At 63.6% G+C, this 56,415-nt stretch carries 53 protein-coding genes (2 of these 53 cut by a window edge); 32 read left to right on the top strand and 21 right to left on the bottom strand.

Annotated elements, in window-relative coordinates:
• The 6 genes from MKD49_RS06020 to araD1 form a co-directional block, all read right to left on the bottom strand.
• Window positions 1-288 carry the beginning of a UxaA family hydrolase gene (locus MKD49_RS06020; RefSeq protein ID WP_039786861.1) on the bottom strand. 1,248 nt of this gene lie to the left of the window's left edge, so the window shows 288 of its 1,536 coding nt (coding positions 1-288); its start codon is at window positions 286-288; the stop codon falls past the left edge of the window.
• Between the two features lie 93 nt (window positions 289-381).
• Window positions 382-1,188 carry a transporter substrate-binding domain-containing protein gene (locus MKD49_RS06015; protein WP_039786863.1) on the bottom strand — a complete coding sequence of 269 codons (807 nt, stop codon included), beginning with the start codon at window positions 1,186-1,188 and terminating at the stop codon, window positions 382-384.
• A 69-nt stretch (window positions 1,189-1,257) separates the two neighbouring features.
• A complete protein-coding gene (locus tag MKD49_RS06010) occupies window positions 1,258-1,992 on the bottom strand; it encodes an amino acid ABC transporter ATP-binding protein (protein WP_034333235.1) in 735 nt (244 codons plus the stop codon).
• Entirely contained in the window at window positions 1,976-2,626 is a 651-nt protein-coding gene (locus MKD49_RS06005) for an amino acid ABC transporter permease (protein WP_121043912.1), read from the bottom strand. Before MKD49_RS06005 ends, MKD49_RS06010 begins: the two co-directional genes overlap by 17 nt.
• A 9-nt stretch (window positions 2,627-2,635) precedes the next feature.
• The gene (locus MKD49_RS06000; RefSeq protein ID WP_121043909.1) at window positions 2,636-3,319 is read right to left on the bottom strand and encodes an amino acid ABC transporter permease; all 684 of its coding nucleotides are present in this window, start codon (window positions 3,317-3,319) and stop codon (window positions 2,636-2,638) included.
• 171 nt (window positions 3,320-3,490) lie between these two features.
• On the bottom strand, window positions 3,491-4,486 hold the full coding sequence (araD1, locus tag MKD49_RS05995; protein WP_039787376.1) for an AraD1 family protein: 996 nt from the start codon (window positions 4,484-4,486) through the stop codon (window positions 3,491-3,493).
• 242 nt (window positions 4,487-4,728) lie between these two features.
• Here araD1 and MKD49_RS05990 point away from each other — a divergent pair, with 242 nt between their 5' ends.
• The gene (locus MKD49_RS05990; RefSeq protein ID WP_034333243.1) at window positions 4,729-5,712 is read left to right on the top strand and encodes a LysR family transcriptional regulator; all 984 of its coding nucleotides are present in this window, start codon (window positions 4,729-4,731) and stop codon (window positions 5,710-5,712) included.
• 148 nt (window positions 5,713-5,860) lie between these two features.
• Complete coding sequence (locus MKD49_RS05985; RefSeq protein ID WP_256497536.1) at window positions 5,861-6,727, top strand: DUF3047 domain-containing protein; 867 nt, start codon at window positions 5,861-5,863, stop codon at window positions 6,725-6,727.
• A gap of 19 nt (window positions 6,728-6,746) precedes the next feature.
• On the opposite strand, the gene MKD49_RS05980 is transcribed toward MKD49_RS05985, so the two are convergent.
• From MKD49_RS05980 to MKD49_RS05965, 4 genes are all read right to left on the bottom strand, one after another.
• Window positions 6,747-7,466: a DUF4088 domain-containing protein gene (locus MKD49_RS05980; RefSeq protein ID WP_121043903.1), complete on the bottom strand. Its 720-nt coding sequence runs from the start codon at window positions 7,464-7,466 to the stop codon at window positions 6,747-6,749.
• A gap of 162 nt (window positions 7,467-7,628) precedes the next feature.
• A complete protein-coding gene (locus MKD49_RS05975) occupies window positions 7,629-8,147 on the bottom strand; it encodes a DUF695 domain-containing protein (protein ID WP_121043900.1) in 519 nt (172 codons plus the stop codon).
• Between the two features lie 15 nt (window positions 8,148-8,162).
• Window positions 8,163-8,513 (bottom strand): DUF1304 domain-containing protein, encoded by a 351-nt coding sequence (locus MKD49_RS05970; protein WP_034333253.1) that lies wholly within the window; start codon window positions 8,511-8,513, stop codon window positions 8,163-8,165.
• Window positions 8,514-8,646: 133 nt separating this feature from the next.
• Entirely contained in the window at window positions 8,647-9,840 is a 1,194-nt protein-coding gene (locus MKD49_RS05965; protein WP_252695746.1) for a M20 aminoacylase family protein, read from the bottom strand.
• A 157-nt stretch (window positions 9,841-9,997) separates the two neighbouring features.
• Here MKD49_RS05965 and MKD49_RS05960 point away from each other — a divergent pair, with 157 nt between their 5' ends.
• Window positions 9,998-10,621: a LysE family translocator gene (locus MKD49_RS05960; RefSeq protein WP_371925443.1), complete on the top strand. Its 624-nt coding sequence runs from the start codon at window positions 9,998-10,000 to the stop codon at window positions 10,619-10,621.
• Here the strand turns inward: MKD49_RS05960 and MKD49_RS05955 are convergent.
• Entirely contained in the window at window positions 10,618-11,427 is an 810-nt protein-coding gene (locus MKD49_RS05955) for an AraC family transcriptional regulator (protein ID WP_252695744.1), read from the bottom strand. The genes MKD49_RS05960 and MKD49_RS05955 overlap by 4 nt on opposite strands.
• A gap of 107 nt (window positions 11,428-11,534) precedes the next feature.
• Here MKD49_RS05955 and MKD49_RS05950 point away from each other — a divergent pair, with 107 nt between their 5' ends.
• The 3 genes from MKD49_RS05950 to MKD49_RS05940 all read left to right on the top strand — a co-directional run bounded on the left by MKD49_RS05950 (window position 11,535) and on the right by MKD49_RS05940 (window position 16,758).
• The gene (locus MKD49_RS05950) at window positions 11,535-13,637 is read left to right on the top strand and encodes a molybdopterin-dependent oxidoreductase (RefSeq protein ID WP_252695743.1); all 2,103 of its coding nucleotides are present in this window, start codon (window positions 11,535-11,537) and stop codon (window positions 13,635-13,637) included.
• 8 nt (window positions 13,638-13,645) lie between these two features.
• Window positions 13,646-14,803, top strand: a complete 1,158-nt coding sequence (locus MKD49_RS05945) for an aminopeptidase (protein ID WP_252695742.1) — start codon at window positions 13,646-13,648, stop codon at window positions 14,801-14,803.
• 254 nt (window positions 14,804-15,057) lie between these two features.
• Window positions 15,058-16,758, top strand: coding sequence for a long-chain fatty acid--CoA ligase (locus MKD49_RS05940; RefSeq protein ID WP_252695741.1), 1,701 nt, complete (start codon window positions 15,058-15,060; stop codon window positions 16,756-16,758).
• Window positions 16,759-16,965: 207 nt separating this feature from the next.
• Here the strand turns inward: MKD49_RS05940 and MKD49_RS05935 are convergent, their stop codons facing one another.
• Window positions 16,966-17,916, bottom strand: a complete 951-nt coding sequence (locus MKD49_RS05935) for a 2-hydroxyacid dehydrogenase (RefSeq protein WP_145604489.1) — start codon at window positions 17,914-17,916, stop codon at window positions 16,966-16,968.
• Window positions 17,917-18,029: 113 nt separating this feature from the next.
• Window positions 18,030-18,464, bottom strand: a complete 435-nt coding sequence (locus tag MKD49_RS05930; protein ID WP_008331921.1) for an acyl-CoA thioesterase — start codon at window positions 18,462-18,464, stop codon at window positions 18,030-18,032.
• A gap of 159 nt (window positions 18,465-18,623) precedes the next feature.
• Between MKD49_RS05930 and MKD49_RS05925 the strand changes: the two genes are divergently transcribed.
• The 9 genes from MKD49_RS05925 (at window position 18,624) to coq7 (ending at window position 29,567) form a co-directional block, all read left to right on the top strand.
• Window positions 18,624-20,528 carry an ABC transporter ATP-binding protein/permease gene (locus tag MKD49_RS05925; RefSeq protein WP_252695740.1) on the top strand — a complete coding sequence of 635 codons (1,905 nt, stop codon included), beginning with the start codon at window positions 18,624-18,626 and terminating at the stop codon, window positions 20,526-20,528.
• Window positions 20,529-20,615: 87 nt separating this feature from the next.
• Window positions 20,616-21,632, top strand: a complete 1,017-nt coding sequence (locus MKD49_RS05920; RefSeq protein ID WP_204725993.1) for a LysR family transcriptional regulator — start codon at window positions 20,616-20,618, stop codon at window positions 21,630-21,632.
• Between the two features lie 329 nt (window positions 21,633-21,961).
• Window positions 21,962-23,254 carry a Glu/Leu/Phe/Val dehydrogenase gene (locus tag MKD49_RS05915; RefSeq protein ID WP_252695739.1) on the top strand — a complete coding sequence of 431 codons (1,293 nt, stop codon included), beginning with the start codon at window positions 21,962-21,964 and terminating at the stop codon, window positions 23,252-23,254.
• A gap of 928 nt (window positions 23,255-24,182) precedes the next feature.
• Window positions 24,183-25,130 (top strand): amino acid ABC transporter substrate-binding protein, encoded by a 948-nt coding sequence (locus MKD49_RS05910; protein ID WP_039786891.1) that lies wholly within the window; start codon window positions 24,183-24,185, stop codon window positions 25,128-25,130.
• 187 nt (window positions 25,131-25,317) lie between these two features.
• Entirely contained in the window at window positions 25,318-26,067 is a 750-nt protein-coding gene (locus MKD49_RS05905; protein ID WP_252695738.1) for an amino acid ABC transporter permease, read from the top strand.
• Between the two features lie 3 nt (window positions 26,068-26,070).
• Window positions 26,071-26,766, top strand: a complete 696-nt coding sequence (locus tag MKD49_RS05900; RefSeq protein WP_039786895.1) for an amino acid ABC transporter permease — start codon at window positions 26,071-26,073, stop codon at window positions 26,764-26,766.
• Window positions 26,767-26,850: 84 nt separating this feature from the next.
• Window positions 26,851-27,579, top strand: coding sequence for an amino acid ABC transporter ATP-binding protein (locus MKD49_RS05895; protein ID WP_008331909.1), 729 nt, complete (start codon window positions 26,851-26,853; stop codon window positions 27,577-27,579).
• 230 nt (window positions 27,580-27,809) lie between these two features.
• Window positions 27,810-28,844, top strand: a complete 1,035-nt coding sequence (gene pyrC, locus MKD49_RS05890; protein ID WP_121043855.1) for a dihydroorotase — start codon at window positions 27,810-27,812, stop codon at window positions 28,842-28,844.
• A gap of 96 nt (window positions 28,845-28,940) precedes the next feature.
• Complete coding sequence (coq7, locus tag MKD49_RS05885) at window positions 28,941-29,567, top strand: 2-polyprenyl-3-methyl-6-methoxy-1,4-benzoquinone monooxygenase (RefSeq protein WP_034329872.1); 627 nt, start codon at window positions 28,941-28,943, stop codon at window positions 29,565-29,567.
• 80 nt (window positions 29,568-29,647) lie between these two features.
• On the opposite strand, the gene MKD49_RS05880 is transcribed toward coq7, so the two are convergent.
• Window positions 29,648-30,106 carry an OsmC family protein gene (locus tag MKD49_RS05880; RefSeq protein ID WP_252695737.1) on the bottom strand — a complete coding sequence of 153 codons (459 nt, stop codon included), beginning with the start codon at window positions 30,104-30,106 and terminating at the stop codon, window positions 29,648-29,650.
• Between the two features lie 255 nt (window positions 30,107-30,361).
• Entirely contained in the window at window positions 30,362-30,751 is a 390-nt protein-coding gene (locus MKD49_RS05875) for a hypothetical protein (protein WP_134136562.1), read from the bottom strand.
• Here MKD49_RS05875 and rplM point away from each other — a divergent pair.
• From rplM to erpA, 6 genes are all read left to right on the top strand, one after another.
• Entirely contained in the window at window positions 30,750-31,178 is a 429-nt protein-coding gene (gene rplM / locus MKD49_RS05870) for a 50S ribosomal protein L13 (protein ID WP_013235788.1), read from the top strand. The two genes, MKD49_RS05875 and rplM, sit on opposite strands and share 2 nt — an antisense overlap.
• 9 nt (window positions 31,179-31,187) lie before the next feature.
• Window positions 31,188-31,580 carry a 30S ribosomal protein S9 gene (gene rpsI, locus MKD49_RS05865; protein ID WP_006461968.1) on the top strand — a complete coding sequence of 131 codons (393 nt, stop codon included), beginning with the start codon at window positions 31,188-31,190 and terminating at the stop codon, window positions 31,578-31,580.
• 265 nt (window positions 31,581-31,845) lie between these two features.
• The gene (argC, locus tag MKD49_RS05860) at window positions 31,846-32,883 is read left to right on the top strand and encodes an N-acetyl-gamma-glutamyl-phosphate reductase (RefSeq protein WP_252695736.1); all 1,038 of its coding nucleotides are present in this window, start codon (window positions 31,846-31,848) and stop codon (window positions 32,881-32,883) included.
• 23 nt (window positions 32,884-32,906) lie between these two features.
• Window positions 32,907-33,611, top strand: coding sequence for a DUF6776 family protein (locus tag MKD49_RS05855; protein ID WP_121044014.1), 705 nt, complete (start codon window positions 32,907-32,909; stop codon window positions 33,609-33,611).
• 9 nt (window positions 33,612-33,620) lie between these two features.
• Window positions 33,621-34,016, top strand: coding sequence for a polymer-forming cytoskeletal protein (locus MKD49_RS05850; protein WP_039786903.1), 396 nt, complete (start codon window positions 33,621-33,623; stop codon window positions 34,014-34,016).
• 73 nt (window positions 34,017-34,089) lie between these two features.
• Window positions 34,090-34,455 carry an iron-sulfur cluster insertion protein ErpA gene (erpA, locus tag MKD49_RS05845; protein WP_008331898.1) on the top strand — a complete coding sequence of 122 codons (366 nt, stop codon included), beginning with the start codon at window positions 34,090-34,092 and terminating at the stop codon, window positions 34,453-34,455.
• A 164-nt stretch (window positions 34,456-34,619) separates the two neighbouring features.
• Here the strand turns inward: erpA and hemL are convergent, their stop codons facing one another.
• Both hemL and MKD49_RS05835 read right to left on the bottom strand, forming a co-directional pair.
• Window positions 34,620-35,903 (bottom strand): glutamate-1-semialdehyde 2,1-aminomutase, encoded by a 1,284-nt coding sequence (hemL, locus tag MKD49_RS05840; protein WP_252695735.1) that lies wholly within the window; start codon window positions 35,901-35,903, stop codon window positions 34,620-34,622.
• Window positions 35,904-35,937: 34 nt separating this feature from the next.
• The gene (locus MKD49_RS05835) at window positions 35,938-36,786 is read right to left on the bottom strand and encodes a bifunctional hydroxymethylpyrimidine kinase/phosphomethylpyrimidine kinase (protein ID WP_039786906.1); all 849 of its coding nucleotides are present in this window, start codon (window positions 36,784-36,786) and stop codon (window positions 35,938-35,940) included.
• 98 nt (window positions 36,787-36,884) lie between these two features.
• Between MKD49_RS05835 and MKD49_RS05830 the strand changes: the two genes are divergently transcribed.
• From MKD49_RS05830 to MKD49_RS05805, 6 genes are all read left to right on the top strand, one after another.
• Complete coding sequence (locus MKD49_RS05830; protein WP_006461975.1) at window positions 36,885-37,037, top strand: rubredoxin; 153 nt, start codon at window positions 36,885-36,887, stop codon at window positions 37,035-37,037.
• A gap of 448 nt (window positions 37,038-37,485) precedes the next feature.
• On the top strand, window positions 37,486-38,070 hold the full coding sequence (locus MKD49_RS05825) for a chemotaxis protein CheW (protein WP_209582367.1): 585 nt from the start codon (window positions 37,486-37,488) through the stop codon (window positions 38,068-38,070).
• A 128-nt stretch (window positions 38,071-38,198) separates the two neighbouring features.
• A complete protein-coding gene (locus tag MKD49_RS05820) occupies window positions 38,199-40,415 on the top strand; it encodes a methyl-accepting chemotaxis protein (protein WP_252695734.1) in 2,217 nt (738 codons plus the stop codon).
• Between the two features lie 15 nt (window positions 40,416-40,430).
• Window positions 40,431-42,620 carry a chemotaxis protein CheA gene (locus MKD49_RS05815; protein ID WP_252695733.1) on the top strand — a complete coding sequence of 730 codons (2,190 nt, stop codon included), beginning with the start codon at window positions 40,431-40,433 and terminating at the stop codon, window positions 42,618-42,620.
• Between the two features lie 116 nt (window positions 42,621-42,736).
• Window positions 42,737-43,471, top strand: coding sequence for a ZIP family metal transporter (locus tag MKD49_RS05810; RefSeq protein WP_252695732.1), 735 nt, complete (start codon window positions 42,737-42,739; stop codon window positions 43,469-43,471).
• Window positions 43,472-43,725: 254 nt separating this feature from the next.
• Entirely contained in the window at window positions 43,726-44,667 is a 942-nt protein-coding gene (locus MKD49_RS05805; RefSeq protein ID WP_252695731.1) for a LysR family transcriptional regulator, read from the top strand.
• 25 nt (window positions 44,668-44,692) lie between these two features.
• Here MKD49_RS05805 and MKD49_RS05800 read toward each other — a convergent pair whose 3' ends face one another.
• The 3 genes from MKD49_RS05800 to MKD49_RS05790 form a co-directional block, all read right to left on the bottom strand.
• On the bottom strand, window positions 44,693-45,550 hold the full coding sequence (locus tag MKD49_RS05800; RefSeq protein ID WP_252695730.1) for a sulfurtransferase: 858 nt from the start codon (window positions 45,548-45,550) through the stop codon (window positions 44,693-44,695).
• Between the two features lie 66 nt (window positions 45,551-45,616).
• Window positions 45,617-46,534 (bottom strand): DMT family transporter, encoded by a 918-nt coding sequence (locus MKD49_RS05795; protein WP_034330513.1) that lies wholly within the window; start codon window positions 46,532-46,534, stop codon window positions 45,617-45,619.
• Window positions 46,535-46,756: 222 nt separating this feature from the next.
• On the bottom strand, window positions 46,757-47,878 hold the full coding sequence (locus MKD49_RS05790) for an aromatic ring-hydroxylating dioxygenase subunit alpha (RefSeq protein WP_209582374.1): 1,122 nt from the start codon (window positions 47,876-47,878) through the stop codon (window positions 46,757-46,759).
• A 267-nt stretch (window positions 47,879-48,145) separates the two neighbouring features.
• On the opposite strand from MKD49_RS05790, the gene MKD49_RS05785 reads away from it, so the two are divergent.
• From MKD49_RS05785 to MKD49_RS05765, 5 genes are all read left to right on the top strand, one after another.
• The gene (locus tag MKD49_RS05785; RefSeq protein ID WP_051156416.1) at window positions 48,146-48,430 is read left to right on the top strand and encodes an exodeoxyribonuclease VII small subunit; all 285 of its coding nucleotides are present in this window, start codon (window positions 48,146-48,148) and stop codon (window positions 48,428-48,430) included.
• Complete coding sequence (locus MKD49_RS05780) at window positions 48,430-49,377, top strand: polyprenyl synthetase family protein (protein ID WP_252695729.1); 948 nt, start codon at window positions 48,430-48,432, stop codon at window positions 49,375-49,377. The genes MKD49_RS05785 and MKD49_RS05780 overlap by 1 nt, the downstream gene beginning before the upstream one ends.
• A 78-nt stretch (window positions 49,378-49,455) precedes the next feature.
• Window positions 49,456-51,321: a 1-deoxy-D-xylulose-5-phosphate synthase gene (dxs, locus tag MKD49_RS05775; protein WP_252695728.1), complete on the top strand. Its 1,866-nt coding sequence runs from the start codon at window positions 49,456-49,458 to the stop codon at window positions 51,319-51,321.
• A 231-nt stretch (window positions 51,322-51,552) separates the two neighbouring features.
• Entirely contained in the window at window positions 51,553-54,852 is a 3,300-nt protein-coding gene (locus MKD49_RS05770; RefSeq protein WP_252695727.1) for a DUF2339 domain-containing protein, read from the top strand.
• Window positions 54,849-56,192, top strand: a complete 1,344-nt coding sequence (locus MKD49_RS05765; protein WP_252695726.1) for a DUF3999 domain-containing protein — start codon at window positions 54,849-54,851, stop codon at window positions 56,190-56,192. The genes MKD49_RS05770 and MKD49_RS05765 overlap by 4 nt, the downstream gene beginning before the upstream one ends.
• A 63-nt stretch (window positions 56,193-56,255) precedes the next feature.
• Here MKD49_RS05765 and MKD49_RS05760 read toward each other — a convergent pair whose 3' ends face one another.
• A protein-coding gene (locus MKD49_RS05760) for a cob(I)yrinic acid a,c-diamide adenosyltransferase (protein ID WP_121043821.1) crosses the window boundary here: on the bottom strand, window positions 56,256-56,415 show its 3' end. It continues 395 nt past the right edge of the window; the window shows 160 of its 555 coding nt (coding positions 396-555); its start codon lies beyond the right edge, outside the window; its stop codon occupies window positions 56,256-56,258.

Below are 56,415 nucleotides of genomic sequence, written 5' to 3'. Positions count from 1 at the left end.
CGCGCCGAAATGGTGTTCACGCGAGAACTCGGCCATGGCCAGGTTGTGCGTGTGCACGTGCTGGCCGGGCGCGATGTCCTGGCTGGCCGTGCCGATGATCTGGCCGTAGCGCTTGACCGGCTCACCCGCAGAGATGGCGCGGGTCGCCATCTTGTGGCCGGCGGGAATGAGGCCCTGGACTTTGAGGCCGCCTTCGTCCTGCAGCACGGTGCCGGAGATGAGCTGCTGGCGGGCGATGACGACATCATCGACCGGGTTCAGGCGGATGATGGGAGAGTTGGCTTTCATGTTGGTCTCGGAGAACGTGGATGCTGCAGGCTGGCCGCTCAGGCGGCGGGCGCATGCCGCACTGGCTGGCGCGGCATGCCGGAAACGACGGTCTTACTTGGGCGCGAACTGCGCCAGGTCAGGCATGGGGCTGCCTACCCATTGCTGGTAGATGCCGGGCAGCTTGCCATTCTTGAGGTTGGCGGTGATCCATTCGTTGAGCCACTTTTCCAGTGCCGGCTCGCCCTTGCGCAGGCCGATGGCATAGGGAATGTCCTTGATGGCGAACTTGGTTTCCAGGTTCTTGGACGGGTTCTGCTTGGCAATGGCCGAGGCCAGCGAATTGGGCGTGCACAGTGCATCGACCTGGCCCGAGATGATGGCCGCGGTCACGGTGGCATCGTCATCGAAACGCACGATGTTGGTTCCCTTGGGGGCCAGCGGGGTCAGCAGCGAATCCTGCATGTTGCCGCGAACCACCGCCACGCGCTTGCCGACCAGATCATTGAGGCCCTTGATGTTCTCGCCCTTGGGCGCGGCCACCACGAACTGCGAGGCACCGTAGGGCTGGGTGAAGGCCACCACCTTCTGGCGTTCCGGCGTGATCGAGAAGGACGAGATCACCATGTCGGCCTTGCCGGTCATCAGGAAGGGAATGCGATTGGGGCCGGTGACCTGCACGATCTCCAGTTCCACACCCATGTCCTTGGCCAGCAGGCGCGCGGTTTCCACATCCGAGCCCTGCGGCTCCAGCTTGGCGTTGGTCATGCCGAACGGCGGCGCGCCGAGGTCGATGGCGATCAGCACCTTCTTGCGCGCCTTGATGTCGGCCAGGGCATCGGCATGTGCGGCCTGGGCAAAACAAGCCAGGCCCAGCACGACGGCGGCGGCCTTCCTGGTGAAGTTGAACAGTTTTTTCATTGATGTCTCCTGGGTGATTGTAGGGATGCTGCTGACAAAAAAATCCATACAAGATGGATATGCGATCTTTTACAGATCGCTTGATACGAACTTCTGCAACTCGGCGGTTTTCGGATTGCTGAAGAGTTCGTCGGGCGGACCGATCTCCCACACCTGGCCCTGGTGCATGAACACCAGTACATCGGCCAGCTTGCGGGCAAAGGCCATCTCGTGCGTGACCAGTACCATGGTCATGCCGCCACGGGCCAGGTCTTCCATGACCTTCAGTACTTCGGCGGTCAGTTCCGGATCCAGCGCCGAGGTCACTTCGTCGAACAGCATCAGTTCCGGCGCCATGGCCAGCGAGCGGGCGATCGCCACGCGCTGCGCCTGGCCGCCCGAGAGCTGCTCGGGGTAGGCTTCCTTCTTGTTCTCCAGGCCCACCAGCTGCAGAACCTTGTGGGCGATCTTCTTCGCTTCCTCGGTGGACATCTTCTTGATGGTGGTCAGCGCCAGCGTGATGTTGCGCTCCACCGTCAGGTGCGGGAACAGGTTGTAGCTCTGGAAGACGATGCCGACCTGCTTGCGCAATTCGCGCAGGTTCAGCTTGTCCGGATGATGGATATCATGTCCGCATACATGGATGTTGCCGCCATCCACTTTCTCCAGACCGTTCAGGCAGCGCAACAGCGTGCTCTTGCCCGAACCGCTCTTGCCGATGATGGCCACCATCTGGCCCTTCTGCACATCCAGCGAAACACCGTTCAATACCTTGTTGCTGCCGAAGCTCTTGTGCAGATCATTGATCTTAACGATGGCTGACATTCAATTTCCTTTCAAAGTGCTTGGACAGCGCCGACAGCGGGAAGCACAGGCAAAAATAGATGAGTGCGACGCAGCCGAACACGGTGAACGGCTGGAAGGTCGAGTTGTTGATGATCTGGCCGGCGCGCGAGAGATCGACGAAGCCGATCACCGAGGCCAGCGAGGTGTTCTTGACGATCTGCACCATGAAGCCCACGGTGGGTGGCGTGGCGATCTTGACCGCCTGCGGCAGGATCACCTTGGTGAGCTGCTCGAAGCGATTGAAGCCCAGGCATTCCGAGGCTTCCCACTGGGTCTTGGGGACCGCCTGGATGCAGCCGCGCCAGATCTCGCCGAGGAAGGCAGCGCAGTAGATCGCAAAGGAAATCCCGGCCGCCACCAGCGGGGTGAGCTTGAAGCCGGCGATGGCGAGCCCGAAGTAGGCCACGAACAGGATCACCAGCAGCGGGATGCCCTGCACCACCTGGATGTAGGTACTGGCGATCCCCCGCAGCAGGGCATTGGGCGAGACCCGCCACAGGGCGATCACGAAGCCGGCCACGCCGCCGAAGACGAAGGCCACCAGCGACAGCACCACGGTCCAGACGGCCGCTTGCAGCAGGTATTCCACGTGCAGGAAACTGAATGCGTTCATCGCGCCTCCTTACAGGTTGGTGCCAAGCTTGCGCTTGCGCACGAAGGCCATCTGGCTGATTGCCCAGAATGCGCCACGGAACAGGAAGGACAGGGCGAGATACGCCACCGCGATGACCGCATACACCTCGAAGCTGCGGAAGGTTTCCGACTGCACCAGGTTGGCGGTGGCGGTCAGCTCTTCTGCCGAGATCTGCGAGGTGATGCTGGAGGCCAGCATCAGCAGGATGAACTGGCTGGTCAGCGAGGGATAGACGCGCTCCACCGCCGGCAGCAGCACCACGTGCCAGTACACGTGAAAGCGCGACATGCCCAGGCATTCAGCCGCCTCGATCTGGCCCGGATGAATGGAGTTGATGCCGGCGCGCATGATCTCGGTGGTGTAGGCGCCGACGTTGACGGTGAGCGCAATGACGGCAGCGGTCTCGGCGGTGAGCTTCCAGCCGATGCTGGCCAGGCCGAAGAACACCAGGAACACCTGCACCAGCAGCGGCGTATTGCGGATGATCTCGACATACGCCTGTACCAGGCCGCGCACCAGCGCCAGCCGGCTCTTGCCGGCAATCGCACCGAGCGTGCCGACCACGAAGCCCAGTGCGATGGACAGGGCCGAGAGCTGTATCGTCAGCCAGGCACCCATCAAGAGGCGATCCCAGTTGGCGAACACGCTCATGAAATCGAAGGTGTAATTCATCGACGCTCCGTCCGTGCAGCGTCAGGGAAAGGGGGATACAGCAGCATGAGGGTGGTCTCCTTTTTGATTTTCCTGGGGGCGGCCTCTTGTTGGGTGACCTTGAGGTCGGGGCCTTGGCATGATTGCCGGTACTGCTGCGCCTTGCGGCGCGCCTGGGTCCGGGCGGCGCGGCTACAGCTGCCTGACGCCACCCGGTCGCAAGTTCGATTGCACGTGCTGGATGCCATTGACCAGCGGTGCGCCGAAATCGGGAATGCTGATCTCGATGCTGTCACCATCCTCGGTGCGCACGCTGTAGGCGAACGACAGGTTGGCCGCGCCCATGAAGTGCGCATGCACGTCGCCCGCATGCAGCAGGTGCGCGTACTTGAAGGTGTGGTATTCGAGGTTCTCGATGGAGTGGCACATGTTGTCCGGGCCGGTCAGGAATTCCTGTTCCCAGATCACGCGGCCACGGCGACGGATGCGCGTCATGCCGACCAGGTGCGCCGGGGGCAGGCCCACCAGCAGCTCCGGACCGAAAGCGCAGTGGCGCAGCTTGGAGTGGCCTTGATACAGGTAATTGCGGCGCTCCATCACGTGATCCGAAAACTCGTTGCCGATGGCAAAGCCGAGGCGGCGCGGACAGCCTGCGTCATCGATCAGGTAGAGCCCGACGATCTCCGGTTCTTCGCCGCCATCGAGGGCAAAGTCGGGACGCGGCAAGGGCTGGCCGGGCGCGACGATGCAATGGCCATCGCCCTTGTAGAACCATTCGGGCTGCACGCCCACGGTGCCCGGCGCGGGGCGGCCGCCGGCGATGCCCCATTCGATCATCAGTTGCGTATCGGTCTTGTCGAGCTCATCGCCTTCGATGCGGCGATGCATCTTGTCGCGCGTGGTGGCGCTGCCCAGGTGCGTGGTACCGGCACCGGAGACGCGGCAGTGGGCCGGGTCGGGATGGTCCAGCGGGGCCAGGATGCGTCCCTCGGCCAGGATCGCGGCATAGTCTTCGGAGCGGTCGGTATTGAGCAACTGGGCCAGGCGTTCCAGCCCGGTATGGCGTTCGATGGCCAGCAAGCCGAGTTCGCGCATGGTGTCGACCTCGCCCAGCACCTGGATGCTGGCGCCATTGACGATGCCGACGCGGCGTTGGCCATGCAGATCGCGATATTGAATCAGCCTCACCAGGTCTCCTTTGCCGTCGTCATCCATATGGCCGCCGGTCAGGGGCGGTCAGGGTCCAGGGGAGCGATGTGCAGAACAGGGGCTGCGATTCGCACGCGGCAGGAAACTGCCGCCAGGCGAAGCCACCTGTGGATCAATCTGCCCGTCGTCTCCTGAGCTTTTTTCACGCATCGCCGTGGGCAGGGGGCAGATGCGCTAGCATTGTGTTTTTTCCGGGACGACTATAAGAGGCTGAACCAAGGATGTCTAATGAGCTTAATTCATCGGGTGATAACCGACTCGGCGAGGAGGGCGCGGCAGGCGATGCACTGCCTTCGGTCGGTTCCATCGTCAGCCGCCTGCGCTTTCGCCAGGTCGCGCTGCTGACGGCGCTCGACGAGCAGGGCTCCCTGCACAAGGCCGCCGAGGTGATGCACATGACCCAGCCGGCCGCCACCAAGGCCTTGCATGAAATGGAAGATGCCCTGGGCGTGACGCTGTTCGACCGCTCCCCGCGCGGCATCGAGGCCACCGAACTGGGCCGTTGCGTGATCCGCTATGCGCGCCTGATCCAGAGCGATGTCGCCAACCTGCGCGAAGAATTGCAGAACATGATCAGCGGCCGCGGCGGCCGCTTGTCCATCGGCACCATCATGGGGGCGGCTCCCTTCGTCACGCGCGCGCTGTCGCGCCTGCGCGAGATCCAGCCTGACGTCTCCATCGAGATCAGCGAAGACACCAGTGCCCGTCAGCTGCTGCTGCTGGACCAGGGCCGCATCGACCTGATGATCGGCCGTTCCTCGGTCAGCTCGCAGCCCAACCTCTACCATTACGAAATGCTGCGCGGCGAGCCCATGTGCATCGTCAGCGGCATCGACCATCCGCTGGCCACGGCGCAGAAGGTACGCCTGCAGGAGCTGGCCGATGCCTCGTGGATTCTCTATTCGAGCAACATGCCCATGCGCATCTGGATCGAGCACGAGTTCAAGCTGGAAGGCGTGAAGGTGCCGGGCAACGTCATCGAGACCGCCTCCCCCTTCGTCACCATCACCCTGCTGGCGCAATCGAACATGGTGGCGGTGATGCCGCTGGACATCGCGCATTTCTTTGCCGCGCGCCAGATGCTGGGGATCCTGCCGGTGAACCTCAAGACCCGCATCGAGCATTACGGCATCGTCACGCGCAAGAACAGTACCTTGTCGTCGCTGGCCAAGATGTTCATCCAGATCCTGCGGCAGCAAAATTGAGCCAACCGCCGCGTTGCGTTCCTGACGTTTTTTTTACAGGCTAGGGTTTTTCCGGATGCCGTCAGGCGTGATTTTCCTGTTAGTGTTCGTCTGCGGTCGGGGTGGCCGCAGACTTTCCCTCAGAATCCGCTTTCTCCGGTTGGCCTTCATGAATTTGCGTCTTCCGCGTGTGCGCACGCGACTTGCTGCTCTCGGTCCTGTTTCCCTTCCTGCCTCTGCCGCACGTGCCGTGCTGGCCGCGCTCTGCGTGACTGGCGCCCTGCTGCTGGCAGGCTGCGCCGCACAGAAGCCCGCACCGCTCGACGAGGCCGCCCGGCAAGCCAAACAGGCCAAGCTGGACCAGGCCCTGGCACTGTTCTCGGCCAACCCGCCTGAAGGCTTGCCTACCGGTTGGGAGCCGCTGGTCTTCACCCGCAAGAAGATTCCTACCGAATACCGTCTGGTGCAGGACAATGGCCGCAGCGTGCTGCACGCCTTTGCCGACCGCGCCTCATCCGGCTTGCGCCATCCGGTCGACATCGACATCAACAAGAAGCCCTGGCTGACCTGGAGCTGGAAAGCCGCCGGCCTGATTCCCACGGCCGATCTCACCCACCGGGAAACCGATGATTCGCCGGTGCGCATCGTGCTGGCCTTCGATGGCGACCACGACAAGCTCTCGCTGATGGATACCATCCTCTTCGATACGGCCAAGCTGCTGACCGGGCATGAGCTGCCCTATGCCACGCTGATGTATGTGTGGGATCCCAAGGCGCCGGCCGGCACGGTGATCGCCAACGGCCGCACCGGCCGCATCCAGATGCTGGTGGTGGAAAGCGGTGCGGAGCGTGTGGGGCAGTGGCGAAATTACCAGCGCAACGTCGCCGAGGATTACGAGCGTGCCTTCGGAGAAAAGCCCGGCCGCCTGATCGGCGTGGGCGTGCTCACCGATACCGACAACACCGTGCAGAAGATGGAAGCCTGGTATGGCGACATCCGCCTGATGCGCGATGCGCAGGCGGTGCCGACTCCCTGAGGATTGACGTGCCGCGGGCTCAGACCCCACGCCACCAGGCGGCAACGTGGCCCCAGAAACCCTTGGGGCCGGTCTCGAAGAGCCAGGGCTTTTCGCGCTTGAGCTTGTCCATCATGTCCTGCTCGGCCTTCTCCGAGACATTTCCATAGGCGCGCCCGAGTTTCAGCAGGGTGCGCAGGGCTCCCAGCTTTTCCCGCGCCACCATGCCCGAGGCATGTTCGATGGCGATATGCGTCTCGCGCAATTCCTGCACCATGGCATGGGCCAGTTGCGAGGCCGGTGTCTTCAGGCGTTCCTGCACCACCGCGATATTGGTGGCGGACGCCTTGATCTGCGAGGCCAGCACGTCGATCTGCGTTTCATCGCCCTTGGCCTGCTTGATGATGGCGCCGGCCCAGGCGCGCGAGGCATTGACCAGTTCCTCGGTGCCCCAGTCGTGGCGCACCGCAATCCAGAACCCGTAATTGGCCGCCTGTTCGATCAGGATCTGCACCACGTCCGGGAATTCCTTGTCCATCGCCCGGCGCGCCCACGCATACTGGCCCGAGAGCATCAGGTGCTGCACCGCCTCTTCGGTGAGGAAGTTGGTGTTCTCGGAGAGCTTGGCCAGCAGGTAGCTGTCGAAGGAAGGTTTGACGAAACCCGAATCGATCTTGGTCGAGAGCCGCACGAAGTTGTGATAATCCCGCTCCAGCGAGTCGTAGATATCGTCCTTGAGGATGAGTTTGATCTGTTTCATGCGGCTTCCCCTCGGACCGTGTCCGATGTTGTTGTTGCGCCGGCAAGGCCATGCGGCGTGCCGGACTGGTTGTGATGACGCGGTGTCAATGCTGATGCTGCCAGGAAACTTGTTATCGGCAGCTGTCGTGCCAAACTTTACGCCGCCCCTGCGGCGCGGACCTCAATAACTGCGCAAGCCATAGCGCTGCCGGGTTTCCCCGTCCGGCAACAATTGGTCGCGGTACAGCGCCCAGGCGGGATCGGCCAGGATGGCGGTGCTGGTCTTGCAGCCCTGGCAGAGCTGGGCATGCACGCCGGCCACCACCGCTTCCAGTCCATTGGGATCGGTCACGTAGAACCAGGATTGCTGCTGGCCCTGGCTGAACGCGGTGCCGGCATAGATGCTGCGGGTCTTCTTGCCGATGGCGGTGGCCATCTGGTCGGACAGGGCTTCCAGCCGGTCCTGCTCGGCCAGCGCCGGCAAGCCATCGGGCGTTCCCGGCGCATAACTCACCCGCGTAACCACCACATACGGAAACCCGGACAGCGGGAAGCTGCGCCGCAAGCCCATGTCCAGCTTGACCACCGTGAGGCGATCGCCGCGCTGGGCCTGGTAGTTCCACCACTCGGGCTCAGGATCCTGCGCCAGCCCGTGGCGCGCCAGCAGGAGCAGCAGGGTCAGGAGCAGGGCGCGCTTCATGGTTGGCTCGCCGTATCAGCTGGCCAGCAGGGCCAGCAGCGCCAGCAGGGCGGGCAGACCCTGGATGTAGAGGATGGAGCGCTTGGCGGTGAGTCCACCGTAAATACCGGCCACCAGCACGCAGCTCACGAAGAAGATTTGCACCGCATGGTCGCCCGTGGCCAGGCTCCAGAACAGGCCGGCGGCGAGGAAACCGTTGTAGAGACCTTGGTTGGCGGCCAGCACGCGGGTGGCTTCGGCGGCTTCGCGCGACTGGCGGAAGGTCTTCAGACCCAGCGGCTTGGTCCACAGGAACATTTCCAGGATCAGGATCCAGACATGTTCAAGGGCGACCAGCAGGACCAGGATGGTGGCGAGCGTGTGCAAGGTTTCTCCCTGTTGTCGTTATACGTTCTTGCCGCGCCTTCGCAGCGCGTTGCAGAGTGCGCCGGGCGGCGGGCTTTGGCGATCATGCCTGAAATGCGCCCGTGCGCCAATGCCCTGCACGCCGCTGCGGCGCTTACTTCGTCTGCAGGAATTTCTCGGCCAGCCGCACCCAGTAAGTGGCACCGATGGGCAGCAGGTCGTCGTTGAAATCGTAGCTGGGGTTGTGCAGGTTGCACGGACCCAGGCCATGGCCCTGGTCGCGGTGGCCGCCATCGCCATTGCCGAGGAACACGTAGCAGCCCGGCTTGTGCTGCAGCATGAAGGCGAAGTCTTCCGCGCCCATGGTCGGTTCGGTCTTGGCATCCACATGGTCGGCACCGAACTGTTCGGTCAGCACTTCGACGGCGAAGGCAGTTTCCTCGGGATGGTTGATGAGCGGCGGATAGTTGCGGTTGAAGCGGAACTCGACCGTGGCATCGAAGGCGGCGGCGGTGTGCTCGGCGATCTCCTGCATGCGGCGCTCGATGAGGTCCAGCACCGGCAGGCTGAAGGTGCGCACGGTGCCGACCATCATGGCTTCGTCGGGGATGACGTTGGTGGCGCTGCCGGTGTGGATCTGGGTGATCGACACCACCGCCGGATCATTCGGATTGACGTTGCGCGCCACGATGCTCTGCCAGGCCTGGGCAATGTGGACCGCCGTCATGACCGGGTCGATGGCCTTGTGCGGCTGCGCCGCGTGCGAACCCTTGCCCTTGACGGTGACGTGGAACTCGTTGCTGGAGGCCATCTGCGGACCCGGCGTCACGCCGAAGTGACCGGCCGGGATGCCGGGCCAGTTGTGCATGCCGAAGACGGCATCCATCGGGTACTTGTCGAACAGGCCATCCTGGATCATGCGCTCGGCGCCACGGCCGCCTTCTTCTGCGGGCTGGAAGATGACATACACGGTGCCATCGAAGTCGCCATGCTGCGCCAGGTAACGGGCCGCGCCCAGCAGCATGGCGGTGTGGCCGTCATGGCCGCAGGCGTGCATCTTGCCGGGATGACGCGAGGCATGGTCGAAGGTATTGATTTCGGACATGGGCAGCGCATCCATGTCGGCGCGCAGGCCGATGGCACGCGGGCTGTCGCCCTTCTTGATGATGCCGACCACACCCGTCACCCCCAGGCCGCGCACGACCGGAATCCCCCACTCGGTCAGCTTTTGCGCCACCACGTCGGCGGTGCGCACTTCTTCGTAACACAGCTCGGGATGGGCGTGGATGTCGCGGCGGATTTTCTGCAGTTCGGCGTGGAACTGCACGATGGGGTCGATGAGTTTCATGGGAGTGGGGTGCGCTGGCGTTGGTAACAAGTGTGCCTATCTTACCGCGCCTTGGCGGCGCTGGAGCGCCTGTGCAATTTCGTTCAATACAGCGGCCGCGAGCCTGCCTAGCATGCGCATTTTTAACAGGGGCGCCGGGCAGGCGTCGACACACATGATGCTTTCTTCCGAATTCTTCCTGCTGGCGGGTGCGCACTTGCTGGCACTGGCCAGTCCCGGTCCGGATTTCCTGTTGCTGCTGCGGGGCAGCCTGCGCCATGGGCGCGCTTATGGGCTGGCTGCAGCCTTGGGGATTGCGCTGGCCAACGGGCTTTACATCGCGCTGGCCATCGGCGGCTTCAGCCTCCTGCAGCGCGCACCACTGCTGCTGGCGGCCATGCAGTGGCTGGCGGCGCTCTACCTGGCCTGGCTGGGATGGGTCTTCTGGCGCGCCGGACGGCACCCGGCGGTGTTGCCCGCTGCGGCCGTTTCGCCTGCCAGGGTCGCGCCATGGGCCGCACTGGGAACAGGTTTTCTTTCGGCCGCACTCAATCCCAAGAATGGCGTGTTTTACTTTGGCCTGTTTACCGTCATCGTGTCGGCGCAGACCGGCGCGTCGACCAAGCTCTTCTATGGCGTCTGGATGTTTGGGGCCGTGCTGGCTTGGGATGCGGGGCTGGTGTATTTCATCGCGCAGCAGCGTGTGATGCGGGCGCTCACGCGCGTGCTGCCGCTCATCGAGCGGGGTGCGGGCCTGCTGTTGATGTTCGCTGCAGCCGCACTGGTGGCCAGCCGCAGCTAGGCCCGCCGATATTGCAGCGGTGTGGCCGCCACCCGCGATTTGAAGGCGCGATGGAAGTGGCTCTGGTCGGCGAAGCCGGTATCGAGCGCGGCATGGACGGTGCTGGCGCCCTGCTGCAGCAGGGTGCGCGCCTGGCGGATCTTCATGTCCAGCTGCAGGGCATGCGGAGTCAGGCCGAAGCGGCGGCGGAACTGGCGGATCAACTGGTAGCGGCTGGTGCCGGCGAGTTCCGCCAGGGTCGCCAGCGAGACGCGGTCGCGGCAATGTGCCAGCAGGAAATCATGGGCACGCTGCAGGCCGTCTTCTTCGGGCGCATTGCTGGCCTGCGCGGGCGGGCAGGCATCGGCGCACGCGCGCATCACGTGCTGCAGGCAACGTATTACCTCGCTCTCCAGATCCAGATGGCCGGTCTCCAGTGCGTGGGTCATGCGGTCCAGCCATTGCAGTGCCTCGGGCGAGCGCACCACCTGCGACGGCATGCCTGCGAGCAACCCGCATGTGGCCGGGGTTTGTGCCAGCAGGGTGGCCAGCCAGTTGCTGTCCAGATGGAACATGCGATAGCTCCAGCGCTGCAGGTCCGCCGGATTGCAGCTGTGCACATCTCCGGCCCGCACGAGGATCACGTCGCCAGGGAAAATGGGCTCGCTGCGATCGGCCAGCGTAAAGACGCTGTGGCCGCCATCGACGACGCCGATGGAAAAACTGTCATGCGTATGCGGCGCATAGCAGGACAGGCTGCCGGTGGCGCGACGGCCTTCGAAGAAGGGCAAGGCGGGAGGACGCCAGAAGTACGGTGAAGGAGACATGGCGGCACTACGGAAGAGTCGTGACGCGCCATTTTAAGATAAAGTAGCTGCCTGCCTCGCGTGCGCCGAGGGCTTCCCTGTTTTCTTTCCCCGCTTTCTTCTCTGCCATGACCACCACCATCGTCCGTGCCGCCTGTCCCCATGATTGCCCTGATACCTGCGCCCTGCTGGTGACCGTCAAGGACGGCGTCGCCACGGAAGTGCGCGGCGATCCGGAGCACTCGCCCACGGCCGGCGTGCTCTGCACCAAGGTCTCGCGCTATGCCGAGCGCACCTATCACCAGGACCGCCTGCTGCACCCCATGCGCCGCGTGGGCAAGAAGGGCGAGGGCAAGTTCGAGCGCATCAGCTGGGACGAGGCCATCGCTACCATCGCAGAGCGCCTGGGCCGGATTGCCCTGCGCGACCCCCAAGCCATCCTGCCCTACAGCTACGCCGGGACCATGGGCCAGGTGCAGGGCGAATCGATGGCCGGCCGTTTCTTCAATCGCCTGGGCGCATCGCAGCTGGACCGCACCATCTGTGCCTCCGCCGGTGGCGCAGGCTATCGCTACACCATCGGTGCGCGCATCGGTACCGACCTGGAGCAGGTCGATCACGCCAAGCTCATCATCATCTGGGGCGGCAATCCGATTGCTTCCAACCTGCATTTCTGGACTCGCGTGCAAGCGGCCAAGCGCAACGGAGCACGCCTGATCGCCATCGATCCGTATCGCTCGCTGACCGCCGAGAAATGCCACCAGCACATCGCGCTCTTGCCCGGGACCGATGCGGCCCTGGCGCTGGGCCTGATGCACGTGCTGATCGCAGAAGACTTGCTGGACCACGATTACATCGCACGCTACACGCTCGGCTTCGAGCAACTCAAGGAGCGCGCGGCCGAATGGACGCCGGCCCGTACCGCTGAAGTGTGCGGCATCAGTGCGGAGGAAGTGCAGAACCTGGCGCGCGAATATGCCCGAGTGGCGCTGGCTGGTGAGGGTGCCTTCATCCGCGCCAACTACGGCCTGCAGCGCGTGCGCGGCGGCGGCATGGCCGCGCGCAACGTGGCTTGCCTGCCAGCGTTGGTCGGCGCTTGGCGTCATGCTTCCGGGGGCATCCAGCTGTCGGTATCGGACAGCTTCCCCAAGGACACGGCCGCCTTGAGCCGTCCCGACCTGGCCGCGCGTCACGGCAAGCCCAGCCGCATCATCAACATGAGCACCATCGGCGATGACCTGTTGAAGCCGGCCTCGCCCGACTTTGGTCCCCAGGTGGAAGCAGTGATCGTCTACAACTCCAACCCGGTGGCGGTGGCCCCGGAGTCGGGCAAGGTAGCGCAGGGCTTTGCGCGCGAGGATTTGTTCACGGTGGTGCTGGAACATTTCCAGACCGATACCGCCGACTACGCCGATATCCTGCTGCCTGCGACGACCCAGCTGGAGCACATCGACGTACATGCGTCGTATGGCCACGTCTACATGATGGCCAACAATGCCGCCATTGCGCCGCTGGGCGAGGCCAAGCCCAATACCGAGATCTTCCGCCTGCTGGCGGCCGCGATGGGCTTTGAAGAAGACTGCTTCAAGGACAGCGACGATCAATTGGCCGCCGTGGCCTTCAAGCGCGATGATCCGCGCAGCGCTGGCTACAACTGGGAACAGTTGAAGGAGAAGGGATGGCAGCGCCTGTCGGTGCCGGTGGCCCCCTTCGCCGATGGCGGGTTTGCCACGCCCTCGGGCAAGTGCGAGTTCTATTCCGAACAGATGAAGGCCGCGGGTCTCGATCCCTTGCCGGCCTATATCGCGCCCTATGAATCTGTGGCCAGCAATCCGCAGCTGGGCGCGAAATACCCGCTGGCGATGATCTCGCCGCCGGCACGCAATTTCCTCAATTCTTCCTTCGTCAATGTACAGAGCCTGCGTGATACGGAGGGCGAACCGCACCTCGACATGCATCCGCAGGACGCCGCTGCACGCGGCATTGCGCAGGGAGATACGGTGCGCATCTTCAATGATCGCGGCAGCATGCAGGCACGCGTGCGCGTGACCGACAAGGCGCGCGTGGGGCTGGTGGTGGGCCTGTCGATCTGGTGGAAGAAATTTGCCGCCGATGGCAAGAACGCCAACGAAGTCACCAGCCAGCGCCTGACCGACATGGGCAATGCGCCCACCTTCTATGACGTGCTGGTGCAGGTGGAAAAACTGCAGCAGCCGGTCGTGGCCGCCTGAGTTTTTTTATGCTGCGGCGTGGCTTGCGTCGTTCTGTGCGCTGGGGGCTGACCTTGGCGGTGCTGGCGTCGCTGTGCGGGCTGTCGGCTTGTTCTACGGTCTCGTATTACGCCCAGGCCGCGCACGGCCAGTTCTCGCTGCTGGCGCAGGCAAAACCGCTGGAGGAGTGGCTCGATGACCCGGCCACCTCGCCCGCGCTCAAGGCCAAGCTGCAGACGGTGCGCGAGATCCGCCGCTATGCCGTCACCGAACTCGACCTGCCCGACAACGGCAGCTATCGCAGTTACGCGCAACTGGACCGGCCTTTCGTGCTGTGGAATGTGGTGGCCGCGCCTGAGCTGTCGTTGAAGCCCCGGCAGTGGTGTTTCCCCATTGCCGGCTGCGTGGACTATCGCGGCTACTATCACCTCAGTGATGCGCAGGCCTATGCCGACACGCTCAAGGCCGAAGGTTATGACGTGCAGGTCGCCGGTGTACCGGCGTATTCCACGCTGGGCTGGTTCAATGATCCGGTGATCTCCACCTTCATCCAGTATCCCGATGGCGAACTGGCACGGCTGATCTTCCATGAGCTGGCGCACCAGACCGTGTATGCGCCCGGTGATACGTCCTTCAATGAAGGGTTTGCGGTGGCGGTGGAAGAGCTGGGTGTGGAACGCTGGCTGGCGGCGCGCCACGATCCGGCGATGGTCCAGGCCTACCAGCGTTTTGCCGCCCGCAAGCGCGAGTTCCTGGCCTTGCTGGACAAGTACCGTGCCCAATTGAAGGAGAACTACGACAGCGATGCCAGCGATGCCGACAAGCGCCAGCGCAAGGCGGCCATCTTCGATGCCCTGCGCGCTGAATATGCGCAGATCAAGGTCACCCGCTGGAATGGCTATGCCGGGTATGACCGCTGGTTCGCGATGCCGCTGTCCAATGCGCATCTCGCACTGGTGGGGGCGTATCACGACCTGGTCCCTGCCTTCCGTCAGTTGTTTGCCCGCAGCAGCGGCTTCCCCGATTTTTATGACAAGGTGCGCGCACTGGCACGCATGGACAAGGCCGCACGCCATGCTGCGCTGGGAGACGCGCCCTTGACCACGGGCAAGGCGGAGGCGGAAATGTTTCCCACCTGCACCACGGAACGGCCCAAGAGCAAGGACCCGGCGTATCATGCCGGATGAATTTGCATGCAATACCGGTTTGCCGGGCCGTGCAATACGCGCAGACTGACCGCGATATCGCAGCCGTTGCCAACCTTTTTGCAAAAAATCTCAAATTTGGGGCGCAAAAAGCTTGCCCCGCAGTCGAATGCTGGATAGCATCTGCGATAAATAAAAAAACACTCGTGCTTTTTTTTGCTGTGCGCGCCAACGCGGTGGCCTTGTATCACCGCCCAGCCCCAGCGCACGTTATGACCGGAGACAGAGGACACACTATGGAAAGATTCTGGCTTGCATCGTATCCCGCAGGCGTTCCCGCTGACATCGACCCCAACCGTTACGGTTCGCTGGTGCAGATGATCGAAGAGGCTTTCGCCAAGCATGCCGATCGCAACGCTTATGTCTGCATGGGCAAGTATCTCCGTTATGGCGAGCTCGATGCCATGTCGCGCGCCATGGGGGCCTGGCTGCAAGGCCTGGGCCTGCAGAAGGGCGCCCGCGTGGCGATCATGATGCCCAACGTGCTGCAATACCCGATCGCCATCGCCGCCATCCTGCGTGCGGGCTACACGGTGGTCAACGTCAATCCGCTCTACACGGCCCGCGAGCTGGAACACCAGTTGAAGGATTCCGGCGCCGAAGCCATCTTCGTGCTGGAGAACTTTGCCTGCACGCTGCAGAAGGTGGTGGCGCATACCCAGGTCAAGCACATCGTGGTGGCCAGCATGGGCGAGCTGCTTGGCACCCTCAAGGGCGCCATCGTCAACCTGGTGGTGCGGCACGTCAAGAAGATGGTGCCGTCCTGGTCGCTGCCCAATGCGATCTCCTTCAGCCGCGCGCTGTCGCAGGGCGAGGGCAAGACGTTGCAGAAGGTATCGCTGACGCCCGATGACGTCGCCTTCCTGCAATACACCGGCGGTACCACGGGTGTGGCCAAGGGGGCGGTGCTGACCCATCGCAACCTGATCGCCAACGTGCTGCAGGCCGAAGAATGGCTGACCCCGGCGCTGAAGTCAGGCAAGCCCATCGACCAACTGGTGTTCGTCTGCGCGCTGCCGCTGTATCACATCTTTGCGCTCACCGTCTGCAACCTGCTGGGCACGCGTGAAGGCGCGCTGAACCTGCTGATCCCGAACCCGCGCGACATTCCCGGTTTCGTCAAGGAGCTGGCCAAGTACAAGGTCAACACCTTCCCCGCGGTCAACACGCTCTACAACGCGCTGCTCAACAATGCCGATTTTGCCAAGCTGGATTTCTCCGGCTATCGCTGCTGTGTGGGCGGCGGCATGGCGGTGCAGAAGAGCGTGGCCGACAAGTGGAAGAAGCTGACCGGCTGTCCCATCATCGAAGGTTACGGTTTGTCCGAAACTTCGCCGATTGCCAGCGCGAACCCCTGCACCATCGATGAATACACCGGCACCATCGGCCTGCCGCTGCCATCCACCGAAATCGCCATCCTCGATGATGACGGCCAGCCAGTACCGCTGGGCCAGCCGGGCGAGATTGCGATTCGCGGTCCGCAGGTGATGCCGGGCTACTGGCAGCGGCCGGATGAGACGGCCAAGGTCATGACGCCGGATGGTTTCTTCAAGACTGGTGACATCGGTGTGATGGATGCGCAGGGCTACACCAAGATCGTGGACCGCAAGAAGGACATGATCCTGGTCTCTGGCTTCAACGTTTATCCGAATGAAATCGAAGGCGTGGTGGCGCAGCATCCTGCGGTGCTGGAGTGTGCCTGTGTGGGCGTGCCCGATGAACACACCGGCGAAGCGGTCAAGCTCTTCGTGGTTCGCAAGGACAAGTCGCTGACCAGTGAGCAGCTGATGGCTTACTGCAAGGAGCAGTTCACCGGCTACAAGAAGCCCAAGTACATCGAGTTCCGCGATGAGCTGCCCAAGACCAATGTGGGCAAGATCCTGCGCCGCGAGTTGCGGGATGATCCTGCGAAGGCGCCGCAGAAACAGGCGGCGTGAGGCGAGCGCTGCCTTAATCTCATCTCTTCGCGTTTGTCATTCGATTTGCCAGATGAAGGCCTGGATCCGGTATTGAACCGGACCCAGGCCTTTTCAGTTTGGAGCCCGCAGGATGAAACTCCTTGGACTGAACCGCTCCCCTGAACCCATCAGCAAAAAGCCGCTGCCCTAGCCCCTCCGGCAGCGGCTTTCCCCCTGTATGCAGCTTCAATCAGGTACCGGCGTCACAACCGGCTTGCCAGAAAAATGCGCCTGCAAATTGGTGAACGCCAGTTCCGCCATGGCCGTCCTGGTGACCAGCGTGCCGCTGGCCATGTGCGGCGTCAGCACCACGTTCTCCAGCGCGGCGAGTTCAGCCGGAATGTTCGGCTCATTCTCGAACACGTCCAGCCCCGCACCGGCGATCTTGCCGGCCTGCAGCGCCGCGATGAGCGCCTTTTCATCCACCACCGAACCACGCGCCACATTGATGAGGAAGCCCTTGGGTCCCAGTGCCTCCAGCACCTCGGCATTGACCAGCGCCCGCGTCCCCGCGCCACCCGGCGTGATCATCACCAGGAAATCGACCTCGCGCGCCAGCGAGACGATGTCTTCCACATAGGTGTAAGGCACATCCTTGCGCGAACGGTTGTGATACGCAATCTGCATGTCGAACGCCGCCGCCCGCTGCGCAATGGCTTGCCCGATGCGGCCCAGGCCGACGATGCCCAGGCGCGCGCCGCTGACCTTGGTGGTGAAGGGGAAGGGGCCCTTCTTCCATTCGCCGCTACGAGCAAAGCGGTCGGCCCGCACCACGTTGCGCGCCACGGCCAGCATCAGGGCAATGGCCATGTCGGCCACATCCTCGGTGAGCACGTCGGGCGTGTGGGTCACATGGATGCCGCGCTCGCGGGCAGCCGGCACATCCACCCCGTCATAGCCGACCCCGAACACCGAGACAATCTCCAGCGCCGGAAAGCGCGCCATGAACTCGCGGCCGACCTTGGCTTCGCCATTGGCGGCAATGCCGCGCACCTGCGGCGCGATGGCAGCGAGCGCTTCATCGGTGAGTGGATCGAGGATGAGGTTGTGGCAGGTGAAGTTCTGCTGCAGCAAGTCCAGCAGGTGTTGCGGCAGACGGGCGACGATGAGGACGACAGGGCGGCTGGAGGAGGTCATGGGCAGTATGAAGAAGAGGAAGAGGAAGACAGTGAGGGAGGCATAACGATACGTCTGCGCCGCACGCTGCGGGCTGAAAAATTTTCAAGCCCGCAGGAGGGGAAGGGCGGCGCTCAGATCGCCGGGCTGGCCCCCGCTTCGCGCACCGGATCCAGTGGCGGCAGCGGACGCGGCTTGCGGTTTTCATCGGTGGCCACGTAGGTGAGGGTGGCTTCGGTCACCTTGACGATTTCGGTCTGCAGGCGATTGCGCTCCGCATACACTTCAACGTTGACGGTGATGGAGGTATTGCCGACCTTGACGATATCGGCATAGAAGGACAGCAGGTCCCCCACGAACACCGGATTCTTGAACAGGAAGGAATTGACCGCAATGGTCGCCACCCGCCCGTTGGCGCGGCGCGTGGCCGGCAGCGAGCCGGCGATGTCGACCTGGGCCATGATCCAGCCACCGAAGACGTCGCCATAGACATTGGCATCCGACGGCATGGGCATGACGCGCAGCTGCGGTGCCTTGCCCGGCGGAAGTTGGGAAACGGTGGATGACATGGAAGGCTCCTTTGCAGGTGATGTCCGGCGGCGCGCCGGGATGGCTCTTATAATTCGGTTTTGCGGCTGTGCGCCCGCAGGCGCGGCAACGGCCTAGTGTATCGGATGTTGCCCTCCTGCTGTGTTGCCGTGCCCGACCCCTTTCAACCCGACCCGCCCATGCGCCGCTACCCCAATTCCGCCTCCTCATCGCAAGCCCCCATCAAACGCCAGCGTGGCGACTGGGAAGTCGTCCGCACGCTGCTGCCCTACCTGTGGACCTACAAGTGGCGCGTGATGCTGGCGCTGGCCTTCCTGGTCGGGGCCAAGCTGGCCAACGTAGGCGTGCCGCTGGTGTTGAAGAGACTGGTCGATGCCATGACCATCACGCCGACCCATCCGCAAGCCCTGCTGGTGCTGCCTCTCGGCCTGCTGGTGGCCTACGGCGCGCTGCGGCTGGCCACGGCGCTCTTCACCGAATTGCGCGAACTCATGTTTGCCCGCGTCACGCAGCGCGCCGTGCGCACCATCGCGCTGCAGGTCTTCCGCCACCTGCATGCGCTGTCGCTGCGCTTCCACCTGAACCGCCAGACCGGCGGCATGACGCGCGATATCGAACGCGGCACGCGCGGGGTCTCCACGCTGGTGTCCTATACGCTCTTCTCGATCCTGCCGACCATCATCGAGATCGTGCTGGTGCTGGCCTACCTGAGCACGCATTACGACATCTGGTTCTCGCTCATCACGGCCGGTGCGCTGGTGCTCTACATCCTCTTCACCATCACCGTGACCGAGTGGCGCACGCATTTCCGCCGCACCATGAACGAGCTGGATTCGCATGCCAATACGCGCGCCATCGATTCGCTGCTCAACTACGAGACGGTGAAGTATTTCGGCAACGAGGAATTCGAAGCGCGCCGCTATGACGAAGGCCTGCAGCGCTATGAACGCGCGGCCGTCAAATCGCAGAGTTCGCTGTCGCTGCTCAACACCGGGCAGTCGGCCATCATCGCCATCGCCGTCACGCTCATCCTGTGGCGCGCCATCGCTGGCGTCATCGATGGCAGCATGACGCTGGGCGACATGGTGCTGGTCAATGCCTTCATGATCCAGCTCTACATTCCGCTCAACTTTTTGGGCGTGCTCTATCGCGAGATCAAGCAGAGCCTGGCTGACATGGAACGGCTGTTCTCGCTGCTGGAAGAAAACCGCGAAGTGGCCGACCGGCCCGGTGCCCAGCCCTTGAAGACGCAGGGCGCGGAGCTGCATTTCGAGCATGTCGACTTCAGCTACGAGCGGAATCGCCAGATTCTCTTCGATGTTGATTTCAAGGTGCAGGCCGGCACCACCACGGCCGTGGTCGGTCACAGCGGCTCGGGCAAGTCGACCCTCTCGCGCCTGCTGTATCGCTTCTACGATGTCGACCAGGGCGCCATCCGCATCGATGGCCAGGACCTGCGCAACGTCACGCAAGCCTCGCTGCGCCAGGCCATCGGCATCGTGCCGCAGGACACGGTGCTCTTCAACGACACCATCGAATACAACATCGCCTACGGCAAGCCGGGGGCCACGCGCGAGCAGATCGTGGCGGCGGCCAAGGCGGCCTACATCCACGACTTCATCGAATCGCTCCCCGATGGCTACGCCAGCATGGTCGGCGAGCGCGGACTGAAATTGTCGGGCGGAGAAAAGCAGCGTGTGGCGATCGCCCGCACCCTGCTCAAGGATCCGGCCATCCTCATCTTCGACGAAGCCACCTCGGCCCTCGATTCACGCGCCGAGCAGGCCATCCAGCAGCAGCTGGAAGAGATCGCGCGCGAGCGCACCACGCTGGTCATTGCGCATCGTCTGTCCACCATCGTCAATGCGCAGCAGATCCTGGTGATGGACCACGGCCGCATCGTCGAACGCGGCACCCACGCCGGGCTGCTGATGGCCGATGGCCTGTATGCGCAGATGTGGCTGCGCCAGCAGGCCGGCGCGGAAGAGGAGGGCGGTTCCGTGGTGCCGCAGCCGGAGGACGTGGCAGCGGTGGCCGAGCCCGGTGCCGAACCGACGGTGCTGATGCCGGCCGAGCGTCGCTGATGCCCTCGCCCGCGCGCGCAGCTTGCGCCGGCGCGGGCACAGCGGCACAATTCGCGCATTCGACCTAGAACGGGAAGTGGGCGGGCAATGGAAAGCAAATGGCTTGAGGATTTCGTCTCCCTGGCGGAAACGCGCAGTTTCAGTCGCTCGGCGGAGCTGCGGCATGTGACGCAACCGGCCTTCTCGCGGCGCATCCAGTCGCTGGAAGCCTGGCTGGGCACCGACCTGATCGACCGCACCTCCTATCCCACGCGTCTGACGGCCGCCGGTGAAGTCTTCTACGAACAGGCCGTGGCCATGCTGGGCCAGATCAACAACACGCGCGCGCTGCTGCGTGGCAAGCGGCCCACGGCACAGACCACCATCGACTTCGCCGTCCCCCATACGCTGTCGCTGACCTACATGCCCAAGTGGCTCAGCGCCCTGGAGTCTGGCTTCGGCTCCATCAACACGCGCCTGATCGCGCTCAATGTCCACGATGCCGTGATGACCATCGTCGAAGGCGGCTGCGATTTGCTGCTGTGCTATCACCATCCGCGCCAGCCGGTGCAGCTCGATGCCAGCCGCTACGACATGCTGACCATGGGTACCGAAACCTTGCGCCCGTATTCGCGCTGCGACCGCAACGGCAAGCCCGATTACGTCTTCCCCGGCAGCGCCAAGGCTCCCGTGCCTTTCCTCTCTTACACCAGCAATGCCTACCTGGGCCGCATGGTGGAGCTGATGATGGCCGATACCAAGCGCCCGCTGCACCTGATGAAGCACTACGAGACCGACATGTCGGAAAGCCTCAAGATGATGGCGCTGGAGGGCCATGGGGTGGCCTTCCTGCCGGAATCCTCGGTGCTGCGCGAAGTGCGCAACCGCCAGCTGGCGCGCACCGACGGGCCCACCGGGGAGTGGGAAGTGGAGATGGAAATCCGCCTCTATCGCGAGCGTCCGACTGCGCAGCGTACCGGCAAGGCCCTGGTGGCGCGGCTGTGGGAATACCTGGTGGAGCTGGATGCGCAGCGGCAGGAAAAGGCCGAGCGCGGCGAGCGTGGGGAGCGTCCCAAGGGGGCTGGCGGAAAAAGTCCGCGCACGGCTGAAAAACGCGATTCCTGATCAAAAATTAACAGGTGAAAATGGCGCAATCCCTTATCCATCAAGGGATTTCAAAGGTTATGCAAGCGCTGCATAATTGCATGCTCACAAAGCATTAGCGTTGTTTTGAGCGGCTGGCTACGATGGCGGCGCTGAATCGGACAGGCACGAATTTCCAGCAGGCGCACCCCGCGCCGCGCTGGCGGGCGCGCCTCCGTCGCCGCCTTCTTGCGCGCCTTGTGGTGCGGCTTGCAGGCCGCTGCCGACGGAGTAACATGCCTGGCGGACTTTCGGAATTTGCAGGCCTTTTGTCTTTGAACAGCACGGCTATCCAAAGGAGCGATTGCATCATGTCGAACGTACCTAATCACGAAGTGCCTTCCTATCTCGTCCCGCACGGCATCGGTCCGTGGGGCGTCTATCTCGAACAGATCGACCGCGTCACGCCCCACCTGGGCTCGCTGGCCCGCTGGGTGGAAACCCTGAAGCGTCCCAAGCGCATCCTGGTGGTCGACGTGCCCATCGAGCGCGACGACGGCACCATTGCCCACTTCGAGGGCTATCGCGTGCAGCACAACACCTCGCGCGGTCCCGGCAAGGGCGGCGTGCGTTTCCACCAGGATGTGACGCTGTCCGAAGTGATGGCCCTGTCGGCCTGGATGACCATCAAGAATGCCGCCGTGAACGTGCCCTATGGCGGTGCCAAGGGTGGTATCCGTGTCGATCCCAAGACCCTCTCCCGTGGCGAACTGCAGCGCATGACGCGCCGCTACACCAGCGAGATCGGCATCATCATCGGCCCCAACAAGGACATCCCGGCGCCGGACGTGAACACCGATTCGCAGATCATGGCCTGGATGATGGATACCTACTCCATGAACCAGGGCAGCACGTCCTCGGGCGTGGTGACCGGCAAGCCCATCTCCCTGGGCGGCAGCCTGGGCCGCCATGAAGCCACCGGCCGTGGCGTCTTCGTGGTCGGTTGCGAAGCCGCTGCCAAGCGCGGCATGGACATCAAGGATGCCAAGGTCGCGGTGCAAGGTTTCGGCAACGTCGGCGGCATCGCTGCGCGCCTGTTCGCTGAAGCCGGTTCCAAAGTGGTGGCGGTGCAGGATCACGTGACCACCGTCTTCAATGCCGGTGGCCTGGACGTGCCGGCACTGCAGGCTTACGTGGCCAAGAATGGCAGCGTCAAGGGCTTCGAAGGTGCGGATGAAATCACCGATCGCGCCCAATTCTGGTCGGTCGACTGCGACATTCTGGTGCCTGCCGCACTGGAACAGCAGATCACCGAAGCCAACGCCAATCACATCAAGGCCAAGATCATCCTGGAAGGCGCCAACGGCCCGACCACCCCGGCCGCCGATGACATCCTGCGCGACAAGGGCGTGCTGATCGTGCCGGACGTGATCGCCAACGCCGGTGGCGTGACGGTGAGCTACTTCGAATGGGTGCAGGACTTCTCCAGCTTCTTCTGGACCGAAGATGAAATCAACCTGCGCCTGACCCGCATCATGCGCGAAGCCTTCGCCGCCGTATGGCAGCTGGCCGACGAGAAGAACGTGTCGCTGCGTACCGCGGCCTTCATCGTGGCGTGTACCCGTGTGCTGCAGGCGCGTGAAATGCGCGGCCTGTATCCGTGATGCAGTGATGCTGTAAAAAAAACGGTCCGGCGAGCACCGGACCACCACGGCCAAAGACGGCGGCGCACTGCGCCACAGACCGTCGGCCGCATGATTCCAGAGCACTCTGGTTCGGAGGAGACGTGGTTGCTGTGCGCATGCGCACCGCAGGCCAACCAGCCTTGCGGCGCAAGATCTTCAGTGACGGACCCGGCATCAACATGCCGGGCGCTGCCGCATGTGCGGATGATCCGGCACGGGCTGCTGCGGCCTGTCATGCCGATGTCGTGCACGTTATCGGACGGTGTGGTTTTGACCTGTCTCTTCACGTTTGTCGCACTCGCATTCGCCGCACTGACGCTGGCTTCCATTCTTCCCTGCACGTTTCTGCATATCGCCCCGCAAGCGGCGTCCCCACTGGCTCTGCGCTGGTGCCTCCGGCTTCTGTCCATTCCCCGATCACCGCTGTCATGATGCTGCCTGCCGCAGCACGCCCATGCGCTCGCGTGCTGCGTGCGGATGGCGTTTCTGGCATGGATATTGCTGAAAGGAATGGGGTTGCTGCCGTGCTGCCGACGTCCTCTTCAGGGCTTCCTGCGAGGTGCGAAACCCTCCTCATTGCGTCGGATCGTGGTACCGCCGCCATGAGGGTTTCTGCGGATTGCCAGACCGGGCGCCATATGTCGTACAATGCGCCCGCCGACAGTTGCGCTCGGGTAATTTGCCAGTCTGCGCTTCACCGAGGGGGTGGTCATCGCCAGAGGTCGCCAGTGGTGGAGCAAACAAAGCTGGCAAAGAACTGTGTTAGCACACAGAATAGGCGACACGGCAGAGAACAATAACAGGCTCGTCAATACGGCCGGCCAGCCCGGTAGGGGCAGCGCGCAAGCGGATTCGCTACCAGGCCATTTGAACCGTTACGTAAAAAATTTTTCCAGGAGGTCACACAATGAAGTTATTGAAGCTAGCAGGGGTTTTGGTTGGGGCAAGCGTACTGATGAGCTCGGTGCATGCTGAGGAATTCACCGGCCGTCTGAAGAAGATCAAGGACTCGGGCACCCTGACGCTGGGCGTGCGCGATTCGTCGATTCCCTTCTCCTATCTGGACGACAAGCAGTCCTACCAGGGCTACTCGATCGACCTGTGCCTGAAGGCCGCGACCGCGATCCAGAAGAAGCTGGGCCTGACCTCGCTGAACATCAAGATGGTGCCGGTGACCTCGGCCACCCGCATCCCGCTGATCGCCAACGGTACCACCGACATCTCCTGCGACTCCGCGACCAACAACCAGGAACGCTGGAACCAGGTGGCCTTCTCGGTGACCGAGTTCGTGACCGCCAACAAGTTCCTGTCCAAGAAGTCGGCCAACCTGAAGACGCTGGATGACCTGAAGGGCAAGACCGTGGTCTCGACCTCCGGTACGTCCAACCTGAAGCAGATCACCGCACTGAACGCCGAACGCAACCTGGGCATGAACATCCTGGCTGCCAAGGACCACGCCGAAGCCTTCCTGATGGTGGAAACCGGCCGTGCCGCGGCCTTCGTGATGGACGACATCCTGCTGTCCTCGCTGGCCGCCAACTCCAAGGCCCCGGCTGACTACCAGGTTTCCTCGGAAGCCCTGTCGGTCGAGCCGTACGGCCTGATCCTGCCGAAGGGCGACAACGACTTCAAGAAGGTCGTCGACGAAGCCCTGACCGTGGTCTACAAGGGTGACGACATCAAGAAGATCTACGCGAAGTGGTTCCAGTCGCCGATCCCGCCCAAGGGTGTCAACCTGAACGTGCCGATGAGCCCGCAGCTGCAAGCCGTTCTGGCCAAGCCGACCGACTCCTACGATCCGGCTGCCTACGCTGCCGTGCCGGAAGCGCAGAAGAACCTGGGCAAGAAGAAGTAAAAGCGCATTGCTTCGTGCAATCGAACGAAACGGGGGCCTGTCCCCCGTTTTGTTTAGCCGGAACTGTCCCGCTTGCCTTGCGGCAATGCCGGGGTGGCCAAGGCGCTGAACCAACAAGAAGCGGCGCGGCATTTGCCTGGTGACCGCGCCCGAGAACACAGACTTCGAACCACAGACGAGGCCATTTATGCATTACAACTGGAATTGGGGAATCTTCTGGGAGATGTCTCCCGATGGCATCCCCTACATCGACACGCTGCTGGCGGGCCTGAAATGGACCCTGGCCACAGCCGCCTGCGCCTGGATCATGGCACTGATCCTGGGCACCATCTTCGGTACCCTGCGGACCACCACCAAACCTTGGGTGGTGCGCATTGCCAACGGCTACGTGGAACTGTTCCGCAACATTCCGCTGCTGGTCCAGATGTTCCTGTGGTATTTCGTGATGCCGGAACTGCTGCCCAGCGCCATCGGTGACTGGATCAAGAGCCTGCCGGATGCGTCCTTCGTGACCGCGACCCTGGCCCTGGGTTTCTTCACCTCTTCCCGTGTGGCCGTGCAGGTGACCACCGGCATTCAGGCGCTGCCGCGCGGCCAGCGCATGGCGGGTGCCGCCCTGGGCCTGACCCCGGTGCAGACCTATCGCTACGTGCTGCTGCCGATGGCCTTCCGCATCATCATCCCGGCACTGACCAACGAGTTCGCCGCCATCATCAAGAACAGCTCGGTGGCACTGACCATCGGCCTGGTGGAACTGACTGCCGCAACCTACTCGATGCGCGAATTCACTTTCCAGACCTTCGAGGCGCTCAGCGGTGCCACGATCATCTATCTGATCATTTCCGTGATCGCGCTGTTGATGGCGCGCCTGCTGGAAAAGGTCACCGCCGTTCCGGGCTACATCACCGGCGGCAGCACCAGCGCAGGAGGGCATTGATCCATGTTCAGCAATTTCGATTTCGACGTCATCCAGCGCTCGTGGGTCTACCTCTTCACGACCGGCCTGAAGTTCACGCTCATCCTGACCTTCTCGGCCATGCTGGGCGGGATCATCCTGGGCACGCTGCTGGCCATGATGCGCCTGTCGTCCAACAAGCCGCTGTCGTTCATCGCGACCACCTACGTCAACCTGATCCGCTCCATTCCGCTGGTGCTGGTGATCTTCTGGTTCTACTTCCTGGTGCCCTTCATCGGTGCCTGGATCATTGGTGCCTCCGAACCCATCCAGGTCGGTGCGTTCCAGTCGGCCCTGATCACCTTCATCCTGTTTGAAGCCGCGTATTATTGCGAGATCATGCGTTCGGGCATCCAGTCCATTCCGCGCGGGCAAGTGTTCGCCGGCTATGCGATCGGCATGAACTACTGGCAGATGATGGGCAACGTGGTGCTGCCGCAGGCCTTCCGCAACATGACCCCGATCCTCCTGACACAGACCATCGTGCTGTTCCAGGACGTCTCGCTGGTCTACGTGCTGGGCTCGGTTCCGGACTTCGTGACCAGCGCTTCCAAGATCGCGCAGCGTGATGGCCGCCTGGTGGAAATGTATCTCTTCGTGGCCGTGGTGTATTTCGTGCTGAGCTTTGGCCTGTCGCAACTGGTCAAGCGCTTCCAGAAGAAGATCGCCATCATCCGCTAAATGTTTTTGACGGCTGCCGCCCGCGCTTTGTGGCGCCAGGCTGGCGGCCAGTGAATCCAGAATTCAGAAATCCAGGAGAATCAAATGATCGAACTCAACAATGTCAGCAAGTGGTACGGCAGCTTCCAGGTCCTGACCGACTGCTCGACCTCCGTCAAGAAGGGCGACGTGGTGGTGGTGTGCGGCCCGTCCGGTTCCGGCAAGTCCACGCTGATCAAGACCGTCAACGGCCTGGAGCCGTTCCAGAAAGGCACCATCACCGTCGATGGCGTCTCCGTCGGCGACCCCAAGACCAACCTGTCCAAGCTGCGCGCGCGCATCGGCATGGTGTTCCAGAACTTCGAACTGTTCCCGCACCTCTCCATCCGCGAGAACCTGACCATCGGCCAGATCAAGGTGCTGGGCCGCTCCAAGGAAGAGGCTACTGAAAAGGGCCTGAAGTACCTGGACCGCGTGGGCCTGCTGGCGCACAAGGACAAGTTCCCCGGCCAGCTCTCCGGCGGCCAGCAGCAGCGTGTGGCGATTGCCCGCGCGCTGTCGATGGACCCGATCGCCATGCTGTTCGATGAACCGACCTCGGCGCTGGATCCGGAAATGATCAATGAAGTGCTCGACGTCATGGTCGGCCTGGCCCAGGAAGGCATGACCATGATGGTCGTGACCCACGAAATGGGCTTTGCCCGCAAGGTCGCCAACCGTGTGGTGTTCATGGACAAGGGCTTGGTCGTGGAAGATTGCGCCAAGGATGAGTTCTTCGCCTCGCCGCGTTCGGAACGCGCACGCGACTTCCTGGCCAAGATCATCACCCACTGATCGCGCGCATTCGCATCGCGGCAAGGGCTGCCCCGGCAACGGGGCGGCCCTTGTCGTTTGTGCCAGGTCAAAAGCGGGTCAGGGCTTGCCCTCCGGGGTGCTTGACGGCTACGGTAGAATGTCGCCCTTGAAGACATCGCGGCTGGCTCTCCACAGCCCGCATCCGCCGGGATGCCTTGCCTGATCCGTAATCCTCAGACCGACACCACTCCAAGACCGAAAGATCCGCAATGAGCAATGTACTGACCATCACCCGCCCGGACGACTGGCACCTGCACCTGCGCGACGGCGCCACCATGCAGGACGTGCTGCCGCATACGGCACGCCAGTTCGCACGCGCCATCGTCATGCCCAACCTGAAGCCGCCGGTGACCACCACCGCGCAGGCCGGTGCGTATCGCGATCGCATTCTGGCCGCCTTGCCCGCAGGCATGTCCTTCGAGCCGCTGATGGTGCTCTACCTGACCGACAACACCCCGCCCGAGGAAATCCGCCGTGCCAAGGAAAGCGGCTTCGTCAAGGCCGTGAAGCTCTATCCGGCCGGTGCCACCACCAACTCCGACGCCGGCGTGACCGACCTGTCGAAGTGCTACAAGACCCTGGAGGTGCTGCAGGAAGTGGGCATGCCCTTCCTGGTCCACGGTGAAGTGACCGATCCCGAGATCGACCTGTTCGACCGCGAAGCGGTCTTCATCGAGCGCATCATGAAGCCGCTGCGCCAAGCCATGCCGGAACTGAAGGTGGTCTTCGAGCACATCACCACCAAGGAAGCGGCCGACTACGTGCTGGCCGGCGAAGGCCCGACGGCCGCTACCATCACGGCGCACCATTTGCTGTTCAACCGCAACGAGATCTTCAAGGGCGGCATCCGTCCGCACTACTACTGCCTGCCGGTCCTCAAGCGCGAGACCCATCGCAAGGCGCTGGTGGCGGCAGCCACTTCGGGCAATGACAAGTTCTTCCTCGGTACTGATTCGGCCCCGCACGCCAAGGGGGCCAAGGAGCACGCCTGTGGCTGCGCCGGCTGCTACACCGCGCTGCATGCGCTGGAGTTGTATGCCCAGGCCTTCGACAGCGCCGGTGCACTGGACAAGTTCGAAGCCTTCGCCAGCTTCAACGGTCCGGACTTCTACAACCTGCCGCGCAATACCGGCACCGTCACCTTGCAGCGCGAGACCTGGGCCATTCCCGCCGAGCTGCCCATGGGCGATGCCACGGTGGTGCCGCTGTCGGCGGGCGAACAGATCCACTGGAAGATGGTCTGATCCGTTTCAGGGATCAGCCGTATTCCTTCGTCCCCGGTCCGCGCGCCCAGGCGGCGCGGCCGGGATGTCCATCACAACGAGAGAAAGGCGAGCTGTATGCAAGTCGTCGATGAACTGATTACCGATTTCGACAAGGCGCTGCGCGTGATCAGCGGCGTGGTGTTCGAGAGCCGTCCCAACCCGGGACGCGGCCTGCCGGACGGTGTCATGAACGAGGCCGAGAAGCGCCACGCGGCCGGGCTGATGCGGGTCAACAACGTGGGCGAGGTCTGTGCCCAGGCGCTCTACGACGCCCAGGGCCGCTTCGCCCAGACGGAAGATATCAAAGCGGCCTTCAGGCGCGCCGGCATCGAGGAAGAGGATCACCTCGCCTGGACCGCCGAACGCCTGCGCGAACTGGGGTCGCATACCAGTTTGCTCAATCCGCTGTGGTATGGCGGCGCCTATGTGCTGGGCAGCATCGCCGCACGGCTGGGCGATGCGCGCAACCTGGGCTTCGTCTCCGAGACCGAGCGCCAGGTCGAGCACCACCTGCTGGGCCACCTGGACAAGCTGCCGGCCCAGGACAACCGCTCGCGCGCCATCGTCGACCAGATGCGCCTGGATGAGATCGAGCACGGGCAAGCCGCCCGTGACCTGGGTGCAGCCGAGGTGCCGGCGCCGGTGCGCGGGTTGATGAAGGCCATGGCCAAGGTCATGACTACGGTGGCTTACCGGATCTGAATCCGGAAGACAGCCGGATCGCCGGACAAGAAAAAAGCGGCCTCGGCCGCTTTTTTCTTGCTGCATCCTGTTTCCGGATCTTACTGCTGCTGGACGGCTGCAGAGGACGTATCGGTGAGGTCGTCGATGATCTCGAAGGAGTGCGTGATCTCGGCCGTCTTCTCCAGCATGATCGAGGCCGAGCAATATTTGTCGTGGGACAGCTTGATGGCGCGCTCGACCACGTTGGTCTTGAGGTTGCGGCCACGCACGGTGAAGTGGAAATGAATCCTGGTGAACACCTTGGGATCGGTCTCGGCGCGCTCGGATTTGAGGGTCACGTCGCAGCCGCGCACGTCCTGGCCGCTCTTGCGCAGGATCACCACCACGTCATAGGCGGTGCAGCCACCGGTACCGGCCAGCACCACTTCCATCGGACGCGGGGCCAGGTTGCGGCCGCCGCCATCGGGCGCGCCATCCATCGTCAGCAGGTGGCCCGAACCGGTTTCCGCCGTGAAGGTCATGCCGGACAAGCCGGTCCAACGTACTGTGCATTCCATCTGTCTCGTCCCAATCGGTTCAATGAAGCTGCGTATTGTAGCTTTTGACGCGCATACCTGCAGCCGGTGCAGGGGATGGCATGTGAAGCTCCGTGATTTTTGCGCTGCGGAAAAATTGTCGAATTAGTATTCATCTATCGCATTTCGACTGTGCTTTCGGCAACTTGTAACCCAGCAGTGACGCCGCTTGCAGACAGTTACAAATTTATTCGCCTCGCGTTATTGCGTTGCACAAACCGCTTTGCTATATTGAATTCAACGGAAGTTTTTGCAGCACGTAACGATGTCTCCTCCACCCTCCTCATTGGTGTGGATTAAACCCGGAACCTCAGTGTCCGGGTTTTTTTTGTCCTTTTTTCGCCAAGCTTGGCCAAAGTGCGACGCAAAGTTGTGCCACCGGCAATGAAATGCAGTCTTCCAGCGATAAAACCCCGGCAAATTGCCGGATTGACGCCACAATCCCCCGAAACCTTTTGACGCTAAGTCCTTGAAAAGGCTATACTTGCCGGCTTTCCCATGCGCTCGGGAAGATAAAAGGATGAGTCCGCGAAGCGAAGTACCCAGGACAGCAGGCATCCGCCGGCTGGCCCGCATGAGCGGAACCGCCATTTGAGCGTTTATATACTGATAGAGAAAGTCAAACATGAAGACCTTTTCCGCTAAAGCCCATGAGGTTCAGCGCGAGTGGTTCGTGATTGACGCGACGGACTTGGTCCTCGGACGTGTTGCCAGCGAAGTGGCACTCCGACTGCGCGGCAAGCACAAACCCGAATTCACTCCGCACGTCGATACCGGTGACTTCATCGTCGTCGTCAACGCAGGCAAGCTGCGCGTGACCGGCACCAAGGCCACTGAGAAGACCTATTTCCGCCACAGCGGTTATCCGGGCGGCATCTACGAAACCAACTTCCTGAAGATGCAACAGCGTTTCCCCGGCCGTGCGCTGGAGAAGGCCGTCAAGGGCATGCTGCCCAAGGGTCCGCTGGGCTACGCCATGATCAAGAAGCTGAAGGTTTATGCAGATGGCAACCATCCGCACGCCGCGCAGCAACCGAAACCCCTCGCCCTCTAAGGAACAGACATGATCGGTAACTACAATTACGGAACCGGCCGTCGCAAGAGTGCAGTGGCGCGTGTTTTCATCAAGGCAGGTTCGGGCAACATCATCGTCAATGGCAAGCCCGCCGCTGAGTACTTCTCCCGCGAAACCGGCCTGATGGTGATCCGTCAGCCGCTGGAACTGACCGGCAACGTCGAACGTTTCGACATCAAGGTGAACGTCCACGGTGGCGGCGAATCCGGCCAGGCCGGCGCTGTTCGCCACGGCATCACCCGCGCCCTGATCGACTACGACGCCGGCCTGAAGTCGGCTCTGTCGAACGCAGGCTTCGTCACCCGTGACGCGCGTGAAGTCGAACGTAAGAAGGTTGGTCTGCGCAAGGCACGTCGCGCAAAGCAATTCTCGAAGCGTTAATCGTTTCTTGTATTACGGAAAGCCGTCGGCATCTGTGCCGGCGGCTTTTTGCTTTTATGCGTTGTCGCTGCAGGTGTGGCTTGCTTGCGCAACGTCTCGTAGTGTGACGATAATTTCGGCTATTTGCGGAAATTACTGTCCGAGCGGAAATCAGCGGGAAATATTCTCCTGCTAAAATTGACCGCTTTTCAGCGTGCCCTGCACGCGCGTCCGGCGCTCGCACGCCACGGCGTTTTCTCTTCGCCTTTTCTCGCAAGGAACAGACATGATCAAGGTAGGTATCGTTGGCGGAACCGGTTACACCGGCGTCGAATTGCTGCGTATTTTTGCGACTCACCCGCAAGCCCGGGTGGAGGCCGTGACCTCGCGCAAGGAAGACGGCATGCTGGTATCCGAGATGTATCCCTCCCTGCGCGGCCGCGTCGATGTGGCCTTTTCCTCGCCCGACAAGGCGCGCCTGACCGACTGCGACGTGGTCTTCTTCGCCACCCCGCACGGCGTGGCCATGGCCCAGGCCCCGGAACTGGTGGCCGCCGGCGTGAAGGTGATCGACCTCGCCGCGGACTTCCGCATGCAGGATGTGGCCGCCTTCGAGAAGTGGTACAAGCTGCCGCACAGCTGCACTGACCTGCTCAAGGAAGCCGCCTACGGCCTGCCCGAACTGAACCGTGAGGCCATCCGCAAGGCGCGCGTGGTGGGCAATCCTGGCTGCTATCCGACCACCATGCAGCTGGGCTTCGCACCTCTGCTGAAGGCCGGCGTGATCGATGCCTCGCACCTGATCGCCGACTGCAAGTCCGGCGTCTCCGGTGCCGGTCGCAAGGCGGAACTGAGCCTGCTGTTCTCGGAAGCCTCGGACAACTTCAAGGCTTATGGCGTCTCCGGCCATCGCCACTCGCCCGAAACCATCGAACGCCTGTCGCACCTGACCAGCGACAAGGTCGGCCTGCTGTTCACGCCGCACCTGGTGCCGATGATCCGTGGCATGCATTCCACCCTGTACGCCCGCCTGAGCAAGGACATCGACAACGCTGCCCTGCAGGCCCTGTTCGAAGACGCCTACAAGGACGAGCCCTTTGTCGACGTGCTGCCCTTCGGTTCGCATCCAGAGACCCGCACCACGCGCGCTTCCAACATGCTGCGCCTGGCCGTGCATCGTCCGGACAATGGCGACACGGTGGTGGTGCTGGTGGTCCAGGACAACCTGGTCAAGGGTGCTTCCGGCCAGGCCGTGCAGTGCATGAACCTGATGTTCGGTCTGGAAGAAACCAGCGGCCTGCAGCAGGTCCCGGTCCTGCCGTGAAGTACCGCTTGTGGCGTCGGCGCATGACGATTTCTGCGCCGAAGATGACCATCAAGCGCCATCTGCCGCTGCCGCTGCTGATCCTTCTGTGGGCAGCGGTGGTGGCCGTGGGCGCGGCGGCGGCGGTCTGGACTTACCAGCTCGGCCGCAACAACCTGCCCGGCCTGCATGGCGATGCCGGCGAGCAGATCGAGCAGCTGAGCGAACAGGTCAAGAAGCTGACCGCGGAAAATGAGCGCTTGCAATCTGCCTCCAACGCGTCGCAAAATGAACTGAAGATTGCCCAGACGGCGCAAGCCACGCTGGCGACCCAGGTCAAGAACATGGAGGCGGAAATCAACCGCCAGAAGGAAGATCTGGCCTTCTTCGACAGCCTGCTGCCGACCAACCTGGGCGCACCCGGCATCACCATCCAGCGCTTCAAGGCCGAACAAGCCGCGCCCAACCAGCTGCGCTATCGCGTGCTGGTCATGCAAGGTGGTGGGGGAACGCAACAGTTTGCAGGAAACCTGCAGCTTAGTGTCAATATGGTGCAGGGCGGCAAAGGTGTTACCATCAACTTCCCGGAAGGCAATTCCGCTGACCAGGCGCGCTATCGGCTCGCATTCAAGTATTACCAGCGGGTCGAAGGCCTGCTGACCATTCCCGAAGGTGCCATCGTGAAGTCGGTGGCAGTCCGAGTTCTCGACCGCGGCCAGGTGCGTGCCCAGCAGTCGGTAGATCTGTGAGGTGATTCCATGTTTACACGCAAGACCAAAAGCACGATCGACAGCCTGATCGGCATGTCCACCAGCATCACGGGCGATGTCGGCTTCAAGGGCGGCCTGCGCATCGACGGCGCCATTACCGGCAACATCAACGCCGAAACCGGCCAGCCCAGCGTGCTGGTCATCTCCGAGCACGCCAAGGTGGTCGGCGAGGTGCGCGCGGCACACCTGATCGTCAACGGCGAGATCGTCGGCGATGTCCACTCCACCGAACTGCTGGAGCTGCAGCCCAAGGCTCGCATTACCGGCAATGTCTTCTACAAGGCGCTGGAGATGCATGGCGGGGCACTGGTCTCCGGCAAGCTCAGCCATGACCAGCAGGTCGAGACGCCGGTGCTGAAGCTGGCTGCATCGTCGGAAGCATGAAAATCCGCAAGCGCTTATAATGGCTTTATCGATCTAATGTATTGATCCGCCTCAAGCCCAGCAGGAGCCCGAAATGAATGCCGTAGCCGAACTGCAACAAACCGACATGCCCGCCCCGATCAACTTCAGCGACAGCGCAGCCGCCAAGGTGGCCCAGCTGATCGAGGAAGAAGGCAATCCCGACCTGAAATTGCGCGTCTTCGTGCAGGGCGGCGGTTGCTCGGGTTTCCAGTACGGTTTCACCTTTGATGAAATCGTCAACGAAGACGACACCACCATGAGCAAGAACGGCGTCCAGCTGTTGATCGACTCGATGAGCTACCAGTACCTGGTGGGCGCCGAAATCGACTACAAGGACGACCTGGAAGGCGCGCAATTCGTCATCAAGAACCCGAACGCCACGACCACTTGCGGTTGCGGCTCTTCGTTCTCGGTGTAAGCGCTGCCATACTCCCCGCCTGGCGCAGCCTTGCGGGGAGATGAAGAAAAAGGACGCCTCGGCGTCCTTTTTTCATGTCCAGAACCTTCATATCGCCCTGGAGCCACCGTGCAGCGGGCATTTCCGGGAACGGCCAGGCGCCACCGGAACTGCCCGCTCCAGCCTCAGCCCAGTTCGGTGAAGGCCTTGGCCGCAGCGGTGATGGTTTCCTCGATGATGGCATCGCTGTGCTGGGCCGACACGAAGCCGGCCTCGAAGGCCGACGGCGCGAAGTACACGCCCGCATCCAGCATCTTGTGGAAGAAGCGGTTGAAGCGTTCCTTGTCGCCCTGCATCACCTCGGCATAGCTGGTGGGCACCTTGACATCGAAGTAGAGGCCGAACATGCCGCCGATGGCATCGGCTGCGAAGTTCACGCCGGCTGCCTTGGCGGCAGCGGCGAGGCCATCGGCCAGCTTGCGGGTCTGGGCCGTCAGATGGGTGTAGAAGTCCGGCTGCTGGATGATCTTCAGGGTCGCCATGCCGGCCGCCACCGTTACGGGGTTGCCCGAGAGGGTACCGGCCTGGTAGACGCCACCCAGCGGTGCCAGATGCTTCATCACCTCGGCGCGGCCACCGAAAGCGGCCACCGGCAGGCCGCCGCCGATTACCTTGCCCAGCGCCGTCAGGTCGGGAACGATGCCGTTCAATTCCTGGGCGCCGCCACGGGCCACGCGGAAGCCCGACATCACTTCATCGAAGATCAGGATGGCGCCGTATTCGGTACACAGGCGGCGCATGGTGCGCAGGAATTCATCCGAAGCACGCACCAGGTTCATGTTGCCCGCCACCGGTTCCACGATCACGCAGGCGATCTCGTTGCCGGCATTCTTGAAGGCCTCTTCCAGCTGGGCGGCGTTGTTGTAGTCCAGCACCAGGGTGTGCTTGGCGAAGTCTTCAGGGACCCCGGCCGAGGTCGGATTGCCGAAGGTCAGCAAGCCGCTGCCTGCCTTCACCAGCAGGGAGTCGGCGTGGCCGTGGTAGCAGCCTTCGAACTTGATGATCTTGTCGCGGCCGGTGGCGCCACGGGCCAGGCGCAGCGCGCTCATGGTGGCTTCGGTGCCGGAGGAGACCAAGCGGATCTGCTCGATGGAGGGCACCAGCTTGATGATCTCTTCGGCCATCTCGATTTCAGCCTCGGTCGGTGCACCGAAGGACAGGCCGCGTGCAGCTGCCTGCTGTACCGCCTTGACCACTTCCGGATGGGCGTGGCCGACGATGGCCGGGCCCCAGGAGCCGATGTAGTCGATGTAGCGCTTGCCTTCGGCATCCCAGAACCAGGGGCCTTCGGCGCGTTCGATGAAGCGCGGGGTGCCGCCTACCGAGCGGAAGGCGCGAACCGGGGAATTGACGCCGCCCGGCGTACTTTGCTGGGCGCGGGCGAACAGGGATGCATTGGTCTTGGTCATGAGTGTGCGGACGATACCGTCCGGATGCAGTGAATCAGTTGATGGAAGGCGGCGCGTCCAGATCGGCGGGATCTTCTGATTCGCGCGCCCAGAAATAGCGGTCGGGCAGCAGCTTGCCCATGCCGATGCGCTGCGCATTGGCCAGCGCGGCCAGTGTGAACTCCTGCGCTTCGGACGCCGCCAGCGGCACTTCCAGGTCATTGGCCAGCATCGCTGCCATGGCCGCCGAGAGCGTGCTGCCGGCACCGACGAAGGAGCCCGGCAGGCGCGGCCAGGCATCCTGGCGCACCAGGCCGGATTCGTCGAAGAGCGAATTGGCCACTTCCTGCAGGTCGGTCTGGGTATTGGTCACCAGCAGGTATTCGCAGCCCATCTCGATGATGCGCATGGCATCGAGCTCCAGCGCATCGCCCGGCACGGGTTCGCGCCAGGTCTCGGCCAGGCGGGTCAGTTCACCGGCCGAGCAGATCAGCACCGTGGCCTGCGGGATCAGCAGTTCGCGAATGGCGATCAGGCGATCATCCTCGTCTTCCTGGTTGGCCAGAGCGCTGATGAAGGGATCCAGGATCAGCGGCACGTCGGGATAGTCGGAGACGATCTCGGCAATCACCGAGATGTTCTCGATGCTGCCCAGCGCACCGACCTTGAAGGCGGCCACGGCCATGTCTTCGAGGATCACGCGGGCCTGGTCGGCGACCCAGTCGACGTCGACCACCTGCACGTCTTCGACGCGGGCGGTGTCGCCGATGAGCAAAGCCGTCACCACCGACAAACCGTGGCAGCCCATGGCGGCGAAAGTGGCGAGATCGGCCTGGACGCCCGTGGCGCCGACCGGATCAGCTGCGCCGAAGCTGAGGATGAGGGGAGGAGTTTGGTTTTGCACGTCGAGTAGATTAAGATAGCTGACTTAGCATTTTACTTGATTGATTTTAGGGATAGTCAGCCGTGACGAATAGCAGCCAAACCGAATTCAAAACCTGGATGTGCCTGATCTGTGGTTGGATCTACGACGAAGAAGCAGGCCTGCCCGAAGAAGGCATCGCCCCGGGCACCCGCTGGGACGACGTGCCCATCAACTGGACTTGCCCGGAATGCGGCGCCCGCAAGGAAGATTTCGAGATGGTCGCCATCTGATCGCCTCCTGATCGCCTGCACCGCCGCCGACGGCTTCGGCATTGCGTCCCGCGGCCATCTGCCCGGCAGTACGCTGGCGGCGCTTCCTTAGCCGGAAGTTGCCGCTCACCCTCCTGTTTTCCCGCCTTACGGGATTTGATCTACATCAAACTCTCGCTTTGTCACGGTTTTCGTCGCGTTTTCCCATCATTTTTTTCTGCCTGCTGGTGCCATGTCTTTGCCGGGCGGAAAAGCAGCGAACTTTTCTGGGTAAAATCTCTTCCAGTACCAGCTTTGCCCGCATGACCGGATAACAGGACGCACAGACGTCCGCCCGGCCCCTGTACGGCATCTCCCCCGACGGTCTTGTCCATTGAGCCCAGCCCCGCCATCGCGCCGCTGGCCCGCTTCGGCGTGCGCGCAAGCGTGCGGCGGCATGGCCTTTCTTAACCGTTTCATGAGGGCTGGTATGCCACACACCAAGGATTTCGTCATCAACGCGCCCGCCGCCCGCAGCTTTCCCGGCCTGCCGGAGCGCGAGGGACTGGAGCAGTTCCAGGCTTCGCTGCTGGCGCGCATGGCCGCTTCCGACAACGAAAGCATGCGCTCGCGCCGCCTGGCGGTGGCCATGGGCGAACACTGCTATCTGGTCCCGCTGGCTCAGGCCGGCGAGATCGTACCGCTGTCCGGCCTTGCCATCACCCCCGTACCCGCCACCCGCGACTGGTTTCGCGGCCTGCTCAACATCCGCGGCAGCCTGATCGGCCTGGCCGATCTCATGGGCTTGGCCGGTGCCGTCCCCCAGGAAATCGGCCGCAGCAGCCACGTCCTGCTGCTGGCTCACGGCCTGGCACCGCAATGCGGCTTGCTGGTGTCAAGGGTATTGGGCCTGCGAGACATCACAGAAATGACGCAAATATCGAAAAATTACGATGCGGAAATTCCCTTGCTGGGCCTTGCCGGACGTTATAAAGACAGCGGTGGTCAGCAATGGGATGAACTGGACCTGTCGCTGCTGAGCCAGGACAGCCGTTTTCTGCAGATCGGCCGCTAGCCGCTGTGCCGCAAGCGACGCCGAGGCGGCCTCTGCAAGCCACTGCAGCAGCAGGCCTGAAAATCAGAAAAACCTGAGAAATCCAGAAGATCTGCGAGATCTGTAAAGAGGGAATAGGAACGCCGGCCATGGAACCGACCTTGCCGTATCTGTCGAAAAAGAAGCGCCCGGCCGCCCCTGGGTCCGGCACCGGGAGCGCTGCCGTGGCCGGAGACGATCCAGGCCGGTCGGCCGGGCAGGGCGGCACTGGCCTGCGCCTGCCCTGGCTGCACCGTTATTCCCTGCGTACCCAGACCAGGGTGCTGCTGGGCGTGCTGGCGCTGTCGCTGGCGGCCCTGTGCCTGTTCATGTGGCTGGGCGCGCGCCTGTACCTGCTGGCGACCCTGCAGACCAACCTGGCCTCGGATCTCGTGATGCATTCCCAGCGCATCGGCAAGGCCGTGCCCAATGCCATCCAGGGCAATCCCCAGGCCTTCGTGCAGCTGGCGCAAAGCCGGCTCGAATTCAATCGTGGCCTGCTGCTGCTGAGCAGCGGCGGACCGCATCAAGGGCAGAACATCGGCCTGCCCGATCCGGCGCTCAAGCCGGCGCTGGACAACGTGGCCCGCATGTGGCGTCGTACCGATCTGGCCGCCGAGACCATCCTCGGCATGGAAAAGGAATTGACCGGCTTCGGTACCACGCTCAAGCGCCTCAACCAACTGCTGCCCGTGATGCTGGACCTGAGCGAGCAGATCGCCATGCTGCAGTCACAGGGCCGGCCCACCACGCGCGAGATGGCCGCCGCCAGCCAGCTGGTGATGCTGACCCTGCGCCTGGGCCGCAGCTCCAATGAGTTCCTCACCTCCGACGGCGTCAATGCGGAAACTGCCTTCATGCTCGGCAAGGACATCACCGCTTTTGGCGACCTGTTGAAGAGCCTGCTGGAAGGCAATGAGATGCTGCGCCTGCGCGCCGCCACCGATGCCGACCTGCGCAGCAAGCTGCAGGAACTCACGCGGGTCTTTGGCGAGTACCAGCCGCAGATCGCCGGCATCCTCGGCAACCTGCAGAATTTCATCGCGGCCAAGCGCTCCGAGCAACTGGTGTTCATGGAAAACGAAACCTTGAAACGCCACCTCACCGAATTGCAGGAGGCCTACCGTGTCGCCCTGAAAGCGCGCTCCTGGACCTTCTGGGCCGTGCTGTGCGCCATGGCAATGGCCCTGCTCAGTGCCATCGGCATCGCCCTGGTGCAATTGCAGAGCAGCCGCAACAATGCCGCCGCCGCCGAAGCCCGCCGCCAGGAAGCCGAACTGCAGCGCCAGCTGGCCCAGCAGGAAGAAGAAAAGGCCATGCGCGCCAATCACCTGACCCAGGCTGCCGTGCTGCGCCTGATGACCGAGCTGCAGCGCGTGGCCGATGGCGACCTGACGGTGCACACCACGGTCTCGGACGACGTCACCGGTGCCATTGCCGATTCCGTGAACTACACCGTGGAAGCCCTGCGCGGGCTGGTCGAACAGGTCACGCAGATGGCCGCCAAGGTGGCCTGGAGTTCCGAACACGTGCGCGGCACCACCACCGAGCTGGGGGCCGCTGCCCGTGCGCAGGCCCGGCGCATCCAGCGCATCGCCCAGGCCATGCTGGAAATGTCCAACCAGATCACCGGCATCTCGGTGTCGGCCGATGAATCCGCTGATGTGGCCCGCCACGCCGTGGTGGTGGCCGAGCGCGGCGCGCGTGCCGTGGAAGATGCGGTCAAGGCCATGGATGGCATCGGCGAGCAGATCCGCGAGACCTCCGAGCGCATCAAGCGTTTGGGCGCGTCCTCGCAGATGATCGGCGAGATCACCGACCTGATTTCGGATATCACTGAACGCACCAATGTGCTGGCCCTCAATGCCGCCATCCAGGCAGCGTCGGCGGGCGAGGCCGGGCGCGGCTTCTCAGTGGTGGCCGAGGAGGTGCAGCACCTGGCCGAGCGCTCCAGCGCCGCCACGCGCGAGATCGGCGCGCTGGTGCGCATGATCCAGGCTGATACCCGCGACGTGGTGGTGGCCATGGAAAAATCCACCAATGGCGTCACCGATGGTGCCGTGCTGTCGGACGCGGCCGGCAGCGCCCTGGCCGATATCCGCAGCGTCTCCAAGCGCCTGGCCGACCTGATCCAGGGCATGGCGGTATCGACCCGCGAACAGGCGGTCTCGGCCAATGGGGTGGCCCAGCAGATCCAGGGCATCCTGAGCGAGAACGACATCATCGAGCAGAGCCGCGAACAGGTCGCCTCGCTCTATGAAGAACTGTGGGATGCGGCGCGCCAGCTGGAAAGCTCGGTCTCGCGTTTCCGCGTCAAAGTTTCCTGAGCCGGTGCTGCTGCCATGATCCTCGGTACCGACAACGCAACAGTCCAGACTCAGGCCGGATCCGGCATCCGGTCCGGCGCGGGCGATGAGCGTCTGCGCGAGACTCTGCGTCCGCTGCTGGCCATCGTGCGCCAGCAAAGCGCCGCCTGGTGTGCCCGCCTCGACCAGCAGCAAGCGCGTCCCGGCCTGCCGGCACTGGCCCTGCGTACGCTGGCGGCGCTGCGTGACTATGCCGGTGCCAGCGGTGCCGCTGCCTTTGCCTCCTCCGCCTCGGCACTGCTGGAGACCTTGCAGCAGCAGGGCAGCGATGGCAGCTCACACGCAGGCACCCGCAGTCTGCTGGAAGCCGGCATCCATTCCCTGGCCAGCCAGCTGGAAGGCCCGCTTGCCCCGGCCAGCGAACCGCAGGCACCGGAGCTGATCGATCCACTCCTGCTGCCGGTCTTCCTGGAAGAAGCACAAGAGCTCATCGCCGGTATCGGCGAGACCTTGCTGGTGCTGTCGGAGGGCGGACATCCTGGTGCGGTCGATGCCAGTCTGCTGGCCGAACTGGCGCGCCCGCTGCATACGCTCAAGGGCAGTGCGCGCATGGTGGGGGCCTTGCACCTGAGCCGCTGCCTGCACGACATGGAAGGAGCCCTGCAGCGTCTCGGCGAGGGCAGCCCGGCCCCCCGGAGCGTGGCGGCGCTGCTGGCCTTGTATGACCAGGCCGTGGAGCATTTCAGTACGCTGGAACAGGGCATGGTCACGTTGTCCGCAGCCGGCACACAGGCCGCCCCTTCCACCTTGCCCGGCACCGCAGCGGCAGAGGGGCGGCTGACTGCGCCCTTGGTCCGTATCCGTACCACCGTGCTGGACAAGCTGCTGAATCAGGTAGGTGAAGTTTCCATCAGTCGTGCCCAGCTGGACAACGAAATCGGGGCCCTGCAGGGCGACGCACGCCTCTTGGGTGAAGATCTGGACGCCATGGCACAGCAGCTGCAGCGATGGCAGCGCAGTTGGGAGCAGGGCAGCCTGCAGCCCCGGGACGAGGCCGCGACCGGTCTGACCGAACTGGCCAAGGCCATGGAAGCCGCCCTGAGTGCTGCCGTGGCGCGCCAGAAGCGGCTGCTGCAACGGGTGGTGAGAACCCGCGAAGGCCTGCGCCAGCAAGGCCGCACCACGCGCGAGCTGCAGCAGGAGCTGATGCATGCGCGCATGGTCAAGTTCAACAGCATGGAGCCGCGCATGCAGCACCTGGTGCGCCAGGTCGCGGCTGAAACCGGCAAGCCACTGGTACTGGACCTGTCGGACTGCCGGCTGCAAATCGACCGCGCCATCCTGGAACGCCTCATGGGCCCGCTGGAGCACCTGTTGCGCAATGCCGCCGTGCATGGCATCGAAGAAGCGCCGGTGCGCCGCGTGGCCGCCAAGCCGCCCAATGGCTGCCTGCGCATCCAGGCGGGGCACGAGGGCAATGAAGCCGTCATCCGCGTCAGCGACGACGGCCGCGGGCTGGACCTCGCCGCGATTCGCCACAAGGCGATGCAACGCGGATTGCCGGGCGTGGAACAGTGGAGCGAAACGCGCCTGGCCGAGCTGATCTTCGAACCCGGCTTCAGTACGCAATCGCAAGTCTCTGCCCTGGCCGGACGCGGCATCGGCATGGATGTGGTGCGCGCCGAAGTGGCGGCACTGGGCGGGCGCATGACGGTGCATTCGCGGCCCGGCCAGGGCGTGCTATTCACGCTCTACCTGCCGCTCTCGCTGGCGGTGCAGCAGGTCTGCCTGCTGCATCACGGGCAGCAGCAGTACGCCATTCCGTCCACCCTCATCGACAGCGTCATCCAGTTGCGCAGCGACCAGGCGCGCCAGGCTCTGGCGCGGCGCGCGCTGGAGGTCCATGGCCGCGAGCTGCTGCTGCATCCGCTGCACGTCCTGCTGGACGAGCCGCCGCCGGTGCCGCTGCCGGGCACCAGTGATGCCGGTTCGGCCTTTGCCTTGCTCATCAAGAACGGCGATGAACTGATGGTCATCATGGCCGACCACGTCAGCGGCAACCGCGAAGTGGTGGTCAAGCCGGTCGGGCCGCAGGTGGCGACCTTGGCCGGCATGGTCGGGGCCACCGTACTGGGGGATGGGCAGATCGTGCTCATCATCAATCCGCTGCTGCTGGCCGGCTCGCGCCGCGTCGATGGCAGCGGCCGGGCGGCGGGCGTACAATAGCGGGCTTTGGCTGCGCGGCTGGCACGCCTGCCATTTGCCCCTGCATCGTCTTTCGCCCGAGGTCCGTCATCGACTCCACACTCGTCTCCATCCTGCTGGCCACCACCCTGGCCGGCGTGGTCAGCATTACCGCTGCGGCGGTGTTCTCCTTCGCGCTGCTGTCGAAGGTGGTCGAGCGCATGGTCAGCCTGTCGGTGGGCATCATGCTGTCGACCTCGCTGTTGCATGCGCTGCCGGAAGCCTTTGAATCGCAAGCCGAACCGCATACGCTCTTCGCGGTGCTGCTGGGTGGCCTGCTGGTGTTCTTCCTGCTGGAGAAGACGGCCATCCTGCGCCACTCGCACCACCACGAAGACGATGGCCACGGCCATCACCACGGTCACGACAAGAAGGAAGCCGGCAAGGCCGGCTGGATGATCCTGGTCGGCGACGGCCTGCACAATTTCACCGATGGCATCCTGATTGCGGCGGCTTTCCTGGCGGATCCGCACCTGGGCCTGGTCACCGGACTGGCCATCATCGCGCATGAGATCCCGCAGGAAATCGGTGACTTCATCGTGCTGCTCAATGCCGGTTTTTCGCGCACCCGCGCCTATGTCTACAACCTCATCTGCAGCCTGATGGCGGTGGCCGGCGGCGTGCTGGGCTACTGCATGCTAGAACGCGGCATGGAGTGGATACCCTTCGTGCTGGTGTTCGCCTCTTCGGGCTTCATCTACATCGCCGTTTCCGATTTGATGCCGCAGATGCAGCGCCGCGCCACGCTGCGCGAGACGATCCCGCAGGTGATCCTGATTGCAGCGGGCGTGCTGATCGTGCTGGCACTGACGCATCAGGCGCACGTTCACTGAGGGCATCCGACTGCGCGGACGCGTCGCGTTGCCGGCGCAATATCCAGCGCATGCCCACGCTGCAGACCAGGCCCAGCAGGCCGAAGAACAACAAGAGATCCTGGAGCACGATCCATCCTTTCATCGCCTGAAGGCGGGGTTGCGGATGGCTTCACTGTAGGGGTGCCGCGCGCGGTACGCCAATATCAAATCAGCCGGCCCGCCATCTCGAAACGAGATGGATGCGCCGGCGAAACCGGGCAGGGGAGAACAGCATGATTTCCATCCGGCAGTTGCGCTACTTCGTCGAGATCGTCGAGGCACGCGGCTATACCCGCGCGTCCGAGCGCCTCTTCATCGCGCAATCAGCGTTGAGCCGCCAGATCAAGGAGCTGGAAGCAGACCTCGATGTGCTGCTCATCAAGCGCGAGGCCAAGGCCTTCGAGCTGACCCAGGCGGGCCAGGATTTCTATGAACGCAGCCGCCGCATCCTGCTCGACCTGGACCGCGCGGTAGCGCAGGCACGCACCATCGGCAAGGGCGAGCACGGGGCCTTGCGCCTGCTGCACTCCAGCTCGGTGCCGCTGTCGGCACCGCTGGGTCCGACCCTCAATGCTGCGTTGAAGGATTTCCCCGGCATCTCGCTGGAAATCTCGCAGGCTCCCTCCGAATACCAGGCCCGCGAGATCGTCGAAGGCAGTGCCGATATCGGCCTGGCGCGTTTGCCCATCCTGCGCGCGCATCCGAATCTGGAGAGCACCGTGCTCTACCGTGAGCGTCTGGTGGCGGCCGTACCTGCCACCCATCGACTGGCCGCGCGCAGCGAAGTGGAGATTGCGGAATTGCGGGATGAATTCTTCGTGACGGTGCCGCACCGCGATCGCGGCGGGCTGAGTTATCTGGTGGCCGAGCGCTGTATTGCGCACGGTTTCTATCCGCGTGTGGCGCGTGCCACCTCGCGCAAGAATTCCTTGCTGAGCCTGGTCAATGCGGGCTTCGGCATCGCTGTCGTACCGCAGAGCATGGCCAGTATTTCACTCTCGGCGGGCGTCAGTTTTCCCGCGCTCAAGGATGCCGATTTCCATTCGGAGGTGGCCCTGCTGCGCCGACGCGATGCGCCGGCCATGGTGCAGCAGTTCGTGGAAGCTTTCGTGACCCGCCTGCAGGAGGCGGGGATCACGGGAATGACAGGTATCGTTGCGCCCGACCTGCCATAGGGTGCCGCACGCCTCCCTGCAAGGATCAGTTGCCGGTGGCCACCGGACGCTGCGGATCGGAGCTCCATTCGCTCCAGGAACCCGGATACAGATGCGCGCCCGGCAAGCCCGCCACTTCCAGCGCCAGCAGGTTGTGGCAGGCGGTCACGCCGGAGCCGCATTGCATGACCGCAGCCTGCGGATCACCCACCACCGACAGCCATTCCTCGCGCAATTGCGTGGCACTCTTGAAGTGGCCATCAGCCTGCAGGTTGTCCTTGAAGAAGCGGTTCTTCGCGCCCGGAATGTGCCCGCCCACTGCATCGATGGTTTCGTTCTCGCCACGGAAGCGATCCGGTGCGCGCGCGTCGACCACTTGCAGGGTTTGGCTCTTGAGATTGTCGAGCAGGGCTTGCGCATCCACGGTCTTGACCAGCGAGGACAGATCCTGGATGTTGCCCGGCGCAGCCGGTGCCGGCGTCTCGCTGGTCAGCGTTTCGCCCAGCGCCTGCCAGGCCGCCATGCCGCCATCGAGCACGGCCACGTCGCTGTGGCCGATCCAGCGCAGCAGCCACCACAGGCGCGCGGCATACATGCCGCCATGAGCGTCATACGCGACCACTTGCGTGTCATTGTTGATGCCCAGGTCGCGCATCGCCTGCACGAACTGCTGGCGGTCCGGCAGCGGATGGCGGCCATGGAAGCGGCCGGCGGCATCGGTCTTGGGACCGGAGAGCAGTTCATCCAGATGGGCGAAGCGGGCCTGCGGAAGATGGCCGGCGGCATAGGCTTCACGGCCGTAGGCGGGGTTGGTCAGGTCGTGACGGCAGTCCACGACCACAACGTTCAGATACTGCGCACGCGATTTCAATTCGCTGGCGCTGATGAGGGTCTGGTAGGTCATGCGGCTCTCCTTTTGTTCATAAGCCCTGCAAGCGGGCAGGATTCAGGGATTCATGGATTCCTGGATTCAGACTTCGGTGGCGATCGGGTCCACCTTGGGTACGTTCTTGGCCACGGCCTGGCTCTTGCGCTGGTTGCGATAAGTCGCCAGCATGCCGCTGGCCAGGATGATCGCCATGCCCAGCCAGCCTATCCAGCCCGGCGCATCATCCCAGATCAGCACGCCGAAGAGGCTGGAAAAGACGATGCCCGTGTATTGCAGGTTGGCCGTCACCAGGGTATTGCCGAGCCGGTAGGCGCGCGTCATGGCGATCTGCGCCGTGGTGGCCGTCAAGCCTATCATGAGCACCAGCAGCGCACCGATCCAGGAGTGGCTGTGCCACAGCGGCACGCGTCCCGTCACCACGCTGCCGACCAGGCCGGCCAACACGCCCGTGGCAGAAAAGTAGAACACCACGCGGTACTCCGGTTCCCCCAGCAGGCCCAGCTTGCGTACTTGCAAGTAGACCAGTGCCGAGAGCACACCTGAGGCCAGCGAGATGGCACCGCCCAGCAACTGCTCGGCATTGAGCGATGGGCGCATCAGCAGTGCCACCCCGAGGAAGCTCAGCGCCACCGTGCCGGCCAGGCCCCATTCGAATTTCTTGTGGCCCTGCCACCAGCCGGCCACGAACAGCATCACCGCAATCCAGATCGAGGACATGTAGTTCAGCGTGGTGGCCGTGGCGATCGGCAGCAGGCTGAAGGAATAGAACCACATCCACAGCGAGACCACGCCCACACCGCCGCGAATGAAGTGATCGCGCGGGAAAGGCGTGCGCAGCGTACCCCCGCGCAGGCGGATCAGGCAGAGGATGAAGAGCACGCCGATCACGCCACGGCAGAGCACGATCTCGGAGGTCGTGTAGTACTGGCTGGCGAGCTTGACGCACACGCCCATGACGGCAAAGAGGAATGAGGCGACGAGCATCCAGAGCGATTGCATGGCGGCGGTTCAGTAGTGTGAGGGGAGAGTGGGGAAGGCGCACGCGTGGCGAGCACCAAATAAAACGGCAGCCCCGGCGTGAACCGGGGCTGCCGTCTTGCAGCTGGAGCGGGAGGGGCGGATGCGGGAGGGCGGGCGACAATGACGGCGCAGACTACGTCCGTCGTGAGCTTGCCGCGATGCCTGCATCTGCTTTCCCCCCTGCGCGGCCTGTTGGCCTGTTTATGGTGTGCTGGTTCCTTGCGGCACGTCCAGTTGCTGGCGATACCACTCGTGGAAGTGCTGCATGCCATCTTCCATGGGCGACTGGTAGGGACCGACTTCGCTGGTGCCGCGATCCATCAGTATACGACGGCCGGCATCCATGCGCAGGGCGATCTCGTCATCCTCGACGCAGGTCTCCATGTAGGCGGCGCGCTCGGCTTCCACCAGCTCGCGCTCGAACAGGGCGATCTCTTCCGGATAGTAGAACTCCACCACGTTGGTGGTCTTCTGCGGACCGGTCGGCCAGAGCGTGGACACGACCAGCACGTGCGGATACCACTCCACCATGATGTTGGGGTAAAGCGTGAGCCAGATGGCACCGTACTTGGGCGGCTTGCCGTTGGAGAACTGCAGCAGCTTTTCCTGCCACTTGGCATAGGTCGGCGAGCCGGACTTGATCAGGCCGTGGTTCACGCCAACGGTCTGCACGCTGTAGTCGCGGCCGAATTCCCACTTCAGGTCGGAGCAGCTGACGAAGTTGCCCAAGCCAGGATGGAAGGGCTCGACGTGGTAATCCTCCAGGTAGACCTCGATGAAGGTCTTCCAGTTGTAGTCGCACTCGTGCACTTCGGTGTGGTCGTACAGGTAGCCGGAGAAGTCCAGATCGCGCGTCACGCCCAGGTTCTTCAGCTTGTCGGCGATGTTGACGCCGTTGTTCTCGAACAGCAGGCCATTCCAGCTTTGCAGCGGGGTCTTGGACAGGTTCATGCACGGCGTCTCGCCGAAATGCGGCGCGCCGATCAATTCGCCCTTCAGATCATAGGTCCAGCGATGCAGGGGGCAGACGATGTTGCTGGCGTGACCGCGGCCATCGAGCATCTTGGCCTGGCGGTGGCGGCAGACGTTGGACAGCAGTTCAATGCCCTGCGCATTGCGCACCAGCATGCGGCCTTCGTTTTCCCAGGGCAGCGTGGAGTAGTCGCCAGCTTCGGGCACCATCAGCTCGTGGCCGACGTAACGAGGTCCCTGCTGGAAGAGTTGTTTCAGTTCCCGCTGATGGAGCGGTTCGTCAAAGTAGACGTGGACTGGAAGTTGCGCGTTTGAACGCGCCAATTTGGCAAAAGTAGCAAGATCGGACATTTCCGCCCCCAAATTAATTTGCACCAACCTAAGGAAGAAAATCCGCAAAAACCTGTGTTCAAATAATATGAAGAGGAAATTTTGGACAGAACCGAGGATTATGCCACAAAACCCCCATAAGGGGCCGGGTTTTGTGGCCAAAATGCCAGTAAATTGGCCGAATTTACAAGCTCGGCTCGAAATCCGCTGACATTTCCACGCCCTCGATTGACTTGGGCATCGCCGGTTTGTTCTAAAATACCGGGTTGGAATTTTGAATGGGTCGATATGCCTAGAACCTCTGCCGCTGCTTCCTCTGCTGCCGCCTCTGCGGCGAGCGCCGCCTTGCCTGCTTCTTTCGAGGAAGCGATGGAAGAGCTGGAGCAGCTCGTGGCCCGCATGGAAGCCGGCGAACTGCCGCTGGAAGCCTCGGTGGCTGCCTACAAACGCGGCTCCGAACTGGTGAAGTTCTGCGCCGGCCAGCTCGACAAGGTGGACAGCCAGGTCAAGCTGCTCGAAGGCGACATGCTCAAGCCGTTCAATGCGGCGGACGCTGCTGGCGGGGACGACTGATGAATGCACAGATGCCGGCCGCCAGTGCGCAGGCCCCGCTGACGTTTGCCGACTGGATGCGCCAGGTGCAGGGCGGCATGGAAGACGTGCTGGACCGATTCCTGCCCGCGACCTCGGTGGTGCCGGCGCGCCTGCACGAACCCATGCGCTATACCGCCATGGATGGCGGCAAGCGCGTGCGTCCGTTGCTGGTCTATGCTGCCGGGGACATCTTCGATACCCCGCGCGCGCTGCTGGACCGGGCTGCGGCGGCCGTGGAGATGATCCACGTGTATTCGCTCGTGCATGACGACATGCCCTGCATGGATGACGATGCCCTGCGCCGTGGCAAGCCCACGGTGCACGTACAGTACGATGAAGCGACTGCGCTGCTGGTCGGCGATGCGTTGCAGGCGCAGGCCTTCGATACCTTGTCGGCCCCGCTGGAGGCCGAGCTGGGCAAGAGCGATGCCGGCGTGACGGCACGTCAGCTGCGCATGGTGAACCTGCTGGCCCAGGCGGCCGGTTCGGTGGGCATGTGCGGCGGCCAGGCCATCGACCTGGCCAGCGTGGGCATGACCCTGTCGCTGGCCGAGCTGGAACAGATGCATCGCCTGAAAACCGGTGCCCTGCTGCGCGCAGCGGTGCTGCTGGGCGCGCTGGGCGGCAAGGCGCTCAGCGCCGACGAGAGCGCAGCGCTGGACGAGTATGCGCGGGCCATCGGCCTGGCCTTCCAGGTGGTGGACGACATCCTCGATGCCACGGCCGACTCGGCCACGCTGGGCAAGACGGCCGGCAAGGATGCGGCGGACAACAAGCCGACCTATGTCTCGATCCTGGGCCTGGCCGAATCGCAGGCGCTGGCCGAGAAGCTGCGCGGCAATGCCCACGCGGCGTTGGCACCCTTCGGCGAGAAGGCCCGCCGCCTGCGCGAGCTGGCCGACCTGATCGTGCAGAGAAAGACTTAAGCGACGTAACCCGGCATGAAGACGGACCGCGCGGCATGTGCCAGGCGCGGCCTTCAGACCCCAACACGGTAAGAACAGATGCTCCTCAATACCATCAACGACCCGGCCGACCTGCGCCGCCTGTCCCGCCATCAATTGAAGCCGCTGGCCGAAGAGCTGCGCGGTTTCCTGCTGGACTCGGTCTCCAAGACCGGCGGTCACCTGTCCTCCAACCTGGGCACGGTGGAGCTGACCATCGCGCTGCATTACGTCTTCAATACGCCGCAGGACCGCATCGTCTGGGATGTGGGCCATCAGACCTATCCGCACAAGATCCTCACCGGCCGCCGCGAGCGCATGGCCTCGCTGCGCCAGCAGGAGGGCATCTCGGGCTTCCCGCGCCGCATCGAAAGTGAATACGACACCTTCGGCACCGCCCACTCCTCGACCTCGATCTCGGCTGCGCTCGGCATGGCACTGGCCGCCAAGACCCAGGGCTCGGACCGCCATGCCATCGCGGTCATCGGCGACGGCGCGATGACCGCCGGCATGGCCTTCGAAGCGCTCAACAATGCGGGCGTGCATGAGGACATCAATCTGCTGGTGATCCTCAACGACAACGACATGTCGATCTCGCCGCCGGTGGGAGCGCTCAACCGCTACCTGGCGCGCCTGATGTCGGGCAAGTTCTACGCCAAGGCGCGTGACGTGGGCAAGTCGGTACTGCCCGGCCCGGTGCTGGAACTGGCCAAGCGCCTGGAAGAACATGCCAAGGGCATGGTGGTCCCGGCCACCATGTTCGAGGAATTCGGCTTCAACTACATCGGCCCCATCGATGGCCATGACCTCGACTCGCTGGTCCCCACGCTGCAGAACCTGAAGCACCTGAAGGGACCGCAATTCCTGCACGTGGTCACCAAGAAGGGACAAGGCTACAAGCTGGCCGAGGCTGATCCTGTGCTCTATCACGGCCCCGGCAAGTTCAACCCCAGCGAAGGCATCAAGCCCAGCGCGGGCGGCAAGCTGACCTATACCCAGGTCTTCGGCGACTGGCTGTGCGACATGGCCGCCGCCGACGAGAAGCTGGTCGGCATCACCCCGGCCATGCGCGAAGGCTCGGGCATGGTGGGCTTTGAAAAGAAATTCCCGAACCGTTACTACGACGTCGGCATCGCCGAACAGCACGCCGTCACCTTCGCCGCCGGCATGGCCTGCGAGGGCATGAAGCCGGTGGTCGCGATCTACTCGACCTTCCTGCAGCGCGCCTACGACCAGCTGATCCACGACGTGGCCCTGCAGAACCTGGACGTGACCTTCGCCCTCGACCGCGCCGGTCTGGTCGGTGCCGATGGCGCGACCCACGCCGGCAATTACGACCTGGCGTTCCTGCGCTGTATCCCGAACATGGTAGTGATGGCGGCCTCCGATGAGGATGAGTGCCGCAAGATGCTCTCGACCGCTTATCAATACCCCGGCCCGGCCTCGGTGCGCTATCCGCGCGGTGCCGGCATCGGTGCAGCGGTCGAGAAGACGCTGGAAACTCTGCCGCTGGGCAAGGGTGAAATCCGCCGCCAGGGCAAGGATGTGGCCATCCTTGCGTTTGGCAGCCTGCTGGCACCGGCATTGGGCGCGGGCGACAAGCTCAACGCCACGGTGGCCAACATGCGCTTCATCAAGCCGCTGGACGTGGAACTGGTCAAGCAGCTGGCCGCCTCGCACGATGCGCTGGTGACGGTGGAAGAGGGCTGCATCATGGGCGGCGCCGGTGCTGCCGTCTCCGAGGCATTGGCCGCCGCCGGCATCAACAAGCCGGTGCTGCACCTGGGCTTGCCGGACCGCTTCATCGATCATGGCGACGCTGCGCAACTGCTGGCGCAGTGCGGCCTGGATGCCGATGGCATCGCCCAGTCCATCGTGCAGCGCTTCGGCAAGGACCAGCCCCGTCTGGTCGTCAACAACGGCTAAGCGCCGTCTTCCCGCACCACGCATCGTCCCGGCGGCCCACGCTGGCCGGGAGATGCGGCGCGTTTTCTCATCCGTTGAACATCCTGTGGCCGCGCCGGTCCAAGACCTCATCAATTAAAATAATTTCCTTTTGGAAATAATTTCCTTTTGGAAATAATTTGTGGGGTGGCCGGCGGTTTCGCATGGGCGCTCCTGAAATCTTCCTGCAAGAATTCAAACGAGGAGAGACCCATGAGATGGGTGACGGCGATAGTCGGTGGTATGACGGGCTTTGTGCTGGCCTTGGCCAGTGATTGGTCGATCGGTTCTACGGTGGCCATCATGGCGGGGCTGGGCTTCTGGCTCGGCAATGTGCTGTTTGCGGGTAGCCAGCAGGAGGAGTCATCCGCCGCATTCACCGGTACGGCACCTTCCGCGTCCCTGGCCGCCCGCGTGAAGCACCTGGAAGACCGGGTCGCGATGCTCAGTGAAGAAGTGGAGCGGCTGCGACAGGAATCACCGCATTACCTTGCGCCCCCTGAGCCGCCTGTCGAGGTGGAGCTCCCTGCAGAAGTACGCTCCCACGATCAAGTCCGCATCCCCGTCACCGCCACTTTGCCGCCAGCGCCCGTCCCGCTTGCCTCGGCTGAGGCAGAACCACAGACCTCGCACGAACAACAAGCCGCTCCGCTGGCGACTGGCGCTGCAGGGAGCGAGCCTGAATTGCCGCCATCCCTCCCTGCCAGGCCCGCTGCGCCCGCGACACCGGACCTGCTGGAGCGCGCCTTCAATGCCGCGCGGGACTGGCTGCTGGGCGGCAACACGGTGGTGCGGGTGGGGATCATCGTGCTGTTCTTCGGCGTAGCCTTCCTGCTCAAGTACGCCGCCAGCAACAGCCTGCTGCCGATCGAATTCCGCCTGGCCGGTACTGCCCTCGGTGCTGCCGTCCTGCTGGGAGCCGGCTGGCACCTGCGCGAGCGCCGCACCGTGTACGGACTGGTGCTGCAAGGCGGCGGGGTAGGGGTGCTGTATCTGACGGTGTTTGCTGCCGTCAAACTGTATGCGCTGATTCCTTCGGGCATGGCCCTGCCGCTGATGGTGGTGATCTGCGCCCTGAGCGCTTTCCTGGCGATTCGGCAGGATGCGGCGGTGCTGGCCTTCATGGGCAGTGCAGGCGGTTTTCTGGCCCCGGTGCTGGTCAGCAGCGGCGGTGGCAGCCATGTCGCGCTCTTCAGCTATTACGCCTTGCTCAATGCCGGCATCTTTGCCATCGCCTGGTTCAAGGCCTGGCGCGCGCTCAACCTGCTGGGATTTTCCTTCACCTTCGTGATCGGTTCGATCTGGGGCGCGACCGCCTACGCACCGGAACACTTCGCCAGTACCGAAGCCTTCCTGGTGCTGTTCTTCCTCATGTACGTCGGCATCTCGCTCCTGTATGCCTTGCGGCGCGAGTGCGTGGTGCGGCACTACGTGGATGGCTCGCTGGTATTCGGCACGCCCATTGCGGCCACCGCGCTGCAGGCGGCCCTGGTCAAGTCCATGCCCTTCGGCCTGGCGTGGAGTGCGGTTGCCTTGTCAGCCTTCTATCTGCTGGCCGCAGCCGGACTGGTGCGCTGGCGGCAGCGGCTGGGTTTGCTGTTCGATGCCATGCTGGTCTTGGGTGTGATCTTCGCGACGCTGGCCATCCCCTTCGCCTGCTCCGGCCAGACCACGGGAGCCGCCTGGGCGATCGAGGGCGCGGCCCTGGTGTGGATGGCAGTGCGCCAGCGTCGGCTGCTGGCACTGCTGTCCGGCTTGCTGATGCAGCTTGTGGCGGCGCTGGCGTTCCTGGCGTCTTGGGGCGAGCCGCCTGGTGCGGTGCTGATGCCCGTCGTCCATACCGGCTTCCTGGCCATGCTGATGATTGCGCTGGCGGGCCTGTTCATCGGCTGGTGGCTGCAGGTGCGCAGCGATGCTGGCCGCTGGCAGGCGTGGCTGCCCGAAGTGGGCATGGCCGCTGCGGTCTGGGGCCTGTGCTGGTGGGCCGCTGCCGGCCTGCGCGAAATCCAGGCGCACGCCGCCACGCTGGCACCGGAGGCGCTGGTCCCGTTCATCCTGCCTGCGCTGGTGCTGTGGGCCATCCTCACCGCCTGGCTGGCCCACGCCGCGCGCCGCCTGCTGGCCTGGCCGCTGGCCCGGCGCGTCGAGCAGGCCTTGGCACCGGTGCTGGGTCTGCTGACCCTGGGCTTGTTCATGACGCAAGCTGCGCCGCTGACCGGATGGGGCTGGCTGGCCTGGCCGCTGGCACTGGTCTCGACCTATGCCATCCTGTGGCACCTGGAAGGCGAGCACGAACGCGGCCAGACCTCCCCCTGGCCACCCTATGCCCTGCAGCACCTCCTGAGTTTCTGGATGCTGTGCGCCTTGCTGGCCTTCGAGGGCTACTGGCGCTTGCGTGAGTTCGTCCCCGAAGGCGCGTGGAGCTGGAGCGCCTGGGCCTGTGGAGTGGGACTGTGCCTGCTGGCAGTCTCGACCCTGGGCACCCGCCTGCGCTGGCCGGTGGCCGTGCAGGCCTGGTCCTATCAGGTCTGGGGCGCGGCACCGCTGGCGCTGCTGCTGTGGGTGTGGAGCATCGGCAGTGCCCTGAGCGACGGCGATGCCTCGCCGCTGTTCTGGCTACCCCTGTTGAACCCCCTGGATGTGGCGCAATTGCTGGGCTTTTTGGCCGTGGCCGCATGGATAGGGCGTTTGCGCCAGCTGGAGGTGAGCCAGCCGCCGCTGGAAGTGAATTATCTGGCGTTCGCTACGGTCTTCCTGTGGTTCAACGCACTGCTGCTGCGGACCTTGCATCACTATTTCGGCGTGGAATATGAAGTAGCTGCCGTGCTGGCCTCGTTCCGCTGGCAACAGGTCTTCATGCTGGGCTGGGGTGTCTTTGCCTTTGCCGCGCTGTGGCTGGTCCGCAGCGAACGCCTGCAGAAGCTGTGCGTGCTGGCCTCGCTGCCGCTGATGCTGGTGCTGTGGCTGTGGACGATCAACGTCAACCTTACCGAGGCCGGTGGCGACTGGATGCGGCTGCCCTTGCTCAATCCGCTGGATGCGGTCCTGCTGGCCATCTATGCACTGATCGCTTTCTGGCTCGCGCGCCTGGCCAGCCTGACCGGTTTGCTCGCGCCGTATCGCACGGCGCTGTTGAGCGCGGTGGGCGCGACGGCCTTCCTCTGGCTCAACGCCATGCTGCTGCGCACCCTGCATCACTGGACCGGTCTGCCTTACACGCTGGCTGACATCTCGCACTCGACGCTGGCCCAGGCGGCGCTGACGGTGTTCTGGGCCTTGTGTGCCCTCACCACGCAGGTCATTGCCACGCGTCGCGGCCTGCGCATGCTGTGGTTCGTCGGCGGCGCGTTATTGGGAGTGACCGTGATCAAGCTGTTCCTGTTCGACCTGTCGCGCATCCAGGGCCTGGAGCGCATCGTCGCGTTCATCGGGGTCGGTGTGCTGCTGTTGCTGGTGGGATATTTCTCGCCCTTGCCGCCCAAGCGCGCTGCCGCCGAGGAGGTCACGCCATGAAATCGATGCTGATGAGTTTGTGCGCGGGCTTGCTGGCGTTCAGCGCCCACGCCAGGGAAGCCGCGCCGGTGGCGGCTGTGCAATGGTACGAAGTGAATCTCAACGGCAGCGGCCCGTATTACCGCATGCGCTTACCGTCCGAGATCTACGCGGCCAGCCAGCGCAGCGATCTGGGCGATGTGCGCATCGTCAACGGTGCCGGAGAACGGGTGCCGTTCTCGCTGGAGGCGGCCACCGTTCCCGCTCCGGTCAAACGCGTGGTGCCGGCACCGGTGACCTGGTTTGCCGTGCCCGCCGCCAACCGAGCGGGTGGCCAGCCTCGCCTGGGTGTCTCGATTGCGCCCGATGGCAGCTTGCGCGCCGAGGTCGGCGCACCGGCCGCGCCGCGCGGGGCTGACGAGTCGGTGCTGGTCGATCTGGGGCGGGAAGCGTCGGTGAGCGGCTTGCGTATCCATTTGGGCGGGACGCAATATCAGGGCCGTGTCCAGGTCGAGAGCAGTGCCGATCTGACGCAATGGCACAGCGTGGCGGAGGCCGACTTGCTGAAGGCGTCCTCGAATGGCAAGCAGTTGCGCCAGGAGCGGGTGCCACTGGACGGATTGCGGCAGCGCTACCTGCGGCTGAGTTGGCCGGATGGCGTGCCTGAGATCACGGCGATCGACGCCGAGACCGTTGTGGTGGAAGCGGTCCCCGGGAACGATGCGCATGCTCTGCGCTGGCAGGCTGCCGCGCAGGTACGCACCGGCAGTCTGGCGGGCGAATATCTGTTCGAGAGCGGCGGAGTCTATCCGGCCGAAAGCGTGCGCATCGATCTGCCGCAGCCCAATACCATCGCCAAGGTCAGCCTGCAAAGCCGCAGCGAGGCCCAGGCACCTTGGCGGGAAGTCGCTACGGGCAGCGTATTCCGTCTGCAAGGCAAGTCAGGCGAGGAGCGTTCCGCACCGTTGCAGTTCCAGGTCACGCCCGAGCGCAACTGGCGGATCCTGGTGGACATGCGCAATGGCGGTCTGGGCAGCGGCTTGCCGCAAGTGAGCCTGGGCTGGCGGCCGGCGCAGCTGACTTTCGTGGCACGGGGATCTCCGCCCTTCAGGATGGGCGCGGGCGATGCGGCGCTAGCACCGGTGGCGCAGCCGACAGCGGAATTGCTGATGGGGGCAACCCCCGAGATGGGCAACGCCACGCTGGGAGCACGGCTGCCGATGGCACAGGAAAGCGCGGCGGCCGCTTCGGCCAGTACCCGCAACATCGTGCTATGGGTGGGTTTGATCATTGCCGTGGCGGCGTTGGGTGCCATCGCCTGGCGTCTGGCGCGCAGCAAGCCGGTGGACGGCACCCGCTAGCTGTCGCAGGCAGAAGGCGGTGTTGCTGCAGCGCTGCCTTCACTGCCCGCAGTGAGAACGCGATCAGCGTTCCCGCCCCTTCTCCCACAGCACATCCTGTCCACCCGCCTCCCGGTTGAGCACGCGCGCCAGCACGAAGCACAGGTCGGAGAGGCGATTCAGATACTGCCGCGCCGGCGCATTCACGCCGGCCTCGGCCTTCTCCAGCATCACCACGCTGCGC

The sequence above is a fragment of the Herbaspirillum sp. WGmk3 genome (assembly GCF_023952535.1).
In the GTDB taxonomy this organism is placed as follows: Bacteria; Pseudomonadota; Gammaproteobacteria; order Burkholderiales; family Burkholderiaceae_D; genus Herbaspirillum; species Herbaspirillum huttiense.
This window is presented reverse-complemented; position numbering and strand designations above follow the sequence as displayed.

Excerpts from the sequence above, each read along its gene's own strand:
- MKD49_RS05945 (WP_252695742.1), top strand. The coding sequence starts at position 13,646 with ATGCTGCGGCGTGGCTTGCGTCGTTCTGTGCGCTGGGGGCTGACCTTG.
- MKD49_RS05795 (WP_034330513.1), bottom strand. The coding sequence starts at position 46,534 with ATGCAATCGCTCTGGATGCTCGTCGCCTCATTCCTCTTTGCCGTCATG.
- hemL (WP_252695735.1), bottom strand. The coding sequence starts at position 35,903 with ATGACCAAGACCAATGCATCCCTGTTCGCCCGCGCCCAGCAAAGTACG.
- MKD49_RS05990 (WP_034333243.1), top strand. The coding sequence starts at position 4,729 with ATGTCTAATGAGCTTAATTCATCGGGTGATAACCGACTCGGCGAGGAG.
- MKD49_RS05930 (WP_008331921.1), bottom strand. The coding sequence starts at position 18,464 with ATGTCATCCACCGTTTCCCAACTTCCGCCGGGCAAGGCACCGCAGCTG.
- MKD49_RS05920 (WP_204725993.1), top strand. The coding sequence starts at position 20,616 with ATGGAAAGCAAATGGCTTGAGGATTTCGTCTCCCTGGCGGAAACGCGC.
- MKD49_RS05875 (WP_134136562.1), bottom strand. The coding sequence starts at position 30,751 with ATGTTTGACTTTCTCTATCAGTATATAAACGCTCAAATGGCGGTTCCG.
- MKD49_RS05895 (WP_008331909.1), top strand. The coding sequence starts at position 26,851 with ATGATCGAACTCAACAATGTCAGCAAGTGGTACGGCAGCTTCCAGGTC.
- MKD49_RS05965 (WP_252695746.1), bottom strand. The coding sequence starts at position 9,840 with ATGAAACTCATCGACCCCATCGTGCAGTTCCACGCCGAACTGCAGAAA.
- MKD49_RS05950 (WP_252695743.1), top strand. The coding sequence starts at position 11,535 with ATGACCACCACCATCGTCCGTGCCGCCTGTCCCCATGATTGCCCTGAT.
- dxs (WP_252695728.1), top strand. The coding sequence starts at position 49,456 with ATGCTCCTCAATACCATCAACGACCCGGCCGACCTGCGCCGCCTGTCC.
- argC (WP_252695736.1), top strand. The coding sequence starts at position 31,846 with ATGATCAAGGTAGGTATCGTTGGCGGAACCGGTTACACCGGCGTCGAA.
- MKD49_RS05855 (WP_121044014.1), top strand. The coding sequence starts at position 32,907 with ATGACGATTTCTGCGCCGAAGATGACCATCAAGCGCCATCTGCCGCTG.
- rpsI (WP_006461968.1), top strand. The coding sequence starts at position 31,188 with ATGATCGGTAACTACAATTACGGAACCGGCCGTCGCAAGAGTGCAGTG.
- MKD49_RS05925 (WP_252695740.1), top strand. The coding sequence starts at position 18,624 with ATGCGCCGCTACCCCAATTCCGCCTCCTCATCGCAAGCCCCCATCAAA.
- MKD49_RS06015 (WP_039786863.1), bottom strand. The coding sequence starts at position 1,188 with ATGAAAAAACTGTTCAACTTCACCAGGAAGGCCGCCGCCGTCGTGCTG.
- MKD49_RS05830 (WP_006461975.1), top strand. The coding sequence starts at position 36,885 with ATGTGCCTGATCTGTGGTTGGATCTACGACGAAGAAGCAGGCCTGCCC.
- pyrC (WP_121043855.1), top strand. The coding sequence starts at position 27,810 with ATGAGCAATGTACTGACCATCACCCGCCCGGACGACTGGCACCTGCAC.
- MKD49_RS05825 (WP_209582367.1), top strand. The coding sequence starts at position 37,486 with ATGCCACACACCAAGGATTTCGTCATCAACGCGCCCGCCGCCCGCAGC.
- MKD49_RS05805 (WP_252695731.1), top strand. The coding sequence starts at position 43,726 with ATGATTTCCATCCGGCAGTTGCGCTACTTCGTCGAGATCGTCGAGGCA.
- coq7 (WP_034329872.1), top strand. The coding sequence starts at position 28,941 with ATGCAAGTCGTCGATGAACTGATTACCGATTTCGACAAGGCGCTGCGC.
- MKD49_RS05765 (WP_252695726.1), top strand. The coding sequence starts at position 54,849 with ATGAAATCGATGCTGATGAGTTTGTGCGCGGGCTTGCTGGCGTTCAGC.
- MKD49_RS05780 (WP_252695729.1), top strand. The coding sequence starts at position 48,430 with ATGAATGCACAGATGCCGGCCGCCAGTGCGCAGGCCCCGCTGACGTTT.
- MKD49_RS05915 (WP_252695739.1), top strand. The coding sequence starts at position 21,962 with ATGTCGAACGTACCTAATCACGAAGTGCCTTCCTATCTCGTCCCGCAC.
- MKD49_RS05905 (WP_252695738.1), top strand. The coding sequence starts at position 25,318 with ATGCATTACAACTGGAATTGGGGAATCTTCTGGGAGATGTCTCCCGAT.
- MKD49_RS05815 (WP_252695733.1), top strand. The coding sequence starts at position 40,431 with ATGATCCTCGGTACCGACAACGCAACAGTCCAGACTCAGGCCGGATCC.
- MKD49_RS05850 (WP_039786903.1), top strand. The coding sequence starts at position 33,621 with ATGTTTACACGCAAGACCAAAAGCACGATCGACAGCCTGATCGGCATG.
- rplM (WP_013235788.1), top strand. The coding sequence starts at position 30,750 with ATGAAGACCTTTTCCGCTAAAGCCCATGAGGTTCAGCGCGAGTGGTTC.
- MKD49_RS05985 (WP_256497536.1), top strand. The coding sequence starts at position 5,861 with ATGAATTTGCGTCTTCCGCGTGTGCGCACGCGACTTGCTGCTCTCGGT.
- MKD49_RS05820 (WP_252695734.1), top strand. The coding sequence starts at position 38,199 with ATGGAACCGACCTTGCCGTATCTGTCGAAAAAGAAGCGCCCGGCCGCC.
- MKD49_RS05880 (WP_252695737.1), bottom strand. The coding sequence starts at position 30,106 with ATGGAATGCACAGTACGTTGGACCGGCTTGTCCGGCATGACCTTCACG.
- MKD49_RS05940 (WP_252695741.1), top strand. The coding sequence starts at position 15,058 with ATGGAAAGATTCTGGCTTGCATCGTATCCCGCAGGCGTTCCCGCTGAC.
- erpA (WP_008331898.1), top strand. The coding sequence starts at position 34,090 with ATGAATGCCGTAGCCGAACTGCAACAAACCGACATGCCCGCCCCGATC.
- MKD49_RS05800 (WP_252695730.1), bottom strand. The coding sequence starts at position 45,550 with ATGACCTACCAGACCCTCATCAGCGCCAGCGAATTGAAATCGCGTGCG.
- MKD49_RS05910 (WP_039786891.1), top strand. The coding sequence starts at position 24,183 with ATGAAGTTATTGAAGCTAGCAGGGGTTTTGGTTGGGGCAAGCGTACTG.
- MKD49_RS05935 (WP_145604489.1), bottom strand. The coding sequence starts at position 17,916 with ATGACCTCCTCCAGCCGCCCTGTCGTCCTCATCGTCGCCCGTCTGCCG.
- MKD49_RS05790 (WP_209582374.1), bottom strand. The coding sequence starts at position 47,878 with ATGTCCGATCTTGCTACTTTTGCCAAATTGGCGCGTTCAAACGCGCAA.
- MKD49_RS05770 (WP_252695727.1), top strand. The coding sequence starts at position 51,553 with ATGAGATGGGTGACGGCGATAGTCGGTGGTATGACGGGCTTTGTGCTG.
- MKD49_RS05900 (WP_039786895.1), top strand. The coding sequence starts at position 26,071 with ATGTTCAGCAATTTCGATTTCGACGTCATCCAGCGCTCGTGGGTCTAC.
- MKD49_RS05785 (WP_051156416.1), top strand. The coding sequence starts at position 48,146 with ATGCCTAGAACCTCTGCCGCTGCTTCCTCTGCTGCCGCCTCTGCGGCG.
- MKD49_RS05960 (WP_371925443.1), top strand. The coding sequence starts at position 9,998 with ATGCTTTCTTCCGAATTCTTCCTGCTGGCGGGTGCGCACTTGCTGGCA.
- MKD49_RS06005 (WP_121043912.1), bottom strand. The coding sequence starts at position 2,626 with ATGAACGCATTCAGTTTCCTGCACGTGGAATACCTGCTGCAAGCGGCC.
- MKD49_RS05955 (WP_252695744.1), bottom strand. The coding sequence starts at position 11,427 with ATGTCTCCTTCACCGTACTTCTGGCGTCCTCCCGCCTTGCCCTTCTTC.
- MKD49_RS06000 (WP_121043909.1), bottom strand. The coding sequence starts at position 3,319 with ATGAATTACACCTTCGATTTCATGAGCGTGTTCGCCAACTGGGATCGC.
- MKD49_RS06010 (WP_034333235.1), bottom strand. The coding sequence starts at position 1,992 with ATGTCAGCCATCGTTAAGATCAATGATCTGCACAAGAGCTTCGGCAGC.
- MKD49_RS05980 (WP_121043903.1), bottom strand. The coding sequence starts at position 7,466 with ATGAAACAGATCAAACTCATCCTCAAGGACGATATCTACGACTCGCTG.
- MKD49_RS05975 (WP_121043900.1), bottom strand. The coding sequence starts at position 8,147 with ATGAAGCGCGCCCTGCTCCTGACCCTGCTGCTCCTGCTGGCGCGCCAC.